Annotated in this window: 54 protein-coding genes and 2 pseudogenes (2 of these 56 cut by a window edge); 31 read left to right on the top strand and 25 right to left on the bottom strand. The window is 66.9% G+C overall.

Features of this window, described 5'->3' with window-relative positions; all coding sequences use genetic code 11:
- The 3 genes from OB2597_RS16180 to OB2597_RS16170 all read left to right on the top strand — a co-directional run.
- Positions 1–1,465, top strand: the 3' portion of a protein-coding gene (locus tag OB2597_RS16180) for an ABC transporter ATP-binding protein (protein WP_009806683.1). It extends 377 nt beyond the left edge of the window; the window shows 1,465 of its 1,842 coding nt (coding positions 378–1,842); its start codon lies off the left edge, out of view; its stop codon occupies positions 1,463–1,465.
- An 11-nt stretch (positions 1,466–1,476) separates the two neighbouring features.
- Positions 1,477–2,694, top strand: a complete 1,218-nt coding sequence (locus OB2597_RS16175; RefSeq protein ID WP_009806682.1) for a class I SAM-dependent RNA methyltransferase — start codon at positions 1,477–1,479, stop codon at positions 2,692–2,694.
- A gap of 76 nt (positions 2,695–2,770) precedes the next feature.
- Entirely contained in the window at positions 2,771–3,268 is a 498-nt protein-coding gene (locus OB2597_RS16170; protein WP_009806681.1) for a L,D-transpeptidase family protein, read from the top strand.
- Between the two features lie 41 nt (positions 3,269–3,309).
- Here OB2597_RS16170 and dalA read toward each other — a convergent pair whose 3' ends face one another.
- Positions 3,310–3,852, bottom strand: a complete 543-nt coding sequence (gene dalA / locus OB2597_RS16165; RefSeq protein ID WP_148234749.1) for a divisome-associated lipoprotein DalA — start codon at positions 3,850–3,852, stop codon at positions 3,310–3,312.
- Between the two features lie 165 nt (positions 3,853–4,017).
- On the opposite strand from dalA, the gene OB2597_RS16160 reads away from it, so the two are divergent.
- Both OB2597_RS16160 and OB2597_RS16155 read left to right on the top strand, forming a co-directional pair.
- Positions 4,018–4,638 carry a L,D-transpeptidase gene (locus OB2597_RS16160; protein WP_009806679.1) on the top strand — a complete coding sequence of 207 codons (621 nt, stop codon included), beginning with the start codon at positions 4,018–4,020 and terminating at the stop codon, positions 4,636–4,638.
- 140 nt (positions 4,639–4,778) lie between these two features.
- Entirely contained in the window at positions 4,779–4,958 is a 180-nt protein-coding gene (locus OB2597_RS16155) for a hypothetical protein (RefSeq protein ID WP_040609405.1), read from the top strand.
- Between the two features lie 61 nt (positions 4,959–5,019).
- On the opposite strand, the gene hemH is transcribed toward OB2597_RS16155, so the two are convergent.
- Both hemH and OB2597_RS16145 read right to left on the bottom strand, forming a co-directional pair.
- Positions 5,020–6,066 carry a ferrochelatase gene (gene hemH / locus OB2597_RS16150; RefSeq protein ID WP_009806677.1) on the bottom strand — a complete coding sequence of 349 codons (1,047 nt, stop codon included), beginning with the start codon at positions 6,064–6,066 and terminating at the stop codon, positions 5,020–5,022.
- A 51-nt stretch (positions 6,067–6,117) separates the two neighbouring features.
- A complete protein-coding gene (locus OB2597_RS16145) occupies positions 6,118–6,942 on the bottom strand; it encodes a methyltransferase domain-containing protein (protein ID WP_009806676.1) in 825 nt (274 codons plus the stop codon).
- An 11-nt stretch (positions 6,943–6,953) separates the two neighbouring features.
- Between OB2597_RS16145 and OB2597_RS16140 the strand changes: the two genes are divergently transcribed.
- From OB2597_RS16140 to OB2597_RS16125, 4 genes are read left to right on the top strand one after another with little or no spacing between them, the layout of a single operon-like run.
- Positions 6,954–7,688, top strand: a complete 735-nt coding sequence (locus OB2597_RS16140; protein ID WP_009806675.1) for a ComF family protein — start codon at positions 6,954–6,956, stop codon at positions 7,686–7,688.
- Between the two features lie 30 nt (positions 7,689–7,718).
- Entirely contained in the window at positions 7,719–7,973 is a 255-nt protein-coding gene (gene grxC, locus OB2597_RS16135; protein WP_009806674.1) for a glutaredoxin 3, read from the top strand.
- The gene (locus OB2597_RS16130) at positions 7,973–8,806 is read left to right on the top strand and encodes a carbon-nitrogen hydrolase family protein (protein ID WP_009806673.1); all 834 of its coding nucleotides are present in this window, start codon (positions 7,973–7,975) and stop codon (positions 8,804–8,806) included. The genes grxC and OB2597_RS16130 overlap by 1 nt, the downstream gene beginning before the upstream one ends.
- Positions 8,803–9,237, top strand: coding sequence for a MarR family winged helix-turn-helix transcriptional regulator (locus OB2597_RS16125; protein ID WP_009806672.1), 435 nt, complete (start codon positions 8,803–8,805; stop codon positions 9,235–9,237). The genes OB2597_RS16130 and OB2597_RS16125 overlap by 4 nt, the downstream gene beginning before the upstream one ends.
- A 13-nt stretch (positions 9,238–9,250) precedes the next feature.
- Here OB2597_RS16125 and OB2597_RS16120 read toward each other — a convergent pair whose 3' ends face one another.
- The gene (locus OB2597_RS16120; protein ID WP_009806671.1) at positions 9,251–10,285 is read right to left on the bottom strand and encodes a sodium:calcium antiporter; all 1,035 of its coding nucleotides are present in this window, start codon (positions 10,283–10,285) and stop codon (positions 9,251–9,253) included.
- A gap of 33 nt (positions 10,286–10,318) precedes the next feature.
- A complete protein-coding gene (gene ubiG / locus OB2597_RS16115; RefSeq protein WP_009806670.1) occupies positions 10,319–11,062 on the bottom strand; it encodes a bifunctional 2-polyprenyl-6-hydroxyphenol methylase/3-demethylubiquinol 3-O-methyltransferase UbiG in 744 nt (247 codons plus the stop codon).
- A 49-nt stretch (positions 11,063–11,111) separates the two neighbouring features.
- On the opposite strand from ubiG, the gene pip reads away from it, so the two are divergent.
- Together pip and OB2597_RS16105 are read left to right on the top strand one after the other, a co-directional pair.
- A complete protein-coding gene (gene pip, locus OB2597_RS16110) occupies positions 11,112–12,095 on the top strand; it encodes a prolyl aminopeptidase (RefSeq protein WP_009806669.1) in 984 nt (327 codons plus the stop codon).
- Positions 12,096–12,130: 35 nt separating this feature from the next.
- On the top strand, positions 12,131–12,997 hold the full coding sequence (locus OB2597_RS16105; protein ID WP_202944582.1) for a glycine reductase: 867 nt from the start codon (positions 12,131–12,133) through the stop codon (positions 12,995–12,997).
- Positions 12,998–13,014: 17 nt separating this feature from the next.
- On the opposite strand, the gene OB2597_RS16100 is transcribed toward OB2597_RS16105, so the two are convergent.
- Positions 13,015–13,446, bottom strand: a complete 432-nt coding sequence (locus tag OB2597_RS16100; RefSeq protein ID WP_009806667.1) for a PaaI family thioesterase — start codon at positions 13,444–13,446, stop codon at positions 13,015–13,017.
- Between the two features lie 201 nt (positions 13,447–13,647).
- On the opposite strand from OB2597_RS16100, the gene rimP reads away from it, so the two are divergent.
- The 4 genes from rimP to infB are packed head-to-tail and all read left to right on the top strand — an operon-like array spanning position 13,648 to position 18,982.
- Complete coding sequence (rimP, locus tag OB2597_RS16095) at positions 13,648–14,217, top strand: ribosome maturation factor RimP (RefSeq protein ID WP_009806666.1); 570 nt, start codon at positions 13,648–13,650, stop codon at positions 14,215–14,217.
- A 4-nt stretch (positions 14,218–14,221) separates the two neighbouring features.
- On the top strand, positions 14,222–15,832 hold the full coding sequence (gene nusA / locus OB2597_RS16090) for a transcription termination factor NusA (RefSeq protein ID WP_009806664.1): 1,611 nt from the start codon (positions 14,222–14,224) through the stop codon (positions 15,830–15,832).
- A gap of 16 nt (positions 15,833–15,848) precedes the next feature.
- Positions 15,849–16,439: an RNA-binding protein gene (locus OB2597_RS16085; protein ID WP_009806663.1), complete on the top strand. Its 591-nt coding sequence runs from the start codon at positions 15,849–15,851 to the stop codon at positions 16,437–16,439.
- Between the two features lie 41 nt (positions 16,440–16,480).
- Positions 16,481–18,982 (top strand): translation initiation factor IF-2, encoded by a 2,502-nt coding sequence (infB, locus tag OB2597_RS16080; RefSeq protein WP_040609864.1) that lies wholly within the window; start codon positions 16,481–16,483, stop codon positions 18,980–18,982.
- Positions 18,983–19,155: 173 nt separating this feature from the next.
- Here infB and OB2597_RS22310 read toward each other — a convergent pair whose 3' ends face one another.
- The 4 genes from OB2597_RS22310 to OB2597_RS16065 all read right to left on the bottom strand — a co-directional run bounded on the left by OB2597_RS22310 (position 19,156) and on the right by OB2597_RS16065 (position 21,966).
- Positions 19,156–19,296 carry a hypothetical protein gene (locus OB2597_RS22310; protein ID WP_086000837.1) on the bottom strand — a complete coding sequence of 47 codons (141 nt, stop codon included), beginning with the start codon at positions 19,294–19,296 and terminating at the stop codon, positions 19,156–19,158.
- 190 nt (positions 19,297–19,486) lie between these two features.
- Positions 19,487–19,888, bottom strand: coding sequence for a (deoxy)nucleoside triphosphate pyrophosphohydrolase (locus OB2597_RS16075; protein WP_009806661.1), 402 nt, complete (start codon positions 19,886–19,888; stop codon positions 19,487–19,489).
- Complete coding sequence (gene argJ / locus OB2597_RS16070; RefSeq protein ID WP_009806660.1) at positions 19,885–21,114, bottom strand: bifunctional glutamate N-acetyltransferase/amino-acid acetyltransferase ArgJ; 1,230 nt, start codon at positions 21,112–21,114, stop codon at positions 19,885–19,887. Before argJ ends, OB2597_RS16075 begins: the two co-directional genes overlap by 4 nt.
- Before the next feature lie 3 nt (positions 21,115–21,117).
- A complete protein-coding gene (locus OB2597_RS16065) occupies positions 21,118–21,966 on the bottom strand; it encodes a peptidylprolyl isomerase (RefSeq protein WP_009806659.1) in 849 nt (282 codons plus the stop codon).
- A gap of 174 nt (positions 21,967–22,140) precedes the next feature.
- Between OB2597_RS16065 and secA the strand changes: the two are divergent.
- The 8 genes and pseudogenes from secA to OB2597_RS16030 form a co-directional block, all read left to right on the top strand.
- Positions 22,141–24,640: pseudogene (gene secA / locus OB2597_RS16060) on the top strand (preprotein translocase subunit SecA); the annotation flags it as partial.
- Between the two features lie 173 nt (positions 24,641–24,813).
- A pseudogene (locus OB2597_RS22760) lies at positions 24,814–24,927 on the top strand (SEC-C metal-binding domain-containing protein); the annotation flags it as partial.
- A 147-nt stretch (positions 24,928–25,074) separates the two neighbouring features.
- Positions 25,075–26,097, top strand: coding sequence for a hypothetical protein (locus tag OB2597_RS16055; RefSeq protein ID WP_009806657.1), 1,023 nt, complete (start codon positions 25,075–25,077; stop codon positions 26,095–26,097).
- Positions 26,098–26,119: 22 nt separating this feature from the next.
- Positions 26,120–27,679 carry a substrate-binding domain-containing protein gene (locus OB2597_RS16050; RefSeq protein ID WP_009806656.1) on the top strand — a complete coding sequence of 520 codons (1,560 nt, stop codon included), beginning with the start codon at positions 26,120–26,122 and terminating at the stop codon, positions 27,677–27,679.
- A 107-nt stretch (positions 27,680–27,786) separates the two neighbouring features.
- On the top strand, positions 27,787–29,940 hold the full coding sequence (locus OB2597_RS16045) for a malate synthase G (RefSeq protein ID WP_009806655.1): 2,154 nt from the start codon (positions 27,787–27,789) through the stop codon (positions 29,938–29,940).
- Positions 29,937–30,359, top strand: a complete 423-nt coding sequence (locus OB2597_RS16040) for a GlcG/HbpS family heme-binding protein (protein ID WP_009806654.1) — start codon at positions 29,937–29,939, stop codon at positions 30,357–30,359. Before OB2597_RS16045 ends, OB2597_RS16040 begins: the two co-directional genes overlap by 4 nt.
- Positions 30,360–30,974: a VOC family protein gene (locus OB2597_RS16035; protein WP_009806653.1), complete on the top strand. Its 615-nt coding sequence runs from the start codon at positions 30,360–30,362 to the stop codon at positions 30,972–30,974. It abuts the gene before it with no gap.
- 48 nt (positions 30,975–31,022) lie between these two features.
- The gene (locus tag OB2597_RS16030) at positions 31,023–31,409 is read left to right on the top strand and encodes a PaaI family thioesterase (RefSeq protein WP_148234748.1); all 387 of its coding nucleotides are present in this window, start codon (positions 31,023–31,025) and stop codon (positions 31,407–31,409) included.
- A gap of 94 nt (positions 31,410–31,503) precedes the next feature.
- On the opposite strand, the gene OB2597_RS16025 is transcribed toward OB2597_RS16030, so the two are convergent.
- From OB2597_RS16025 to OB2597_RS16000, 6 genes are all read right to left on the bottom strand, one after another.
- Positions 31,504–31,974 (bottom strand): Hsp20 family protein, encoded by a 471-nt coding sequence (locus OB2597_RS16025; RefSeq protein ID WP_009806651.1) that lies wholly within the window; start codon positions 31,972–31,974, stop codon positions 31,504–31,506.
- A gap of 134 nt (positions 31,975–32,108) precedes the next feature.
- Positions 32,109–32,963 (bottom strand): trypsin-like serine peptidase, encoded by an 855-nt coding sequence (locus tag OB2597_RS16020; RefSeq protein WP_009806650.1) that lies wholly within the window; start codon positions 32,961–32,963, stop codon positions 32,109–32,111.
- 136 nt (positions 32,964–33,099) lie between these two features.
- Positions 33,100–34,392 (bottom strand): glycolate oxidase subunit GlcF, encoded by a 1,293-nt coding sequence (gene glcF / locus OB2597_RS16015; protein ID WP_009806649.1) that lies wholly within the window; start codon positions 34,390–34,392, stop codon positions 33,100–33,102.
- Entirely contained in the window at positions 34,392–34,748 is a 357-nt protein-coding gene (locus OB2597_RS16010; RefSeq protein WP_009806648.1) for a hypothetical protein, read from the bottom strand. Before OB2597_RS16010 ends, glcF begins: the two co-directional genes overlap by 1 nt.
- Complete coding sequence (locus OB2597_RS16005) at positions 34,748–35,896, bottom strand: FAD-binding protein (RefSeq protein ID WP_009806647.1); 1,149 nt, start codon at positions 35,894–35,896, stop codon at positions 34,748–34,750. Before OB2597_RS16005 ends, OB2597_RS16010 begins: the two co-directional genes overlap by 1 nt.
- Positions 35,897–35,899: 3 nt before the next feature.
- Positions 35,900–37,330 carry an FAD-linked oxidase C-terminal domain-containing protein gene (locus OB2597_RS16000; protein ID WP_009806646.1) on the bottom strand — a complete coding sequence of 477 codons (1,431 nt, stop codon included), beginning with the start codon at positions 37,328–37,330 and terminating at the stop codon, positions 35,900–35,902.
- Between the two features lie 165 nt (positions 37,331–37,495).
- Between OB2597_RS16000 and OB2597_RS15995 the strand changes: the two genes are divergently transcribed.
- Positions 37,496–37,849: a hypothetical protein gene (locus tag OB2597_RS15995; protein WP_009806645.1), complete on the top strand. Its 354-nt coding sequence runs from the start codon at positions 37,496–37,498 to the stop codon at positions 37,847–37,849.
- Positions 37,850–37,874: 25 nt separating this feature from the next.
- Here the strand turns inward: OB2597_RS15995 and dapA are convergent, their stop codons facing one another.
- Entirely contained in the window at positions 37,875–38,750 is an 876-nt protein-coding gene (gene dapA, locus OB2597_RS15990; RefSeq protein ID WP_009806644.1) for a 4-hydroxy-tetrahydrodipicolinate synthase, read from the bottom strand.
- Positions 38,751–38,885: 135 nt separating this feature from the next.
- On the opposite strand from dapA, the gene OB2597_RS15985 reads away from it, so the two are divergent.
- Positions 38,886–40,892: a lytic transglycosylase domain-containing protein gene (locus tag OB2597_RS15985; RefSeq protein ID WP_040609404.1), complete on the top strand. Its 2,007-nt coding sequence runs from the start codon at positions 38,886–38,888 to the stop codon at positions 40,890–40,892.
- Here OB2597_RS15985 and OB2597_RS15980 read toward each other — a convergent pair.
- Together OB2597_RS15980 and mnmD are read right to left on the bottom strand one after the other, a co-directional pair.
- Entirely contained in the window at positions 40,857–41,723 is an 867-nt protein-coding gene (locus OB2597_RS15980; RefSeq protein WP_009806642.1) for a DMT family transporter, read from the bottom strand. The two genes, OB2597_RS15985 and OB2597_RS15980, sit on opposite strands and share 36 nt — an antisense overlap.
- Positions 41,720–42,400, bottom strand: a complete 681-nt coding sequence (gene mnmD / locus OB2597_RS15975; RefSeq protein WP_009806641.1) for a tRNA (5-methylaminomethyl-2-thiouridine)(34)-methyltransferase MnmD — start codon at positions 42,398–42,400, stop codon at positions 41,720–41,722. The genes OB2597_RS15980 and mnmD overlap by 4 nt, the downstream gene beginning before the upstream one ends.
- Before the next feature lie 63 nt (positions 42,401–42,463).
- On the opposite strand from mnmD, the gene OB2597_RS15970 reads away from it, so the two are divergent.
- Entirely contained in the window at positions 42,464–43,513 is a 1,050-nt protein-coding gene (locus OB2597_RS15970) for an NAD(P)/FAD-dependent oxidoreductase (RefSeq protein WP_009806640.1), read from the top strand.
- A gap of 4 nt (positions 43,514–43,517) precedes the next feature.
- On the opposite strand, the gene OB2597_RS15965 is transcribed toward OB2597_RS15970, so the two are convergent.
- Together OB2597_RS15965 and OB2597_RS15960 are read right to left on the bottom strand one after the other, a co-directional pair.
- Positions 43,518–44,210: a DUF4336 domain-containing protein gene (locus OB2597_RS15965; protein ID WP_009806639.1), complete on the bottom strand. Its 693-nt coding sequence runs from the start codon at positions 44,208–44,210 to the stop codon at positions 43,518–43,520.
- A 93-nt stretch (positions 44,211–44,303) separates the two neighbouring features.
- Positions 44,304–44,957, bottom strand: a complete 654-nt coding sequence (locus tag OB2597_RS15960; protein WP_009806638.1) for a peroxiredoxin — start codon at positions 44,955–44,957, stop codon at positions 44,304–44,306.
- Positions 44,958–45,124: 167 nt separating this feature from the next.
- On the opposite strand from OB2597_RS15960, the gene OB2597_RS15955 reads away from it, so the two are divergent.
- The 4 genes from OB2597_RS15955 to OB2597_RS15940 all read left to right on the top strand — a co-directional run bounded on the left by OB2597_RS15955 (position 45,125) and on the right by OB2597_RS15940 (position 49,007).
- Entirely contained in the window at positions 45,125–46,570 is a 1,446-nt protein-coding gene (locus tag OB2597_RS15955) for an aldehyde dehydrogenase family protein (protein ID WP_009806637.1), read from the top strand.
- Between the two features lie 135 nt (positions 46,571–46,705).
- Positions 46,706–47,332 carry a hypothetical protein gene (locus tag OB2597_RS15950; protein WP_040609403.1) on the top strand — a complete coding sequence of 209 codons (627 nt, stop codon included), beginning with the start codon at positions 46,706–46,708 and terminating at the stop codon, positions 47,330–47,332.
- Between the two features lie 68 nt (positions 47,333–47,400).
- Positions 47,401–48,426: a phosphotransferase gene (locus tag OB2597_RS15945; protein WP_009806635.1), complete on the top strand. Its 1,026-nt coding sequence runs from the start codon at positions 47,401–47,403 to the stop codon at positions 48,424–48,426.
- A gap of 95 nt (positions 48,427–48,521) precedes the next feature.
- Positions 48,522–49,007 (top strand): lytic transglycosylase domain-containing protein, encoded by a 486-nt coding sequence (locus OB2597_RS15940; RefSeq protein WP_040609861.1) that lies wholly within the window; start codon positions 48,522–48,524, stop codon positions 49,005–49,007.
- Here OB2597_RS15940 and OB2597_RS15935 read toward each other — a convergent pair.
- The 4 genes from OB2597_RS15935 to OB2597_RS15920 form a co-directional block, all read right to left on the bottom strand.
- Entirely contained in the window at positions 49,004–49,651 is a 648-nt protein-coding gene (locus OB2597_RS15935) for a pseudouridine synthase (protein WP_009806633.1), read from the bottom strand. The genes OB2597_RS15940 and OB2597_RS15935 overlap by 4 nt on opposite strands.
- 119 nt (positions 49,652–49,770) lie before the next feature.
- Positions 49,771–50,220 carry a GAF domain-containing protein gene (locus OB2597_RS15930; protein ID WP_009806632.1) on the bottom strand — a complete coding sequence of 150 codons (450 nt, stop codon included), beginning with the start codon at positions 50,218–50,220 and terminating at the stop codon, positions 49,771–49,773.
- Positions 50,217–51,281, bottom strand: a complete 1,065-nt coding sequence (locus OB2597_RS15925) for an alpha/beta hydrolase (RefSeq protein ID WP_009806631.1) — start codon at positions 51,279–51,281, stop codon at positions 50,217–50,219. Before OB2597_RS15925 ends, OB2597_RS15930 begins: the two co-directional genes overlap by 4 nt.
- 7 nt (positions 51,282–51,288) lie before the next feature.
- Positions 51,289–52,461 carry a thiolase family protein gene (locus OB2597_RS15920; RefSeq protein WP_009806630.1) on the bottom strand — a complete coding sequence of 391 codons (1,173 nt, stop codon included), beginning with the start codon at positions 52,459–52,461 and terminating at the stop codon, positions 51,289–51,291.
- Positions 52,462–52,978: 517 nt separating this feature from the next.
- On the opposite strand from OB2597_RS15920, the gene ggt reads away from it, so the two are divergent.
- Positions 52,979–54,392, top strand: the 5' portion of a protein-coding gene (gene ggt, locus OB2597_RS15915; RefSeq protein ID WP_009806629.1) for a gamma-glutamyltransferase. The gene runs 167 nt beyond the window's last position; 1,414 of the gene's 1,581 nt are visible here — the first part of the coding sequence; its start codon is at positions 52,979–52,981; the stop codon falls past the right edge of the window.

Raw genomic sequence — 54,392 nt, 5'->3', positions numbered from 1 at the left:
GGGGCAGAGCGTCACCTATTTCGACAACGACTTTGCCGGCCGCATCTCGCAGAAACAGATGCAGAGCGCCTCGGCCATGACGGAAGTGTCGATGGAGACGATCAACTCGGTCGTCTTCGCGCTGGCCTCGATCATCGGCGCGGGGATGCTGCTGGTCACGATCGATCCCCGGCTACTGATCGGGTTCGGCACATGGATGGTCGCCTACGCGGCCCTGATCCGCTATTTCCTGCCACGTATCCGTGCGCGATCCAAGGCGCGCGCCTCGGCGCGGGCGATGGTGTCGGGGCAGGTGGTCGATACGATCACCAACATCAAGACGGTCAAGCTGTTCGCCCATGCCGACCACGAGGACCGGGTCGCGCTGCGGGCCATCGACGAATTCCGCGGCCGGGCGCTGGACTTCGCCAAGGTGTCGGTGACCTTCCGCATCCTTCTAATGACCCTGGCCGGAGCGCTTCCCGTGCTCCTCGTCGGCGGATCGCTCTGGCTCTGGTCGGCCGGGACCACGACGATCGGCTCGGTGGTGGCGGCGGGCACCGTGGCGATCCGGCTGGCGCAGATGACCGGCTGGGTCTCGTTCACGCTGATGGGGATCTCGGCCAATATCGGCGAACTCGAGGACGGCATGCGCACGCTGGCGCGGCCCCTGCGCCTCGAGGACACGCCCGGCGCGACGGAGCTGTCGGTGCCCGAAGGGCGCGTGACCTTCGACCGGCTGACCTTTGCCTACGGGCGGGATATCGGCGGGGTCCGCGACATCGACCTCGAGATCCGGCCCGGCGAGAAACTGGGTATCGTCGGCGCATCCGGGGCGGGGAAATCCACGCTCGTCGCGCTGTTGCTCAGGCTCTACGATGCGGAATCGGGCCGAATCCTGATCGACGGGCAGGACATCCGCGACGTCACCCAGAACAGCCTGCGCCGCAAGATCGGGCTGGTCACGCAGGAGACCGCGATGTTCAACCGCTCGGCGATGGAGAACATCCGCTACGGTCGGCCCGAAGCGACCGAAGAGGAGGTCTTTGCCGCCGCCTCGAAAGCGGAGGCGGACGAATTCATCCGCACGCTGGGCGACCACCTGGGCAACGAGGGGTACGAGGCGCGGCTCGGCGAGAGGGGGGTCAAGCTGTCGGGCGGTCAGCGCCAGCGGATCGCACTCGCGCGGGCGATCCTAAAGGACGCGCCGGTGCTGGTCCTGGACGAGGCCACATCGGCGCTCGATTCCGAGGTCGAGGCCTCGATCCAGTCCGCGCTCGAACGGGTGATGGAGGGCAAGACGGTGCTGGCCGTCGCGCATCGTCTCTCGACGATTTCGCACATGGACCGCATCGCCGTGCTGGACGAAGGCCGCATCGCCGAGATCGGGTCGCATGACGAACTGCTGGCCAAGGGCGGGCTCTACGCCCGATACTGGAGCCGGCAATCCGGCGGCTTTCTCGGATCGCAGGACGCGGCCGAATAGGAACGGCGAACGTGACGGAATACAGGATCCAGCGTCTGGGACATCAGGGCGACGGGGTGGCCCCCGGCCCCGTCTTCGCGCCGACGACATTGCCGGGCGAAACCGTGACCGGCACCCTCTCGGGCCAGCGGCTCGGGGATGTGCGGATCGTCACCCCATCGCGGGACCGCGTCGCCGCGCCGTGCCGGCACTACAAGACCTGTGGTGGCTGCCAGCTGCAGCATGCGGCTGACGATTTTGTCCGGGACTGGAAGGCCGGGGTGGTCGCCCGGGCGCTGACCGCGCAGGGGCTGGACTGCGAGATTGCGGAGGTGGTGACCTCTCCTCCGCAATCGCGCCGCCGCGCCACCCTGTCGGCCCGGCGCACCAAGTCGGGGGCCATCGCCGGGTTTCATGGTCGCGCTTCGAGGACCATCGTCGCGATTCCCGACTGCCTACTGCTCGAGCCTCTGCTGATGCAGGGTCTGCCGGTGGCCGAGGCCCTGGCGCGGATCGGTAGCTCGCGCAAGGGCGAGATCTCGGTGGCGGCCATGGCCTCCGAGTCGGGCCTAGATATTGCAGTGACCGGAGGCAAACCGTTCGACGCGGCCCTCGGGGTGCCGCTGGCCGAGGAGGCCGAGCGCAGCGACCTTGCGCGGCTGTCCTGGGACGGCGAGATCGTGGTGACCCGACGCCCGCCGATCCTGTCCTTCGGCGCCGCGCGTGTGGTTCCGCCGCCGGGCGCGTTCCTTCAGGCCACTCGGGCGGGCGAGGCCGCGCTGCAGGGCGCCGTCGCCGGGATCACCTCCGGCGCACGGCGGGTGGCCGATCTCTTTGCCGGGATCGGCACCTTTGCCCTCCCACTGGCCGAGACCTCCGAGGTGGTGGCGGTCGAGGGAGACCGGGCGATGATGGAGGCGCTGGATCGGGGGTGGCGCGGGACGCAGGGTCTGAAAAAGATCGAGACGGTGACGCGCGACCTGTTCCGCAATCCTCTGCTTGCGGACGAATTGCGCCATTTCGACGCCGTGGTGATCGACCCGCCCCGCGCGGGGGCCGAGGCGCAGGTCGCCGAGCTTGCGGATGCGGGCGTGCCGGTGATCGCCCATGTCTCGTGCAACCCGGTCACGTTCGCCCGCGACGCGGCACGGCTGGTGGCCTCGGGCTACCGGATGGGGCCGGTGACGGTGGTGGACCAGTTCCGCTGGTCCGCCCATGTCGAGCTTGTCGCCGGCTTCCACCTCACATGAGCGTGAGCCGCGCGCGCGGCCTATCGGGGCGCGCGGTTTCGGGGTATAAGGGCAAAAAAGATCCGAGGCGGCAGTAATGCGTTTTCTCTCCCTGATCCTGATGATCGCGATTGGGCTCGGCCTGTCGGGCTGTGCCTCCAAGTTCAAGACGTACTACGGACCTGAGGTGACCCAGGTGCTCGTGTACAAGGCGGACCGCCGGATGTACCTCATGCATCACGACGAGGTGCTGAAGAGCTACCGGATCGGACTGGGTTTCGCGCCGGTCGGACACAAGCAGTTCGAAGGGGACGGGCGTACGCCGGAAGGCACCTATCGGATCGACCGTCGCAATCCGGACAGCGAATTCCATCTCTCGGTCGGATTGTCCTATCCGAATACGCGCGACGTCGCCTTCGCCACGAGCCAGGGCAAGAGTCCCGGCGGCGACATCTTCATCCACGGGCTGCCGAACCGGTTCAAGAAGTCCGGGTCCCGTGACTGGACGGCGGGTTGCATTGCGGTGCGCAACCATGAGATCGAGGACATCTACGCGATGGTGAAGGACGGGACGCTGATCACGATCCATCCCTGAACGCGGGCCCGGCGCGCCACGAGGGACGTGCGTGGGCGATATCAGGTCCCCGGCTGGGGCTCCGCGGCGCCGCCCATGATCATCGTCCACCAGATCTTGCCGTTCGATTCCTGGTGCCAGGCAAAGCCCATGTCGGTGGCCCGGCGATCCAGGATCACGCGGCGCGTGTTGTCGGTGTCCATCCAGGCGGACAGGGTCTCGAGTTCGGTCTCGTAGGTCTCGGAGATGTTCTCGCCCAGCATCGCACCGGAATAGCCGACGCGCCGCACCCGGTCGATCGGAGAGGATCCGTCCGAACCGAAATGCCAGGGTCTGTTCTGGCGCGCCATGTCCTGCGAATGCGTGGCCGCCGCCGCCGTAAGGCGGCTGTCCAGTTCGACAGGTCCCGCACCCGCGGCGGCGCGCAGGCTGTTGACGGCGTCCTGGACGTCGTAGGGGATGCTGGACCGGGCGCCGACCGGGATGCGATACACCTTCGGCAGTGGCCTGCCGTCGGCGCCCAGCCGTGTCGGGTTTTCGGTCGGGACCGGGGTGCAGGCCTGCAGGGCGACGAGGGCCGCAGCGATGATCATGTGTAGCCGCATCTGTCTCTATCCTGGCTGACGAGCGTTCCGTCAAGGAGTAGCGAAAGCCGGCGCGGGATTCAAACCCACTTGCACGTTATCGTGCCCGAAGCGGGTTTGATTTGTCTCTTCGGTCGCGGCGCACTACTATTAGGCGTCCCTTGAATCGATCCAGTCAGGTCCGTCATGAGCAGCACATTCCACACCCGCCGCGCATTCCTTGCCGGCACCGCTGCGACGCTGGCAACGCCCGCGCTTTCGCAGCAGTCCACCGATGAGAACTATGCATCTCCGTTCGAGAACTCGACCGAGGTCGAGCGCAACCTCGACGAGCCGGCGGTGCGCCGCAATATCTCGAGCTTCCGGTCCTTGGACTGGCGGCCGTATTTCTCGAACACCAGGAACGGGGCGATCCTCGTCGATATCGACAGCCGCGCGTTGCACTACTGGTCCGAGGACCAGTCGATCTACCGCCTCTACCCCTCGTCCGTGCCGGTCAGCGAAGAGCTGACGCGCCGCGGGCGAACCTCGGTGGTGCAGAAGGTGGTCAAGCCGACCTGGCGCCCGACGCCGAACATGCGCAAGCGCAACCCCGAGTGGCCCGCCGTGGTCGAGGGCGGTGCGCCGGACAATCCTCTCGGGCCGCTGGCATTGTATCTGGGCTGGACATACTACCGCATCCACGGGACGCATGACACGCGCAAGATCGGCCGCCGGTCCTCGAACGGATGCATCGGGCTCTACAACGAGCATATCACACAGCTTTTCGAGCTTTCGAAGGTCGGGACGCAGGTGTTGCTTATTTGACGACATCGCGGCGTCGCAGCATGCTCCTGCTTTAACAAGCATTTGCAATGGCGGGAATTTACTGCTTAGAACGGGTTACGAGGTAAGTCTTGGGTGCCGGACAGGTGCGTTTTCTGTCCGGCGAATATCTGGAGGATACTATGAAGAAACTCGTTCTCGCCGCCGCACTGGCAGCTGCAGCTTCGACCGCAACCGCTGGCTCCCTGGCCGATCCGGTCGTTGAAGCACCGGTCATCGTCGAAGAAACCACGGCTTCGTCCGCCGGTTTCCTGATCCCGCTGCTGCTTCTGGCTGTTGTCGCAGTCGCTGCTTCCCAGTAAGATCAGCTGACTTTGTTCAGGGAAAAGGCGGTGCCGAGGCACCGCCTTTTTTCTTTGCCGGTCAGTCCAGCCAGCCGGCCAGGTTCGCCTCGATCCGCCCGGTGAGCGCGGCTATATGGGCCTCGTCGTCGTTCAGGCACGGCACGTAGGTAAAGCTTTCGCCGCCGGCGTGCTCAAAGCTCTCGCGGATCTCCTCGTTGATCTCTTCCAGCGTCTCGATGCAGTCGGCGGAAAAGGCCGGGGCGATGACCGCGATCCTCTTCCTGCCGTTCTCGGCAAGGCGCGCGACCTCTTCGACCGTGTATGGCTTAAGCCATTCCTCGGGCCCGAATTTCGACTGGAAGGTCGTGGTGATGCGGTCGTCGGACCAGCCCAGCCGTTCCTTCAGCAGTCGCGTCGTCTTCTGGCACTGACAATGGTACGGGTCGCCTTCGGTCAGATAGCGGAAGGGGAGCCCGTGGTAGGAACAGACGAGGATATCGGGTTCCCGGTCCGCGGCCGCATAGGCCCGCTCGACCGAGGCGGCGAGGGCCTCGATATAGGCCGGATCGTCGAAATAGGGCGGAAGCGTCCGGCTCGCCGGTTGCCGCTTTTCCTGCATCAGGGCGCGGAAGAACTGGTCGTTGGCGGTGGCCGTGGTGGCGCCGGCATATTGCGGGTAGAGCGGGCAGAAGAGGATGCGGGTGCAGCCGGCCGCGACCATGCGCCTGACGACAGACGGGGTCGAGGGATTGCCGTAGCGCATGCAGTAATCGACCATCACGGCATCGCCATAGCGCTCGTGCATCCGCGCTCCGAGCTTTGAGACCTGCTGCTTGGTGATGGTCATGAGCGGCGATTCGTTCGCCTCTTCGTTCCAGATCGTCCGGTAGGCCGCGCCGGACTTGAACGGCCGGGTCGACAGGACGATGCCCTGCAGGATCGGCTGCCACTTCCACGCCGGGTAGTCGATGACACGCTTGTCCGAAAGGAATTCGTTCAGATAGCGGCGCATCGGCCAGTATGACGTGTCGTCGGGCGTGCCGAGATTGGCGATCAGCACGCCGACCTTCTCGCGGGGTATCCGGGGATGGTCGGCCGGTGCATGGGCGGGTCGTTCAGCGGTCATTGTCTGTCCCTTGCAATCGATGAAAGGGACCTAGCGACTTCGCCCGCGCGGTCAATCCTTGAGAGGTACTTCGCGCGCATTCAACGCATCGGCGAGCCGCTGGCTGGCCGAGCCCGGCCGCAGGGGTTTCTGCTGGCTCTCGTCCGGCGCCCAGCCGGTCAGGGTGATCAGGTCCACCGTGGCGGGGATGCGGTCGTCCCGGCCGAAGCTCCGGGCATAGATCTCGGCGGCGCGCAACAGGACGGCGGGGCGGGTCGGTCGCCGCAGCCGGTTCTGCAGGGCGTTGGCCTCGCCCATGGCGCGCAGTTCCCGCATCAGGTGCATCGGCGTGGCATAGGTGACCGTGAAGGGATGTCCGTCGGCGACCGGCAGGGCCAGGCCCGCCCTTTGCAGCAGGGCGCCCAGGTCGCGGATCTCGGCCATCGGCGCGACGCGTGGCGAAAGGCCGCCCGTCACCTCGCTTTCGGCCTGTCCTAGGGCGGCGCGCAATTCGGTCAGGGTCTGGCCGCCGGGCAGGATCGCGAGGAAGAGACCGTCGGGTTTCAGCGCCCGGCGGCACTGGATGATCTGGCCGAGCGGGTCGTCGGCCCAGTGCAGCGACATGGCGTGGATGACGAGGTCATGGGCCCCGGTCCCGAGGTCGAGCACATCCGTATCCGGAACGATCCTGGCCTCGGGCCCGGGAAAGTCCCTCCACTTGCCGGGATGCCCCGTCACGACGGCCGGCGCCGTAAAGGCCCTGTTAACCATCGACAGGCGATCCTGAATGTCCTCCCGGGCCATGTCATGGAGAAAGAGCGAACCCTCCTGCGCCCGGGCGCGGTTGCGGTGGAGGGCTGTGCGGTCCGTCAGGCGGGGAGGGGTCGATCCGGTCATGGGGGTTAGATATGCGCCTTGCGTCGGTACTTCAAACGGCCTTGCGGCTGGTCTATCCGCCGACCTGCCTGACCTGCGACGCGCTGGTCGAGGCCGATCACGGCCTTTGCGGGACCTGCTGGGGAGCCACCCCTTTCATCGGCGCCTCGGTATGCGGACTCTGCGGCGCGCCGCTGCCCGGAGACCACGTGGCCGCGGGCGACCTGTGCGACGATTGCCTGACGACCGAACGGCCCTGGGATGCGGGTCGCGCGGCGCTGGTCTACCGCGACAATGCGCGGCGGCTGGTGCTCGGGCTGAAGCACGGCGACCGGATGGATATCGCGCGGCCGGCCTCGCTGTGGATGGCCGGCGCGGCGGGCGACATGTTGCACCCCGGGATGCTGGTGGCGCCGATTCCGTTGCACTGGCGGCGGCGTATCCGGCGGCGCTATAACCAGTCGGTCCTGCTCGGGCGGGGGGTCGCCGGGCGGACGGGCCTGCCCTTCTGTCCCGACTTGTTGCAGCGAAACCGGCCGACGCCGGTGCTCGACGGCAAGTCGCCGGACGAGCGATTCAGGGCGCTGCACGATGCGGTGACGGTCAATCCGCGCCGTGCGGGGCGGGTCGCCGGCGGGTCGGTCCTGCTGATAGACGATGTCATGACCTCGGGCGCGACGCTGACCGCTGCGACAGGGGCGCTGAAGAGGGCCGGTGCCGCATCCGTTTCGGTCCTGACACTGGCGCGTGCGGTCAAAGGTGCTTAGGTTTCGGGGGAACGAGACCGGAGGTCCAGAATGAAACCTGTTGAAATCTACACCACCCCCATCTGCGGCTTCTGCAGCGCCGCCAAGCGCCTGCTCGACGGCAAGGGCGTCGACTATAGGGAAATCGACGTCATGCGCGACCGCGAGAAAAAGCAGGAGATGATGCAGCGGGCCGGCCGTCATACGGTGCCGCAGATCTTCATCGACGGCCAGCATGTCGGCGGATGCGACGAGCTTTACGAACTGGAGCGGGCGGGCAAGCTCGACCCGATGCTGACCGCGTGATGAAGGCGGCTCTGCTTCAGATCACCTCCTCCGACCAGCCGGAGGAGAACCTGGCCATGGTACGCGGGATGGTGCGCGACGCGGCGTCGCAGGGCGCCGGGTTCGTGCTGACGCCCGAGGTCTCCAATTGCGTCTCGACCAGCCGGACGCATCAGAAAGAGGTGCTGGAGCCGGAAGAGGACAACACCTTCCTTGCCGGGATGATCGAAGAGGCGAGGGCGAAGGGAATCTGGCTGCTGCTCGGGTCCATCGGCGTCAAGACAACCGATCCCGACGGCCGGTTCGCGAACCGGTCGTTCCTGATTTCGCCTCGGGGCGAGATCGCGGGCTGGTACGACAAGATCCACATGTTCGACGTCGAGGTCTCGCCCGAAGAGACCTATCGCGAAAGCGCGGGCTACCGGCCGGGGGACCGCGCCGTGGTGGCGGATGCCGGTTTCGCGAAGATCGGGATGACCGTCTGCTATGACCTGCGGTTCCCCAAGCTCTACCGCGTGCTGGCCCACGCGGGTGCGACGATCCTGACGATACCGGCCGCCTTCTCGCCGGTGACCGGGGCCGCCCACTGGGAACCGATCCTGCGCAGCCGGGCCATCGAGACGGGATGCTTCGTGCTGGCACCGGCGCAATGCGGCGACCATTCGGTGGTGCGGGGCAAGGCCCGCCGGACCCACGGCCATTCGATGGCGGTGGCGCCCTGGGGCGAGGTCCTGCTGGATGCGGGCACCGATCCGGGCGTCCACCTCGTCGATCTCGATCTGGACCGGGTCGAGGAGGCGCGCCGGCGCGTCCCCTCTCTGTCGCACGACCGGGAGTTCACGCTCGCCCCATGACCGACCCGTCGAATTCTCTGGCCATCGCATTGTTCAGCGAAATCCTGACGGCGGACCAGCTCGTGAGGAACAGGCTGTCGAAGGTGATGCCCAAGGGGATGGAGATCTCGCATTTCTCGGTCCTGAACCACCTCGCGCATATCGGTCAGGAGAGGAGCCCGGCGCAGCTTGCCCTGACGTTCCACGTCACGCGGGGCGCGATGACCAACACGCTGAGTAAGCTGGAATGGGCGGGTTACGTGCATATCCGCCCCGACTGGGACGATGCGCGCCGCAAGATGGTGGGCATATCCAAGGCCGGGACCCTGGCGCGGGACGCGGCGCTCGAGGCGGTCTCGCCCATGGTCGAGGAACTGATCGGAGAACTGGGGGCGGAACGGGTCCGTGCGGTGCTCCCGATCCTGCGCGAGCTGCGCGGCAAGCTCGAGTAACGCTCTGCCACGGTCAGAGCACGAGCTGGACCGCGATGGCGATGGCGTAGATGCCCAGCAGCCCGATCGAGTCGATCCCCATCCGCACCGGCCCGTGCCGTTCGCGGGTAATCAGCCCGGCCAGAAGGGCGGCGGTCATCAGGACCGCGACTGCGACCCAGAAGAAATCCTGATCGGTCGCCGCATGATAGAGCGATCCGTCGCGATAGGCCGTGTCCGCCAGCGTCAGGAAGAGCGTGTCGAACATGTTCCCGCCGATGATTCCGCCCACGGCCAGTTGCAGCGCGCCGCGCCTCACCGCGGCGATCGTTGTTACCAGTTCGGGCAGCGAGGTGGCCACGGCCGTCATCAAGGCGCCCACGAGCGAGGCCGAAACGCCGATCCGGTCGATGATTGTCGAGGCGCTCTGCGCGATGGCGTATCCGGCCAGACCCATCGCCGCCATGAGTAGGAGAAATTCGGAGGTCAGGCGCAGGGTGGATTTGCGCGCGGTCTCTCCGTCCTCTTCATCCGGCGTGTCGTGCCGTGTCTCCGGGGTGCGGACGGGTTTCCACATCGGATCTTCACGGACACGGCGGCTCACGGCGAGGCCGAAGACATAGATCAGGGGGATCGCGAAAGAGACCGGGTGGACCGCCCAGATCGTCACCTCGGGCGCGGCCATCGCGGCGACCGGCAGGGCGAGGAGAAATATCAGCAACACGCCCTGGATCAGGTTCGTCGCCTCTGCGGCCGCATGTTCGAGGTTCGCCCGGCGAAAGGTCATGTCGGCGATGGCGAGAAAGGCGGTCTGCGCCGCGATGCCGCCGACCGAGTTGGAAAAGGCCAGCGAGGCGCGCCCGTCCAAGGCCGCGGAGACCGAGACGACCGTACCGGAGAGCGAGGTCGCCGCACCCAGCACGACGGCGCCGACCATCGCCTCGCCCAGGCCGGTGCGGTCGGCGAGCGTATCGGCCCGGCCGGTCATGATGACCCCGCAGATGGCGATGATGAGGGCGCTGGCGGCGAAGACGGCGACGATAGCCGTAAGGGGGAGGCTTGCGAACATGAGCAGACAACGCCATGCCCCCGGGGGGGTTCCTCAGGCCGGACGCAGGGCGGCGGTCACGTAGTTGACCGACAGGTCGCGGTCCGAGATGCGCCACTGCCAGGACACGGGGTTGAACACGTACCCCTTGCGATCCACGGGATCGAGCCCCGCCCGGCGCAGCAGGTCGAACAGCTCGTCCGGGGTGATGAACCGGTGCCATTCATGCGTGCCCCGGGGCAGCCAGCGCATGACGTATTCCGCACCCACGATGGCCATGGCAAAGCTCTTGGGGTTGCGGTTGATCGTCGAACAGAGGTGCAGTCCACCGGGCCTGAGAAGGTCGTGACAGGCGCTGAGGTAGGACAGCGGGTCCGCGACGTGCTCGACCACCTCCATGTTGAGCACGACGTCGAACCGTTCACCGGCCTCGGCCAACGCCTCGGCCGTTGTGTGGCGATAGTCGATCCTCAGCCCCGACTGTTCGGCATGGATCCGGGCGACGGGGATGTTGCGCTCGGCCGCGTCGGCGCCCACCACCTCGGCGCCGAGCCGCGCCATGGGCTCGCACAGGAGCCCGCCGCCGCATCCGATATCGAGAACGCGAAGCCCTGCGAACGGGCGGTCGCCGGAAAGGTCGCGATCGAATTCGGCGGCCACCTGCCGGGTGACATAGTCCAGCCGGACGGGGTTCATCATGTGCAGCGGCTTGAACTTGCCGTCAGGGTCCCACCAATCCGCCGCCATGGCTTCGAACTTGGCAACTTCCGCCGGGTCGATCGTGCCTGTCGATTGCATTTCCTGATCCTTGGGGCCATGGTTGATGACGACCTATATAGGGCAGATCATGGACAAGTCCTCGGGCCAAAAGAGCGCAGCTTCATACCTCTATCCCCCGATCGACCCGTTCGATCAGCGCATGCTGGACGTGGGCGACGGCCACACGATCTACATGGAGCAGGCGGGCAATCCCGAAGGCGCCCCCGTCGTGGTGCTGCACGGCGGTCCCGGCGGCGGGTGCAGCCCGGCGATGCGGCGCTATTTCGACCCCAATCACTACCGGATCGTCCTGTTCGACCAGCGCGGCTGCGGACGCTCGCGCCCCCATGCCAGCGTCGAGCACAACACGACCTGGCATCTGGTGCGGGACATCGAACTGATCCGCGAGACGCTGGACATCGACACCTGGTCGGTCTTCGGCGGCAGCTGGGGCGCGACGCTGGCGCTGATCTATGCGCAGACCCATCCCGGGCGGGTGCGCAACCTGGTGCTGCGCGGCGTGTTCCTGATGACGCGGCGCGAGTTGAACTGGTTCTACCAGGGCGGGGCCGGCGCGTTCTGGCCCGAGGCCTGGGCCCGTTTCCAGGAGCCGATCCCGGAAGACGAGCGAGACGACATGATCGCCGCCTATCATCGACGGCTCTTCTCGGGCGATCTGAAAGAACAGACCCGGTATGCGCGGGTGTGGTCGGCATGGGAAAATTCGCTCGCCTCGATGCGCACCGCCGGACAGGGGGGCGAATCGCCCGGTGACTATGCCCGGGCCTTCGCGCGGCTGGAGAATCACTATTTCACCCATCTGGGATGGCTCGAGCGGGATGGTCAGCTCCTGGCCAATGCCGATCGGATCGCCGATATTCCCGGGGTCATCGTCCAGGGGCGTTACGACATGATCTGCCCGCCGCTCATGGCCTATGAACTGGCGTCGCGCTGGCCGGAAGGAGAGCTGCAGATCGTCGGAGACGCCGGCCACGCCCTGTCCGAGCCGGGCATTTCGGCCGCCCTGGTGCGGGCGATGAACCGTATCGCGTCGCGGTCGACCGCCGGCTGATGCAGGCCGATCCGCACGACACTCCCGTTCCCTACATGCGGCGCACGCGTGACTGGTATCTCGCGCTGGGGTTCGACAATCCCTATGTCTGGGCGCATCACCCGGATGTGCCCTTCGCTCCGCTGGGCAGGCCCCTGACCGAGATGAAGCTCGCCCTGATCACGACCGCGGCGCCCTACCGGCCGGACCGGGGCGATCAGGGGCCGGGGTCCGCGTACAATGCCGAGGCCAAGTTCTACCAGGTCTATTCCGGCAGCGTGCGCGAGGATCACGACCTGCGGATCTCTCACGTGGCGATCGACCGGGACCACACGACGATGGAGGATTCTGGCACCTGGTTCCCCCTTCCCGCGCTGCGAGAGGCCGAGGGTCGCCTGTTCGGGTCCCTCGCGCCCCGGTTCCACGGCCTGCCCACCAACCGTTCGGTGCGCCATACCCTTGGCGTGGACGCGCCGGAGATCCTGGCACGATGCCGCGAAGACGGGGCGGAGGCGGCCGTGTTCGTGCCGAACTGCCCGGTCTGCCACCAGTCCGTGACGCTCGTGGCGCGGCACCTGGAGGACCAGGGAATACCGACCGTCATCATGGGATGCGCCAAGGACATCGTGGAGCATGTCGGCGCGCCACGGTTCCTGTTCTCGGACTTTCCCCTGGGCAATTCCGCCGGGCGACCGAAGGATCCGGCCAGCCAGGCCGGGACCCTGGCGCTGGCGCTGCGGGTGCTGGAAACGGCGCCGGCAGCCAGGACGACGGTGCAGAACCCGCAGCGGTGGTCAGAGGACGCGCGGTGGAAGCTCGACTATTCGAACGTCGCGACCCGGTCGGACGAAGACATGGCCCGCCACCGGGCCAAGGCCCATGCCGATCGCGAGGTCGCGCGGCGCATCCGCGAGGCGACCTGACCCGCTCGGCCTCGGCCTCAGGTTTCGGGTTTGCGCTTCAGCTTTTTCCAGATGCCGTGGGCCCGGCCGATCAGTTCCCCGTCGGCCAGGATCTCGCCCACCATCCAGATCAGGCTTCCGGTCTCGCGCACGATGCGGGGCCGGACCTCGACGAAGCGCCCGATTCGCGCGGCGCCGAGGAAATCGTAGCTGAAATTGACCGTCGCCACGGGATTGCCGCCATGACATCGGCGGGCGATACGGCCAAGTCCGCGATCCGCAAGTGTCATCAGCATGCCCCCCTGCACGACGCCGTTCAGGTTGCGGTGATGGTCGGCCGCGCGGAACCCGATCCGCTGCGGGTGGCCTTCTGTCTCGCGATACCAGATCGGTCCGACATGGTGGATGAACCCGCCGTCCTCGACGGGGTGCCAGCTGTCATCGGGCGGTGTCGGCGCTGTGTCTTTCATGGGTCATCCGGGTCCTTTGCCTGTCCGGCTGTTAGCATGATGACAATCCGAGGGGGAGAGACGAGAAGCCTCTTGCGATTCGCGGCCGCCGGGCCTATATGCCGCTCAACAGCGGCGTGTTGAGGCTCTGGCCGAAACGCTCCACCGGATGCATCAACGGGCCGCGCGCCCGTTTTTTTGTACCCGGAGATCACGTCCCCCATGGACCTTATCGCCAAGACCGCCATCGACCGTCGCCTGGCCGAGATCGTGACCCCCGTCATCGAGGACATGGGGTTCGAACTGGTGCGCCTGCGCCTGATGGGCGGACAGACCAAGACGCTTCAGATCATGGCCGAACGTCCCGGCGGCGGGATCGAGGTGGACGAATGCGCCGAAATCTCGAACGCCGTGAGCGCGACGCTCGATGTGGAGGATCCCGTAAGCGACGCCTACACGCTCGAGGTGTCGTCGCCCGGGATCGACCGGCCGCTGACCCGGCTCAAGGATTTCGACACGTTCCAGGGCTACGAGGCCAAGATCGAGACGACCGAACTGATCGACGGTCGCAAGCGCTTCAAGGGGGTTCTTGCCGGGGTCGAAGGCGGCGAGATCCTGATCAACATAGAAGAAGGCACCGTCGGGCTGCACTTCGACTGGCTGGCGGATGCCAAGCTGGTCCTGACCGACGAGCTCATCAAGGAGATGCTCAAGGCGCGCAAGGACGCGGGGCAGCTCGACGAAAGCCAATTCGACGACATTGAGACTGAGGAAGGTTCCGAGGAGGACTGAAACGATGGCGATTACCTCTGCCAACCAGCTTGAACTTCTGCAGACCGCCGAAGCGGTCGCGCGCGAGAAGATGATCGACCCCGGCCTGGTTGTCGAAGCGATGGAGGAATCCCTCGCCCGCGCCGCGAAGAGCCGCTACGGCGCCGAGATGGACATCCGCGTGTCGATCGACCGCAAGACGGGCCGCGCGACCTTTACCCGCGTCCGCACCGTGGTCGAGGACGAGGAGCTGGAGAATTACCAGGCCGAGATGACGGTTGAGCAGGCCCGGCAGTACATGGCCGATCCGCAGGTCGGCGACACCTTCACCGAAGAGGTTCCGCCGGTCGACATGGGCCGGATCGCAGCCCAGTCCGCCAAGCAGGTGATTCTCCAGAAGGTGCGCGAGGCCGAGCGCGACCGCCAGTACGAGGAATTCAAGGACCGCGCCGGCACGATCATCAACGGTGTCGTCAAGCGCGAGGAATACGGCAATATCATCGTCGATGTGGGCCGGGGCGAAGCCATCCTGCGCCGGAACGAGAAGATCGGCCGCGAGAGCTATCGCCCGAACGACCGGATCCGCTGCTACATCAAGGATGTGCGCCGCGAACAGCGCGGGCCGCAGATCTTCCTGAGCCGCACCGATCCGCAGTTCATGGCCGAGCTCTTCAAGATGGAAGTGCCCGAGATCTACGAGGGAATCATCGAGATCAAGGCCGTCGCCCGCGATCCGGGGTCGCGCGCCAAGATCGCCGTGATCTCCTACGACGGGTCGATCGACCCGGTCGGCGCCTGTGTCGGGATGCGCGGCAGCCGCGTTCAGGCCGTGGTGAACGAACTTCAGGGCGAAAAGATCGACATCATCCCCTGGAACGAGGATCAGCCGACCTTCCTCGTCAACGCGCTGCAGCCCGCCGAGGTCACCAAGGTGGTTCTCGACGAAGAGGCCGAGCGGATCGAGGTGGTGGTGCCGGAAGAGCAGCTTTCGCTCGCCATCGGCCGGCGCGGTCAGAACGTGCGTCTGGCATCGCAGCTTACCGCGCTCGACATCGACATCATGACGGAAGAAGAGGAATCGGCCCGTCGTCAGAAAGAGTTCGAGGAACGCACCAAGCTGTTCGTCGATACGCTCGATCTGGACGAATTCTTCGCCCAGCTTCTCGTTTCCGAAGGCTTCACGAACCTCGAAGAGGTCGCATATGTCGAGATCGACGAGCTGCTGGTGATCGACGGCGTCGACGAAGAGACGGCGAACGAACTGCAGGCGCGCGCCCGTGACGTTCTCGAGGCCCAGGCCAAGGCGGCGATGGAACGCGCCCGCGAACTGGGTGCCGAAGACAGCCTTATTGAATTCGAGGGGCTGACACCCCAGATGATTCAGGCCCTGGCCGAGGACGGTGTGAAGACGCTCGAGGATTTCGCCACCTGCGCCGACTGGGAACTGGCCGGCGGCTGGACGACGGTAGAGGGCGAGCGTGTCAAGGATGACGGTCTGCTGGAACCCTTCGACGTCTCGCTCGAGGAAGCGCAGCACATGGTCATGAACGCACGCGTCATGCTGGGCTGGGTCGATCCGGCGGAACTCGAGGCCGAGGAAGCTTCGGAAGAGGTGGAGGCTCAGGCCGACGCCTGACCCCGGAGGAACCGCGATGACCCGAGGCGGTCGAACCAGGGACCGGGAAGCCGGTCCGGAACGGAAGTGTATCGTCACCGGAGAGGTCCGGCCCAAGGAGGGGCTGGTCCGCTTCGTGGTCGGACCGGATTCCGCTATCGTGCCGGATGTGCTGGAAAAGCTTCCGGGACGCGGTATATGGGTCACTGCCGAGCGGGCGACGCTCGAGTCGGCAGTGGCGAAGAAGCTGTTCGCCCGTTCGGCGAAACAGGCCGTGACGATCCCCGAGGGGCTGATCGATCAGGTCGAGGCCGGACTGGTGACACATGTGACCAGCCTGCTGGCGATGGCGCGCAAATCCGGCGATGCGGTCGCCGGGTACGAGAAGGTCAAGGATTGGCTGGCCAAGGATTATGCAGATGTGCTGATCCAGGCCAGCGACGGGTCGGGCCGGGGGAAAAGCAAGCTCTCGACCCCTTATGGTGGCAGATTCATCGGCTGGCTCACGGCAGACGAGCTGGGGTTGGCCTTCGGGCGTGAAACTGTCATACACGCCGCCTTAGGAACTGGCGGACTGAGCAAAAGAGTTGTAGAGGAGGCCGCAAGGTTGAAAGGCCTGCGCGCCTGACGCTGGCGGGAGGGTCCCGCCCGAAAGGAAATATGAACCACATGAGTGACAACGACGGCAAGAAGACATTGGGCGTTCGTGGCGGTCCCCGTTCGGGGAGCGTGAAGCAGAGCTTCAGCCATGGCCGGACCAAGAACGTCGTGGTGGAAACCAAGCGCAAGCGGGTCGTGGTCCCCAAGCCAGGTCCTGCGGGCAAGTCCACCGGCGGCGGCGCCGCTTCGGGTGGCTCGGGCAAACGTCCGGCCGGCATCACCGATGCCGAGATGGAACGTCGTCTCAAGGCCGTCCAGGCCGCCAAGGCGCGCGAGGCCGAAGAGGTCGCGCAGCGCGAGGCCGAGGAGAAGGCGCGCGAGAAGGAACGCGAGCGTCGCCGCGAGGAGGCCGAGGCCAAGGCCCGCGAGGAGCGCGAGCGCGAAGAGGCGCTCAAGGCCAAGGCGGAAGAGGAAGAACGCCAGAAGCGCGAGGCCGAAGAGGCCGCGAAGCGCGCGGCCGCCCAGGCCGCGGCGCCTGCGCCGCAGGATGATGGCGGGCGCTCGGCCAAGGCGGCACCCAGCCGCGGTGGCCCCGCCGATCGTGCGCCCCGCAACGAACCGCGCAACGACCGCGACGACCGCGGCGGCCGCGGCAAGGGCCGCGCCGACGGGCGCCGGTCGGGCAAGCTGACCCTGAACAAGGCGCTGTCGGGCGACGAGGGCGGACGCCAGAAATCGCTGGCCGCGATGAAGCGCAAGCAGGAGCGTGCGCGTCAGAAGGCCATGGGCGGCCCGGTCCAGCGCGAAAAGGTGGTACGGGACGTCCAGGTGCCCGAGGCGATCATGGTCGGCGAGCTTGCCAACCGGATGGCCGAACGTGTGGCCGACGTGGTCAAGGCGCTGATGCAGAACGGCATGATGGTGACCCAGAACCAGACGATCGACGCGGATACCGCGGAACTGATCGTCGAGGAGTTCGGGCACAACATCGTCCGCGTCTCGGATGCCGACGTGGAAGACGTCATCAAGGAAGTCGAGGACAAGGAAGAGGACCTGAAGCCGCGCGCGCCGGTCGTGACCATCATGGGCCACGTGGACCACGGCAAGACCTCGCTTCTCGATGCGATCCGGAATGCCAAGGTGGTCTCCGGCGAGGCCGGCGGGATCACCCAGCATATCGGTGCCTATCAGGTCCAGTCCGACAGCGGGCAGACCCTGACCTTCCTCGATACGCCGGGCCACGCCGCCTTTACCTCGATGCGGGCCCGCGGTGCGCAGGTGACGGATATCGTCGTGCTGGTCGTGGCCGCGGACGACTCGGTCATGCCGCAGACGGTCGAGGCGATCAATCATGCCAAGGCCGCCGGGGTTCCGATGATCGTGGCGATCAACAAGATCGACAAGCCCGAGGCGGATGCCAACACCGTGCGGAGCGAGCTGCTCCAGCACGAGGTGATCGTCGAGCAGATGTCCGGTGACGTGCAGGATGTCGAGGTGTCGGCCCATAGCGGGCAGGGCCTGGACGAACTGCTCGAAGCGATCGCGCTGCAGGCCGAGATCCTCGAACTCAAGGCCAACCCCGATCGGGCGGCCGTCGGCGCGGTGATCGAAGCGCAGCTCGACGTCGGGCGCGGTCCCGTGGCGACGGTGCTTGTCCAGTCGGGCACGCTCCGCCAGGGCGACGTCTTCGTCGTGGGCGAGCAGTACGGCAAGGTCCGGGCGCTCGTGAACGACAAGGGCGAGCGCGTCAAGGAGGCGGGGCCGTCGGTTCCGGTCGAGGTGCTGGGTCTCAACGGCACGCCCGAAGCGGGCGACGTGCTGAACGTGACCGAGACCGAGGCGCAGGCCCGCGAGATCGCCGAATACCGCGAGAAATCCGCCAAGGAGAAGCGCGCCGCCGCAGGCGCCGCGACGACCCTCGAACAGCTGATGCAGAAGGCCAAGGAAGACGAGAACGTCACCGAGATGCCGATCCTGGTCAAGGCGGACGTTCAGGGCTCGGCCGAGGCCATCGTTCAGGCGATGGAAAAGATCGGCAACGAAGAGGTCCGTGTGCGGGTGCTTCATGCCGGCGTCGGCGCAATCACCGAGAGCGATATCGGCCTGGCCGAGGCGTCCGGGGCTCCGGTCTTCGGGTTCAACGTCCGGGCGAACGCTCCGGCGCGGAATGCGGCGAACCAGAAGGGCGTGGAGATCCGGTACTACTCGGTGATCTACGACCTCGTGGATGACGTGAAGGCCGCGGCATCGGGTCTGTTGTCCGCCGAGATCCGCGAGAACTTCATCGGCTACGCCCAGATCAAGGAGGTCTTCAAGGTCTCGGGCGTCGGCAAGGTCGCCGGTTGCCTGGTCACCGAAGGCGTTGCACGCCGTTCGGCCGGGGTCCGGCTGCTGCGCGACGATGTGGTGATCCACGAGGGGACGCTGAAGACACTCAAGCGCTTCAAGGACGAAGTGGCCGAGGTGATCTCGGGTCAGGAATGCGGGATGGCGTTCGAGAATTACGAAGACGTTCGTCCGGGCGACGTGATCGAGATCTTCGAACGGGAAGAAGTCGAACGGACGCTTTGATCCGGTCGAACGGAAAAAGGAAAAGCGCGCCTTCAGGGGCGCGCTTTTTCGTTTCGGACAGGGTTCCGTTATCCTGATCGATGTCTCGCGCAGTGTCGGTCACGCACGAGAAAACGACAGGATGCGAGCATCCTGTCCCAAGTCGTCAAGTTGTCGGTATTGTCGTGGCTATGTCAGGCCGCTACAGCGCCGCCCACGGGCGTGCCGCGGAAAACCTGATTGCCGACGCGCACTTCGACGCGTCCATCGGCGGTGGTGCCGACATAAGTACCCTGCACAGAAACACAGGACCCGACTGTGATGGTTTTAAGCATAGTAACCTTCTCCCCGCAAAGATTGTTTCACAACCTACAGTAAAAAATTGGCTTCGCCTACTACCCGATGTTCAAAATTCAGTCATAAAGCGAATTTTTTCTGAACTAATTTCGGGCTTCATGCGTTGTGCCGATTCATTTGTTGCGGCGCAGCGCTCTGATTGCAGCGCCCATCCGGCTGACGGCGGGGTCACAACCAGTCGCGGAGGATGGGGATCAAGGGGAGGTCCGCTGGCGGCATCGGATAGTCGCGTAGCCGCTCGGGGCGGGCCCAGGCAAGTCTCTGACCTTCCTGCGGCTGCGGCTGGCCGTCCCACTTCCGACAGGCGAACAGGGGCATCAGCAGGTGAAACTCGTCATAGGCGTGCGAGGCGAAGGTGAGCGGGGCGAGGCAGGAGTTCCAGGTCTCGATCCCGAGTTCCTCGTGCAGCTCCCGGATCAGCGCGGCTTCGGGGCTCTCGCCCGGCTCGACCTTGCCGCCCGGAAACTCCCAGAGGCCCGCCATGGACTTGCCTTCCGGCCGCTGGGCCAGCAGAACCCGCCCATCGCGGTCGATCAGCGCCACCGCCGAGACCAGAACGACCCTGCTCACGACCGGTAGTCGGCGTTGATCGAGATGTAGCCGTGCGTGAGGTCGCAGGTCCACACCGTGGCGGTGCCGCCGCCCAGTCCGAGATCTACCCGGATGTCGATGTCCGTGCCCGTCATGTGTGCGGCGCCGTCCTCTTCGCGGTAGCCTTCGGCGCGCCAGCCCCTGTCGGCGACCAGCACGTCGCCGAACCAGATCGATAGCAGATCCCTGTCGGCGGCGGCGCCCGACTTGCCGATGGCCATGACAATGCGCCCCCAGTTCGGGTCTTCCCCGGCGATGGCCGTCTTGACCAGCGGCGAGTTCGCGATGGAGAGGGCGTGGGTCCGGGCGTCGGCATCGGACTGCGCGCCGGTCACGTGGATCTGGACGAATTTCGTGGCGCCCTCGCCGTCACGGACCACCTGGTGCGCCAGGTCCAGCATCACGCCCCGCAGGGCGTCGATGAAATTGGTGTTGGCCTCGGTCACCCGGATGCCGGAGGCGCCGGTCGCGGCGCAGAGCAGCGTGTCCGAGGTCGAGGTGTCGCTATCGACGGTGATGCAGTTGAAGGTCAGGTCCGCGTTGGCCGAGACCATGGACTGCAGGACGTCCCGCTCGATCGCGGCATCGGTGAAGATGTAGACCAGCATGGTCGCCATATCCGGCGCGATCATGCCCGAGCCCTTGGCGATGCCCGCGATCTTCACCCTCTGGCCGTCGATCGTGACCTCGGCCCCGGCGCCCTTGGGATAGGTGTCGGTGGTCATGATCGCACCGGCGGCCTCCTCGATACCTCCGGCCTGCAGGTTGCCGGCGAGTTCGGAGAGTTTCGCGGTGATGCGATCATGCGGGAGCGGTTCGCCGATCACCCCGGTGGAGGAGGAAAACACCCGGGATTCGTCGATCCCGAGGGCTTCGGCCGTGGCCGCGGTGATCCGGCTCACCGACTCGCGGCCGTTGCGGCCGGTGAAGGCGTTGGAATTGCCCGAGTTCACGATGATGGCGGCGGCGTTCCGGCTGTCACGCCCGATCTTGTCCTGGCAGTCCAGTACGGGGGCCGAGCGTGTGGCCGAACGCGTGAATACCCCTGCGACGGATGTGCCCGGCGCCAGCCGGGCCAGCATCACGTCTTTCCTGTTGCTGTATTTCACGCCGGCTTCGGCGGTGGCGAACTCAACGCCCGCGATCACCGGAAGGTCGGGGAAGGACGCGGGCGCCAGGGGGGAACGCGGGGGTGTGCCGCCCATAGATCACTCCAGAAGGTCGATATTGCTCAGCTGCGCGGGATCGACGGCGTCGGCCCCGGTGGTGTCCACATTCGCGTTTTCGACCAGCGCGTCAATATGCGCCTTCACGAGTTGCTGTTCGACCTGACCCCGCAGTTCGTCCCGGACGTCCTCGAGCGCGGGGGCGTCCTTGGTGCGGGTCTCCTGAAGCTGGATCACATGCCAGCCGAACTGGGTCTGAACCGGCTCGGAGACGGCGCCGGGTTCCATGCCCACGACAGCCTCTTCGAACGGGGCGACCATCATGCCCTTGCCGAACCAGCCCAGTTCGCCGCCGTTCGGAGCGGAGGGACCGGTGGATTTTTCCTGGGCGAGTTCGGCGAAGTCGCCGCCCCCGTTCAGCTCCTCGACGATGGCGCGGGCCTCTTCCTCGGTCTCGACGAGGATATGCGCGGCCTTGTACTCCGTCTCGGGTTCCGCGTTGCCGTAGGTATCGTCATAAGCCTGCTGGATGGCTTCGTCGGTGACCCCATCGGAGAGCACGTCCCGCACGGCCTTGGCGGCGATCAGGCCGCGCTCTTCGTTCTCCAGTGCCAGGCGGATGCTGCGCGGGGTGTCGCCTTCGTAGCTTTTGCTCAGCGCGGTCTGCTGCACCAGCTGATCGAGGATGCCCTGGAACAGGACCTCGTCGGGAAGCTGGCCGTATTGCTGCGGCAGAGACTGGCGCAGCAGGATCATGTGCCCCAGGGTGATCTCGGTTCCGTCGACGGTCGCGACGACCGTGTCGGCCGTTGTTTCGTCCTGGGCCTGCACGGGCGCGGCCATCGCCAGAGTGAAGGATACCGCGGCGGCCTGGATCAGTCGTTGCGTCATGTTGAAGCCTTTGATGGGCCGCGTCCGGGCGCGGCGTTGACAGGGTAAGGGTGTCCCCTTACATCGCACTATGGCTTTGCGGGGCCCCGATTGGCCCCCGTTCTATGGGCAGTGGCGGGGCTGTACAACCGGACCGCCAACACATCGACGTCAACAACCGGAACGGATCAGATCATGCTGGGAATGGGTACTCTTGCCAAAAAGGTGTTCGGGACGCCGAACGACCGGAAAGTCAAGGCCACCCGCAAGACCATCCAGGCGATCAACGATCTCGAGCCGGAATTCGAAAAGATGAGCGACGATCAGCTCAAGGAGAAGACCGAGGCCCTGGCCGCGCGGGCGATGCAGGGCGAAAGCCTCGACGACATCCTGCCCGAGGCCTTCGCCAACTGCCGCGAGGCGGCCAAGCGCGCCCTGGGGCTGCGCGCCTTCGACGTGCAGCTGATGGGCGGGATGTTCCTGCATCAGGGCAACATCTCCGAGATGAAGACAGGCGAGGGCAAGACGCTCGTCGCGACCTTTCCGGCCTATCTGAACGCGCTGACCCGCAAGGGCGTGCATATCGTCACGGTCAACGATTATCTCGCCAAGCGGGATGCGGAGTGGATGGGCAAGGTGTTTGCGGCCCTCGGCCTGACGACCGGCGTCGTCTATCCGCAGCAGCCCTCGGCCGAGAAGCAGGCGGCCTATCGCTGCGATGTGACCTATGCCACGAACAACGAACTGGGCTTCGACTATCTGCGCGACAACATGAAGTCGGAACTGAACGAGATGTTCCAGCGCGGGCACAACTTCGCGATCGTCGACGAGGTGGACTCGATCCTGATCGACGAGGCGCGGACGCCGCTGATCATCTCGGGTCCGGCGCAGGACCGGTCGGATCTCTATACCGCCATCGACAAGGTGATCCCGGACCTAACCGAGGATCACTACACGATCGACGAAAAGCAGCGGCAGGTCACCTTTACCGATGCCGGCAACGAATACCTCGAGGCGCAGTTGCACGCACGCGGCCTGCTGCCCGAGGAACAGACGCTCTACGATCCGGAATCCACCACCGTCGTCCACCACGTGAACCAGGCGCTGCGGGCGCACAAGCTGTTCAAGCGCGACAAGGACTACATCGTCCGCTCGGGCGTGGTGGTGCTGATCGACGAGTTCACCGGCCGGATGATGGCCGGGCGCCGTCTCTCCGAGGGGCTTCATCAGGCGATCGAGGCGAAGGAAGGCGTGGATATCCAGCCCGAGAACGTCACGCTGGCGCAGGTGACGTTCCAGAATTACTTCCGTCTCTACGACAAGCTGTCGGGCATGACCGGCACGGCCGTGACCGAGGCCGAGGAATTTCAGGAAATCTACGGGCTTGGCGTGGTGGCGGTGCCCACCAACAAGCCGATCGCGCGCGAGGACAACGACGACGCCGTCTATCGCACCGCGCAGGAGAAATTCGACGCCATCGTCCAGACCATCAAGGAGGCCCACGAGAAGGGGCAGCCGATTCTCGTCGGGACCACCTCGATCGAGAAGTCCGAAATCCTGTCGGATCTGCTGACCAAGGCGGGTCTCAAGCACAACGTCCTGAACGCCCGCCATCACGAGCAGGAGGCGCAGATCGTCGCCGATGCGGGCAAGTACGGCGCGATCACCATCGCGACGAACATGGCGGGCCGCGGGACGGACATCAAGCTTGGCGGAAACGTTGATTTCAAGGTCATGGAGGCCCTCGCGGCCGATCCCGAGGCCGACCCCGAGGAGATCCGCGCAAAGATCGAAAAGGGCCACGCCGCGGAAGAGCAGAAGGTCAAGGAGGCGGGCGGGCTGTTCGTGCTCGCGACGGAACGGCACGAAAGCCGCCGGATCGACAACCAGTTGCGTGGCCGCTCGGGCCGCCAGGGCGACCCCGGTCGGTCCGCCTTCTTCCTGTCGCTGGAAGACGACCTGATGCGGATCTTCGGGTCCGAACGGCTGGACAAGGTGCTTTCGTCCCTCGGCATGAAAGAGGGCGAGGCGATCATCCACCCCTGGGTGAACAAGTCGCTCGAACGGGCCCAGGCCAAGGTCGAGGGGCGCAACTTCGACATGCGGAAGAACGTGCTCAAGTTCGACGACGTGATGAACGACCAGCGCAAGATCGTCTTCAAGCAGCGCATGGAGATCATGGAGGCGCAGGATCTTTCCGAGATCGTCGCCGACATGCGCAATCAGGTGATCGACGATCTCGTCACCCAGTACATCCCGCCCAAGACCTATGCCGAACAGTGGGACGGCCAGGGTCTCTATGCTGCCGTTCTGGAATATCTCAACATCGACGTTCCGGTGATCGAATGGGTGGCCGAAGAGGGTGTCGACGACGAAACCATCATCGAGCGGCTCGAGGACGAGGCGGACAAGATGATGGCGGCCAAGGCGGTGAGTTTCGGCCCCGAGAACATGCGCTCGATCGAGAAACAGGTGCTCTTGCAGACGATCGACTCGAAATGGCGCGAGCACCTGCTGACGCTGGAGCATCTGCGGTCGGTCGTGGGTTTCCGTGGCTATGCGCAGCGGGATCCGCTGAACGAGTACAAGTCCGAGGCTTTCCAGCTGTTCCAGTCCATGCTCGACAGCCTGCGCGAGGACGTGACCAAGACCCTGTCCCGCGTCCGCCAGCTGACCGAGGAAGAGCAGCGCCAGCAGATGGCGGCGATTCAGCAGCAGCTGGCCAAGGAGGGCATGGTGCCGTCGGCAGGCGGGGAAGGAAGCGACGCGGCGCAGGCGCCGATCGTGCCCGAGCCGGGAACCGCCCCCGCATCGGCAGGCGCCGCTCCTGCGGCATCGGGCGCGGCTCCGGCTGCGTCGGGCACGCCTGCGCCGGGTTTCGACGAGAACGATCCGTCGACCTGGGGCAACCCCGGCCGGAACGCCCCCTGTCCCTGCGGGTCGGGCAAGAAGTTCAAACATTGTCACGGGGCGATGGCCTGAGCTCGCGCTACCGGTCCTGACGCGCGGGTCTTCGTGTCCGCCGTGCGATGATGCTCGCCCGGCGGAGCAGATGTTCGGCACGACTTCGTCATAAGTTCGCCCTTATTGGCATCCATTTTCCGGTCCGGAACGTGATCGGAGAGAACGATGTTCAAGATCAGCAGGATCGCCATAATGGGCGGTACCGTCGCGCTGGCGGGGGCCGCCGGCCTCTACATGCAGTCGGGCGCCGGGCCGGAGCCCGCGGCGGATCAGATCGCCATGGTCCGGGTGCCGGACACGACCCTCCCTCAGGAGGCCGAGAGCCCCGCCGCGCTGGACGCCAGGCCTGTGCGCCTGGTCTCGATCTCGCTGACCTCCGCTGATCTGTCCGGGGCCCTGCCGGACGACGCCGATCTGCCCGAGACGCCGGTGCTTGCCGCCGCTTCGTCCGACGATCTCATGGACATGCCGGGGGCCGCGTTGAGCGAGCCCGGGATGACCGACGAATGCGCCCTCGATCTCTCCGGCGACTCGCGTGCGGCGGCGATGGTGGCGCTTCGGCTCACCGCGCCCTGTCAGCCGAACGCGCGCGTGACGCTGGTGCATGGCCGCATGTCCTTTACGGCTTCCACCGATGCCGAGGGGATCCTGGAGGTCGAGGTTCCCGCGCTAGAGGAAGAGGCGCTGTTCGTCGCCAGGACGGGGGACGGCAACGCCGCCGCGCTCGAGATGCGGGTCGACAGCCTCGCCTTCTACGACCGGGCCGTGGTGCAGTGGCATGGCGGCCGCACCGGCGTCGCCGTTCATGCACGCGAATTCGGCGCGGAGTACGACACGGCCGGCCATGTCTGGGCCGGTGCCCCGCGCGAGGCCGCGGTCGCGGCCCGGGGCGAGGGCGGGTTCCTCGTCCGGCTGGGCGATGCGGAAGCGGCCGAGGCCAGCATGGCCGACGTCTACACCTTTCCGACCGGGACGACGACGGCCTCGGGCGAGGTCGCGCTGACCGTCGAGGTCGAGGTGACGGAAACGAACTGCGACCGGGACCTGATGGCCGAAGTGATCCAGGTGTCGGGCGGCAGGGAACCGCAGGTCTCGACACTGGACGTGGTGCTTCCCGCCTGCGACGCGGTCGGGGATTATCTTCTGTTGAAAAACCTTGTCGATGACCTGAAGATCGCCGCCAGATAACAGGCGGCTCTCCGAGGACCATATGACCATCCTGCGTGCGGTGCTTTGCGCCGCACTTCTTCTGTACAAGACCGCCGTCCCGGCCATCTCCCAGGACGTGACCCTGACCTCGCGGGACGGCAGCGTGACGATCCGCGGCATGCTGCTGGGCTTCGACGGAGAGTTCTACCGGGTCGAGACCGATTTCGGCGAGCTGACCGTGGACGGTTCGGGCGTGGTCTGCGACGGGCCCGGATGCCCGAATCTCGAGGCCTTCGTCGCCGAGCTGGCGATATCGGGGGCGGCGACCACGGGCACGGTGCTGTTGCCGGCGCTGGTCGAATCCTTCGCCTTCCGGGCGGGCTATGCCGTCGAACGGCAGGACGAGGGGGCGGGCGTCGTCACCTATGTTCTGGCGGACAAGGACGACGGCGAGGTCGCCGCGCGCTTTTCGATCCGGTCCAGCAACACGGACGAGGGGTTCGCGGATCTCCTGGCGAACGAGGCGGATATCGTCATGGCCCTGCGCGAGATTCGCCCGCCCGAACTGCGCCGCGCCATCGAGGCCGGCATGGGCAACCTGCGGGCGACGGGCCGGAACCGGGTGCTGGCGCTGGACGCGCTGGTGCCGATCGTGTCCCCGGACAACCCTGTCCGGGCCCTGACCCTGCCGCAGCTGGCGGCGATATACGCGGGCGAGGTGGACAACTGGAGCGCTTTCGGTGGCCCCGACGCGCCGATTGCCCCCCATCTGCGCGACGCCGAGTCCGGCATGGGCCAGGCGGTCGAGGATCGCCTGCTCGGGCCGGCCGGCGCCGAGCTATCGGACAGGGTAGAGCGGCACGGGTCCGATGCGCAGATCGTCGCCGCGGTGGTGGCGGACCCCTTCGCCATCGGGCTGACCACGGCCTCCGAGACGGGGAACGCGGCACAGATCGGGCTGAGCGGGGCCTGCGGGTTCACCGTTCGCGCCACCCGGCGCACCGCCAAGACCGAGGATTACCCGCTGACCATGCCGGTCTTCCTCTACATGCCGGCCCGCAGGCTGCCCAAGCTGGCCCGCGATTTCCTGGCCTACCTGCGCCAGCCCGCCGCGCAGCTGGTGATCCGCCGCGCCGGGTTCGTGGACCAGCTGCCCGAAGAAATTCCGATCGCGGATCAGGGCACGCGCTTCGCCAATGCCATTGCCCAGGCCGGCGGCGGTATCGCGCTGGAGGAGTTGCAGCGCATGGTCTCGACCCTCACCCCCTACGAAAGGCTGACCGTCTCCTTCCGGTTCGAGGCCGGCTCGGCCCTGCTGGACGCGCAGTCCCGGTCGAATATCGAGCAATTCGCCGCTGCCCTCGAGAACGGGCTCTATGACGGCCGCGAGGTCATGTTCGTCGGGTTCTCGGACGGGTCGGGCGATGCGGCGACGAACCTGCGGATCTCGCGCGAGCGTGCCCGGGCGGTGCGCCGGGCCGTGGTCCTGGCTGCGGGGGATGCCGAGCTTGACCGTATCCGCATGACCACCGACGCCTTCGGCGAGGCGATGCCGATGGCCTGTGACGACAGCCACTGGGGGCGGCAGGTCAACCGGCGGGTCGAGGTCTGGATCCGCTAGTGCCGGAGCGGGATTTCCGCATTCACACCCGCGCAGCAGGTGGTAGATGTGACAGAAACACCGGGTTTCGAAACTGCGTCTCGTGACCTCAACAAGGGAGATGGTTCATGACGGACTATGTGGAACGCGCCGGATTGCAGGTTGCCGATGTCATCGCCGAGTTGGTGGAGGACAGGATCCTTCCCGGTCTCGACATCAGGGCCGAGGAGTTCTGGAACGGCTATGCCCGGATGCTGGCCGACCTCGTGCCCGAGAACCTGCGCCTTCTCGACGTGAGGGATCACCTGCAAGCGCAGATCGATGCATGGGCCGCGGACCGCAAGGGGCAGGACATCGACCCGGCCGAATACCGCGCCTTTCTCGAAGAGATCGGATACATCGTTCCCGAAGGCCCGGACTTCGAGATCCGGACGGAGAACGTCGATCCGGAGGTCGCGCGGGTCGCGGGGCCGCAGCTTGTCGTTCCGGTGATGAACGCACGTTTCGCGCTGAACGCCGCGAATGCGCGCTGGGGATCGCTCTACGATGCGCTCTACGGCACCGATGCCCTGCCGGGGGCGCCGAAAGGGCCGGGCTACGATCCCGAACGCGGCGCGCAGGCCGTGGCCTGGGCCGCGCGTTTCCTGGACGAGGCCGTGCCGCTGGAAGGGGCCTCGCATGCCGATGTCACGGCCTACCGGCGCGATGGCGCCGCGCTGGTGGCGATGGTGGGGGAAAAGGCCCATGGGTTCTCCGACCCCGGCGCCTTCGTCGGGTATTCCGAGGAGGGCGACACCGCCTCCTACATGCTGCGCCACAACGGCCTGCACATTGAACTGGTGATCGACCCCTCGCATCCGGTCGGCGCGGCCTCGCCCTCGGGCCTGCGCGACGTGGTGATCGAATCCGCGCTCACGGCCATTCAGGACTGCGAGGATTCGGTCGCGGCGGTGGACGCGGCGGACAAGGCAGAGGTCTACGGCAACTGGCTGGGCCTCATGAAGGGGGACCTGACCGAGACGTTCGAAAAGGGCGGGCAGACCATGACTCGGCGCCTGAATCCCGACAAGGAGCTGACGGCGCCCGACGGCTCGGACCTCGTGCTGCCGGGGCGCGCATTGCTGCTGGTGCGGAACGTCGGCCATCTCATGACGACCGATGCCGTGCTGTTCGAGGGCGAGGAGACCCCCGAGGGCATGCTGGACGCGCTGGTGACGGTGGCCTGCGCCATGCACGATCTGAAAAAGACCGACGGGCCGCGCAATTCGCGCTGCGGGTCGGTCTATGTCGTCAAGCCCAAGATGCACGGACCGGACGAGGTGGCCTTTGCCGATGCGCTCTATGCCGAGGTCGAGGCGGTTCTGGGCCTGCCGAAATACACCGTCAAGCTGGGCGTGATGGACGAAGAGAGGCGGACCTCGGCGAATCTGCGGGAATGCATGCGTGCGGTGAAGAACCGGTTGGTCTTCATCAACACCGGCTTCCTGGACCGGACCGGGGACGAGATCCATACCTCGATGCATCTGGGCCCGTTCATTCCGAAAGGCGAGATGGCGGGTTCTCTATGGCTCGGCGCCTATGAGGACGGGAATGTGGATGCGGGCCTGTCGCTGGGTCTGCGGGGGCGCGGGCAGATCGGCAAGGGGATGTGGGCCAAGCCCGACAGGATGGCCGAGATGCTCGAGGCCAAGACCAACCACCCGATGGCCGGCGCCAACACGGCCTGGGTGCCGTCGCCGACCGCGGCCACCCTGCACGCGACGCATTACCACCAGATCGACGTCTCGCAGCGGCAGGACGAGCTGACCAGTCGTGAGCGCCCTAGGCTCGTCGACCTGCTGACGCCACCGGTCCTGGGCGGGCGGAACCTGACCGAGGACGAGGTCAGGCGCGATCTGGACAACAACTGTCAGGGCATCCTCGGCTATGTGGTGCGCTGGATCGATCAGGGGGTCGGTTGTTCCAAGGTGCCGGACATCAACGATGTCGGTCTGATGGAGGATCGCGCCACGCTGCGGATCTCGTCCCAGTACCTGGCGAACTGGCTGCTGCACGGGCTGATCACCGAGGACGAGGTCGAGGCCGCCCTCAGGCGGATGGCGGCCAAGGTGGATGCGCAGAACGCCGGCGATCCGGCATACCGTCCGCTGGCCGACAACCCGGAGGGCCCGGCATTTCAGGCGGCGCGGGACCTGATCTTCAAGGGCGTCTCCCAGCCGTCGGGCTACACCGAACCGCTGCTGCACGCATGGCGGCGCCGGGCAAAGGAGGAACAGGCATGATCACTGTACAAAGACTGGATCTCGCCGATGCGCGGGTGATGCTGGACGCGGCGAAGGCCCGGGCCGACAAGATCGGCGTGCCCATGTGCATCGCCATCACCGACGACGCCGGCAATCTCGTCGCGTTCGAACGGATGGACGGCGGCAAGGTGACCTCGACCACCATCGCCATCGACAAGAGCTATACGGCCTCCGGCGCGAAGAGGGCGACGCATGAGTATGGCGAGGCCAGCCAGCCCGGAAAGCCGGCCTACGGCATCGCCTCGGCCATCGGCGGGCGGCTGATGGTGGTGGGCGGCGGCCTGCCGGTCATGGTCGACGGGACCTGTGTCGGCGGGATCGGCGTCAGTTCGGGGACGCCGGCGCAGGACATCGAGGTCGCGCAGGCCGGTCTCGACGCCTTCATGGCGGCACTCTGAATGCTCGAGCTTGACCATATCGTCGTCGCCGCGCCCTCGCTCGAGAGCGGGCTTGGCCATGTCAGGGACCGGACCGGGCTGGACCTGCCGCCCGGGGGCGAACATCCCCTGATGGGGACGCACAACCACCTGCTCCGGCTCGGGGCCGACGAATTCCTCGAGGTGATCGCGGTCGATCCTGCGGCTCCGGCCCCGGACAGGCCGCGCTGGTTCGGGCTGGACCGCCCGCTTGCCGGTCCGCGCCTTGCGCACTGGGTGGTGCGCTGTGCCGACATGGCCGTGGCGCGGCCGCGGCTGCCCGAGGATCTCGGCCCCGCGATTCCGGTGACGCGCGGCGATCTGACCTGGCTGCTGACCGTTCCGGAGGACGGAGCGCTCCCCATGGAGGGCGCCCTGCCGAGCCTGATCCAGTGGACGACAGACCCCCTGCCGCCGACCCGGATGCCCGGAGCGGGGGCAGAGCTTTTGTCGCTGACCGTCTCGCATCCCGGGGCCGATCAGATCTCCGACTGGCTGTCGCCGCTGCTGGGCGACCCCCGGATCCGCTATCGGACCGGGCCGTGCAGCCTGTCGGCCGAGCTGAAGGTCGGCGATCGCGTGGTCACGCTGCAGTAGACAGTGACGCCATCCGGCTCCATCCTGACGACCGGGATGGAGGACGAGATGAACGACACAAGAGAATATTCGGGACACCTGCGGTTCGAGACCCTCGTCGTGTCGAACGACGAGGCCCGGGGAACCATGCCGGTGCAGGAGGGCGTCCTGAACCCCTTCGGCACCGTGCATGCCGGCGCGCTCGTCTGGTTCGCGGATGTGGTGGCGACGCGGCTGGCGCTGCAGGGGGCCAGCGTTTCGGCCGGCGGCCAGGGTTTCCCACTGGCGATCAACATCACCGCGCAGATTCTGTCGAACGTCACCTCGGGCATTCTGACGGCGCGGGCTCGTTTCGTGAAAAAGGGACGGACGTTGCAGGTTGTCCGGACCGAGGTGACATCGGACCAGGGCAAGCAGCTGCTGGACCTGACGACAAGCCACATCACCTCGAAATAGCGCGGGCACGGGCCGCGAACGAAAATGGGCGCGGCAACGGCCGCGCCCAGTGAAATCGAGGGTCGTCTTGGGTTCTCGTTCACCCCGCCATGGGTCAGGCGGTTTCCTTGGCCTCGAGCGCCTTGCCTTCGACCGTTTCACCGGTTGACTTGGTGATTTCGATCCGGCGCGGCTTCAGCGCCTCGGGAACCTCGCGCACCAGGTCGATGTGCAGCATGCCATCGGCATGGGTCGCGCCGGTCACCTTCACGTGGTCCGCCAGATGGAAACGGCGTTCGAAGGCGCGGGTGGCGATGCCGCGGTGCAGGTAGGTGCGCTTGTCTTCCTCGGCCTTCTTGGCCGAGACGACCAGGGCATGTTCCTTGACCTCGATCGACAGTTCGTCTTCGGCGAAGCCGGCCACTGCGATCGTGATGCGATAGCTGTCCTGATCGAGTTTTTCGATGTTGTAGGGCGGATAGGTCGGCTGTGCGACCTCGGTGCTCAGCACGCGGTCCATCATGTCGGCAAGCTGGTCGAAGCCGACGGTGGCACGGTAGAGCGGGGCAAGATCAAAGTTACGCATGGTCATCCTCTTTGAGCGATAACGTTGGTGATGTGCCTTCCCATCGGGGACAGGCGATTTCGCGCGGAACCCTTGTTGGCGTCCCGACACAGCACATGTGGGAGGTCGTTTCCGACGATTCAAGAGGGGTCGGTTCAGCCGCCGGGACGGACGAATTTCGCGCCGATTCCAGCGCGTCCCGTCAGCGGAGAGCCGCCGGTCTTGCCGATCGTGATCCGTTTCGCGCGCGGCGCCGGGGGCAGCCCGTGACCCTTGCCCGCCTTCAGATCCTCGCGGAGGAAACCGATCTGTTCGAGATCGGTGCCGAGAGAGACGTTGTTGCCCTCGACCATCGCCTTTGCCGAGACCACCGAGACGATCCGCGCCACACCCCCGGCAAGGCTGAAGACCGGCGCGCCGGAACTGCCGAAGTCGACGTCGCAGGACATGATCAGCACGCCCTGCTGGCGAGTGATCACATTGCACATCTCCTGGATGCTGGGGGCTTGCGCCCGGTCGTGGGCATAGGAGACCACGGCGATCGGGTCGCCGCCGCGGGGCCGCTCCGAGGTGCGGAAGGGGGTGACCTGCGTGTTGCGGATGGGCTGGTAGAGTTCCAGCAGGGCGATGTCGTTGCGCACGCGCTCGGGCGAGGCCGCGGCCCGGTACTCGTAGGTCTCGGGCACCACCGCCCGGCGCACCTGCCGGTAAGCCGAGGCGCGCCCGTTGCGCCATCCGGCCAGAAACTCGATCCGGGTGTGGTCGATCCGCCGGCCGGTCTGCCTGTCGAACAGGCAATGCGCGGCGGTCAGCACCAGATCGTCGCCGATCAGCGCGCCGGTGCAGAACCCCCGTCCGTCGAGGTCGAGCCGCCCGACTGCCTCCCATCCCTTGCTGTCATCGCCGGTATTCAGGGTGCGCAGATCGGATTCCTGCGCCGACACGGGTTGAGCGAGAGACAGAATCAAGGTGAGAGCCAGGGCGGACCCCGGGATCAGGCGGTGCAACATCGTCTACCCTTCGATGCGGTTTGATCCCAGGGTAGGCGGGGCTTGGGGCGAAAATAGGGCGACCTGTGTCCTGAGGCCTCTTGTCGCGAACAACTCTGCGCGGCGGTCGAGTGGCAAGGCGAACAGTGGGCAAACCCTATGCAGGGCCATTCAGCGCCGGCGGTTTAGGCCCGCCCGTGGCCCAGTCCAGCAACTCCACCGTATGGACCACCGGCACTCCGATGCCCGATCCGATCTGCATCATGCAGCCGATATTCCCGGCGGCGATGACGTCGGGATTGACCGCCTCCAGCGTCCGGACCTTCCGGTCCTTCAGCTTACCGGAAATCTCGGGCTGCATCAGGTTGTACGTCCCGGCGGAGCCGCAGCAGAGATGCGCATCGGCGGGTGTGGCGACCTCGAACCCGGCCTTCCGGAGAAGCTGTTTCGGCAGGTCCTTGACCTTCTGTCCGTGCTGGAGCGAGCAGGCGGAGTGATAACCGACGCGCAGCGCCTCGGGCGCCTCGGCGGGAAGGTCGAGATCGCCCAGGACCTCTGTGATATCCTTGGCGATCGACGAAACGCGGGCGGCCTCTTCGGCCAGCGGATCGTTGCGGAACATGTGGCCGTAATCCTTGACGGTCGTGCCGCAGCCGGAGGTGTTGATCACGACGGCATCTAGCCCGTCGCCGTTCATCTCGCGCGTCCAGGCGCGGATATTGCGGGCGGCTGAGGCATGGGCGATGTCCTCTTTCCCCATGTGGTGAGTGAGGGACCCGCAACAGCCTTCGCCCTCGGGAACGACGACCTCGACCCCGTGCCGGGTGAGCAGGCGGATGGTGGCATCGTTGATATCGGTGTTCAGCGCCTTCTGGGCGCAGCCGGTCATCAGGGCGACGCGCCGGATCTTCCGCCCCTGCGCCGGGAAGGTCTGCGGATCGTCGTTGCGCGAGGGCGCCGGCAGGCGGCGCGGGGCCATGCCGATCATCGCGCGCAAGCGGGCGTCGGGGATCAGGCGGCGGAACGGGCGGGCCAGGCCGGCAGCGAAAAGCGCCAGGCGGAACCGCGTCGGGTAGGGGATGATCCGGGCGAGGACCCAGCGCAGGGCGCGGTCGTCCCATCTGCGCCGGTAGGTCTTCTCGATATAGTCGCGCGCATGGTCGACGAGGTGCATGTAATGCACGCCGCTCGGGCAGGTCGTCATGCAGGCGAGGCAGGACAGGCAGCGGTCGATATGCTTGACGGTCTTGGCGTCTGGCACACGCTCGTTTTCCAGCATGTCCTTGATCAGATAGATGCGGCCGCGCGGGCTGTCGAGTTCGTCGCCCAGCACCTGGTAGGTGGGGCAGGTCGCGGTGCAGAAACCGCAGTGGACACAGGCGCGCAGGATCTCGTTGGCGCGGGCGGTGCCGGGATCCGACAGCTGTTCCGGCGTGAATTCCGTGCGCATCAGGCCACCACCCTGGCCGCGATGAAGCCCAGGACGGGGGCCAGGGTCGCCACGCCGCCCGCGATGATCGGAAGCGGGTGCGTCCCGGGCATGTTGCGGTTCAGCATCTGGGCGACGAAGGCGGAAAAGCCGATCCAGCCGACCCAGAGCAGCCCGAGGGCGAGGGTGACGCGCATCGGGTGTTCGGCCGCATTGATCGGAAGCAGGCGCAGCATGCCGATCCCCGCAAGCGCGAGCAAGAGCACCCCGGGGCCGAGCATGGGAAAGAAGCCGCGGTTCGGCGCGCGGCGGACGAGGATCGCGAAGAGGCCAATGCCGGCGAGTGTCACGACGATCAGGATGAGTGTCAGCGTCATCAACTAGTTTCCATGAGGCCGGGGTTGAGAATGCTCCGGGGGTCGAACCGGGTGCGCAGCCCGGCGGCAAGTTTGTCAAGCGCCGGATGCTGCGGATGAAACACGGGGACCCGGGCGCGGGTGGCCGCGCCGGCGCGGATCAGGGTCGCGTGACCGCCATGGGCCTCCACCTGAGCCCGGATCGCCGCGGCCCCGGCGTCGCCTTTGTCAGGGGTCATCAGCCAGAGCAACCCGCCGCTCCAATCGGCGATCGTGCGCATCTCGAGACCGGTCCGGGCAAGCGTCTCGCAGATCCCGGCGGCGACGGTCGGCCGGGTCGAGATCCGCCAGACCGCGCCGTCCTGTCCGGCGAAGGGCGTGACGTCGCGGACCTCGCGCCAGAGGGCGGCGCTGTCCGGTCCGCGGTGGATGTCGTCGGCCCCCAAGAGGTCGGTCAGCTTCTTCACCCTGTAGTCGACGCTGCCGGACATGCCCTCGATGCGGATGCGCCGTTCCGCCGGGCCGCCGGTCGCCTCGGGTGACAGCCAGGCCGCCCCCGAAACGTCGCAGGGGGTGCCCATGGCGCGTGTCAGGTCGGCGAGGGCGTCGTGCATGGGCTGGCCGCGCAGGACCAGCGTCGCCTCGGCTTCGGGTATGGCCTGCACCTTCAGGCTGATCTCGGTCAGGACGCCGAGCGTGCCGTGGCTGCCGGCGATCAGCTTGACGAGGTCGTAGCCGGTCACGTTCTTCATCACCCGGCCGCCGTTCCGGACGATATCGCCCGCCCCGTTGACGAAGCGGATGCCGAGCATGTGATCGCGCGCGGCCCCGGTCTGGATGCGGCGCGGGCCCGAGATGTTGGCGGCGGCGATCCCGCCGATGGTCGGCGTTCCGGCCGTGCTCATCAGGGCGCGGTGATCCATCGGTTCGAACGCAAGCCTCTGACCCTTTTCGCCCAGGATGGTGTCGATATCCGCGATCGGCGTTCCCGCCCCGGCGACCAGGGTCAGCGCGCCGGGTTCATAGAGCCGGATGCCGTGGAGGCCATCGGTCTGCAGCGGCTCGCCCTCGGTCGCCATGCCGCGCGTGTTGCCGCCCCGGATCGACAGTGGGCCGGTGGCGCCCCGGATCAGGTCGGCAAGCTCGGCTTCGGTTGCGGGTCGTGCCATGCGTCAGACCCGCCGCGCGTCGCTGGCGGCCAGGGGAAAGACCTTGGCGGGGTTCAGCAGCCATCGGGGGTCGAAGACGTCCTTGACGGCCATCTGCGCCTCGAGATCGGCCGGGTCGTACTGGTGGCTCATCAGATCCCGTTTTTCGACGCCGACGCCGTGTTCGCCCGTCAGGCAGCCGCCGACCTCGACACAGAGCCTGAGGATCTCGGCCCCCATGGCCTCGCAGGTCTCGAGATCGCCGTCCTTGTTCGCGTCGAACAGGATCAGCGGGTGAAGGTTGCCGTCGCCGGCGTGAAAGACGTTCGCGACCTCAAGCCCGTATTCCTGTGACAGGTCATTCATGCGCCCCAGGACGGTCGGCAGTTCGCTGACCGGGATGGTGCCGTCGAGACAGATGTAGTCATTGATCTGCCCCATCGCGCCGAAGGCCGACTTGCGGCCCAGCCAGATGCGGGCGGAGTCTTCGGGGCCGGTGCTTTCCCGGATCTCGACCGGGTCATGGCGGTCCGCGATGGCGGTGATCACCGAAAGCTGTTCGTCGATTTCCGCGGGCGAGCCCTCGACCTCGACGATCAGCAGCGCCTCGCAGTCGGGATAGCCCGCCCCGGCGAAGGCTTCGGTCGCCTTGATGCAGGGCCGGTCCATGAACTCGATGGCGACGGGCAGCACGCCCGCTTCGATGATGTCGCGCACGCAGGCGCCGGCGACCTCGTTGCCGTCGAACCCGATCAGCACCGGCCGCGCCCCTTCGGGCTTGGGCAGGATGCGCAGGGTCGCCTCTGTCACGACGCCAAGCTGCCCTTCCGAGCCGCAGACCACGCCCAGGAGGTCCAGCCCGCCGCTGTCGAGATAGGGGCCGCCGATCTCGATCACCTCGCCGTCCATCATGACCATCGTGACGCCCAGCAGGTTGTTCGTCGTCACCCCGTACTTGAGGCAATGCGCCCCACCGGAGTTCATCGCGATGTTCCCGGCAATCGCGCAGGCCAGCTGGGAGGACGGGTCTGGCGCGTAGAAAAAGCCGTCGCCTTCCACGTGGCCCGTGACAGAGAGGTTCGTCATGCCGGTCTGCACGCGGATGAAGCGGTCCTCGTAACAGGTTTCGAGCACGGCGGTCATGCGGGCCACGCCGAGGATCACGCAATCCTCGGTCGGCAGCGCGCCACCGGCGAGCGAGGTGCCCGCCCCCCGCGGCACGACCGGCACCCCGAACCGGTGGCAGAGGCGGAGGACATCGGAAACCTCCTGCGTCGTGGCGGGCAGCACGGCGATCATCGGCGGACAGCGATAGGCCGTGAGCGCGTCGCATTCATAGGCGCGGGTCTCGGCCGGGTCGGTGATGATGGCATCCGCGGGCAGGACCTCGCGCAGGGCGGCGGTCAGCGGGTCCTTCTGCGACAGGATCCGGGGATCGGGAACAGGCATCTGCATGACGGACCTCGCATGGTGCGGGAGTGGCGGGGTTCTATCGCCGAAACCGCCCGATTGGCAAGTCGGACCGGTGGCGCGCCCGGGCCGCGGCCGGCCGGTCCGGTGCACGCCAGTGTGAAATCCCGTGCCCTTTCCAAGCGTGGATCGGCGGGTATAAGCAAAGGCATGTACCGCGCCGCTCTCCTCTCGCTCCTGCTGTTCCTTCCCGCATTCGCACTGGCCGATCCGCCCGAAATTGTCGGTGCGACGGCGAAGAAGTCCGGCATGGGCTGGCGGATCAGCGTCACGCTCAAGCATCCGGACACCGGTTGGGACCACTATGCCGACGGATGGGAGCTTCAGGACATGGCGGGGAACGTTCTGGGCTTTCGCAAGCTCGCGCATCCGCACGGCCACAACGAACCGTTCACGCGGTCATTGTCGTCGGTCATGATTCCCGACGGGACGCGCAAGGTGAAGATCCGGGCGCGCTGCAACACCGGCGACTGGAGCGAATTCCACAAGCTCAAGCTGCGCTGAGCGCGCTCGGTCGCGCCGGTCGGTCTCAGTTCAGCAGGCCGGCGTGCCGCATTGCGGCGCGGATCTTCTCCTGCGTCGGTTCGGTGACCGGGGTCATCGGCAGCCGCACTTCGTTTGCGCAGAGACCAAGCTCGGACATGGCGAATTTCACGCCGCAGAGGCCGGGTTCGGTAAAGATCGCCTCGTGCAGGGGCATCAGCCGGTCCTGGTAGGTCAGGGCCTTGGCATAGTCGCCCGCCGCGCAGGCCGCCTGCATTTCGCTGCTCAGTCTCGGCGCCACGTTCGCCGTGACCGAGATGCAGCCGGTGCCGCCCATGGCGTTGAAGCCGACCGCCGTGCCGTCCTCGCCCGAGAGCTGGACGAAGTCGGGGCCGCAGGCCATACGCTGCAGCGCGACCCGGTCGAGCTTGGCCGTGGCGTCCTTGACCCCGACGATGCGGGGCAGGCGGGACAGTTCGCCCATGGTTTCGGGCAGCATGTCGATGACCGAGCGGGGCGGGATGTTGTAGATGATGATCGGGATCTCGGCCGCGTCGTGCATGGCGGTGAAATGCGCGATCAGACCGGCCTGCGTGGGCTTGTTGTAATAGGGGGTGACCACCAGCGCGCCGTCGGCCCCCACCTCCGATGCCTTCCTGATCAGGCGCACGCCCTCGGCGGTGTTGTTGGCGCCGGCGCCCGCGATCACGGGGATGCGGCCAGCCGCGTGCCTGACCACCTCTTCGATGACGATCTCGTGCTCGCGCAGCGACAGGGTCGGGGATTCGCCGGTCGTGCCCACGGGAACGATGCCGTTCGAGCCCTGCTCGACATGCCAATCGACAAGTTTCTTCAGCGTATCCAGATCCAACTCGCCGTTCTTGAACGGCGTGACGAGGGCGGGAAGTGACCCGTGAAACATGACACGCTCCTTTCGTTTGGCGGGTGGCGGAGTGCCGTCCCGGTTGCCGATCACCACCATGTCAACGCCCAATACTTGAGCAATGCAGGGGGCGGGTTACATTCGTCGCGTGTCTATCCGGGTTCGGCAGGAGAAATGCAAGTGAAACCGCGTCGCGCCGGCCAGGCCCTGCTGCTGCTCCTCGCCTTCATCGTCGCGGTTCCTGTCGCGCTTCCGGCAGCCGCGCAGCGCACGGGGGAAAGCGTCGTGCCCCGGCCGCTGAGTTCGGCTTTCGCCGCGGCCCGGGACGGGAACTGGGAGACCGCCCTTCCGCTGGCCGAACGCGACGGGCCGGTCGCGCGCGACATCCTGGAATGGACGCGGCTGCGGGCCGGAGAGGGCACCCCCGCCGAGGTTCTCGCCTTCCTGCGCGACAATGCGCACTGGCCGGGCCTGGCCTATCTCCGGCAACGCAGCGAACCGGCATTCCTGGACGCGACCGACGCGCAGGTGCTGGCCTTTTTCGACGGGCATCTGCCGGAGACGGGGCGCGGGGCGCTGCGTCTCGCTGCGGCGCAGGAGATGGCCGGGCAGGCGGGCGAGGCGCAGGCCAATGTCGTTCTGGCCTGGCGCACGCTCGCTCTGGATGCGGCGACGCACGACATGTTTCTCGCGCGGTATGGCGATCTGCTCGGGCCGCATCATGCCGCCCGGCTGTCGCTGTCGCTCTGGAACGATCGCTCTGGCGACACCGAACGGATGCTCGACCTGGTGGGAGAGGATCAGGCCCGGCTGGCCCGCGCGCGCCTGGCGCTGTCGAACGACGGCAACAATGTCGATGCCCTGATCGAGGCCGTGCCGGAGAGCCTCCGGAAGGATCCGGGGCTTGCCTACGACCGGTATATCTGGCGCATCCGCAAGGGACTGCACGGCGGAGCCAAGGATCTTCTGCTGGAACAGAGCCGCATTCCGGGCGGGCTGGGCTATCCCGACAGATGGGCCAATCACCGCCGATCCTATGCGCGCGGTGAAATGCGCAGCGGCGATCCCGCGCGGGCCTATCTTCTGGCCTCGGGGCATCAGCTGACCGAGGGAGGCAACTTTGCCGATCTGGAATGGCTGTCGGGCTACATTGCCCTGACCTATCTCGATGATCCCGAGGCGGCGCTGGCCCATTTCGACAGGCTCGAAGCGGGCGTCCAGACACCGATTTCCCTCGGACGGGCCGGGTACTGGCGTGGCCGCGCGCTCGAGGCCATGGGCGATGAAGAGGCGGCGCAGGAGGCCTATCTGCGCGGCGGGCGGCACCAGACGACCTTCTACGGGTTGCTGGCGGCGGAAAAGGCCGGGTTAGGCTTCGATCCGGCGATGGCCGGACGGGCCGAGGCGGCGCACTGGTCCGAGACACCCCTGGCCGACAGCGATCTGCGCGAGGCCGTGATGCTGTTCCGTGCAGCGGGTCTGGATCACGAGGCCGAGAGGTTCCTGACGCACATGGCCGAGACGGCGACACCGGAAGAGCTGGCCAGCCTGGGCCGCATGGTCGAAGAGGCCGGCGATCCGCATCTCGAGGTCATGCTGGGCAAGGCGGCGGCGCAGCGGGCGATCGTGCTGCCGCGGCACTACTACGCGTTGCACCCCATGACCGAGCTGGACCTGCCGGTCTCGACGGAAATGGCGCTGGCCATCGCCCGACGCGAGAGCGAATTCGACCCCGCCGTGACCAGCCACGTGGGGGCGCGCGGGTTGATGCAACTGATGCCGCGCACCGGCTTGGCCATGGCCGAGAAGGTCCGCGACACCGGGGATGTGGCCGGTCGTCTGGGGTACTGGGCCTTCAACGCCAGGCTCGGGTCGGCCTATCTGGCGCAGCTGGCCGAGGAGTTCTCGGGCAATGTGCTGCTCGTCTCGGCGGGGTACAATGCCGGTCCCTCGCGGTCGGTTCGCTGGTCCGACCAGTTCGGCGACCCGCGCTCCGGCGAGGTCGATCCGGTCGACTGGGTCGAGCACATCCCCTTCCGCGAGACCCGGAATTACGTGCAGCGCGTGGCCGAGAGCCTGCCGATCTACCGTGCCCGCCTCGGTCGTGAGCCGCTGCCTATCCCCTTCGGTACCGAGCTGACGGGCTCAACGATTGCGGCGTTCCCGCCACAGGGTGAATAGACCTGCCGCGATCACGATCGCCGCGCCGATGGCCACGTTCAGACGAATGACCTCGCCGAAGGCGGCGAGGCCGATGACGGCGGCGAAGACCAGCTGGAAATAGGCGAAGGGCTGGACCGCGCTGGCCTCGGCCACCTCGTAGGTGCGGATCAGCAGGTAGTGCCCGCCGGCCCCGGTGAGGCAGAGCAGGCCCATCCAGACCCAGTCCGAGGGCGCCATCGGCGTCCAGGCCCAGATGCCGACGGCGGTCATGACGACGGCCCCCGTCACCCCCGTCCAGAAGAACGAGGTCGCCGAGGTGTCGCGCCGGGCGGCGTAGCGGGTCAGCAGCCCGTAGACCGCGAACATCAGCGCCGCCAGAAGCGGCACCAGCGCCTCGACGGCGAAGACGCCGAAGCCCGGTTGCAGCACGATCAGCACCCCGACAAAGCCCACTCCGATGGCGGACCAGCGCCGCCAGCCCACGGATTCGCCCAGGATGGGGCCTGACAAAGCGGCGACGAGCAGCGGGTAGCAGACAAAGACCGCGTGGCTTTCCACCAGCCCCAGAAGGTCGAAGGCGGTGATCATCACGCAGATCTCGGCGGCCAGCAGGAGACCGCGGAAGATCTGGATCAGCGGCTGTTCGGTTCGGGCGGCGTTGGCGATGCCGCCGGCCTGCCGCGCGGCGACGCTGATGACGAAGAGCCCGAAGAACCAGTAGCGGATCATGACGATCATCAGCACCGGGTAATCCGCGGCCAGGTGGCGCGAGATACCGTCCTGCGCCGCGAAGACGAGCGTCGTGGCAATCATCAGCAGGATGCCGAGGCGGGTGTTCTGTTCGGTCATGGTTTCCGGGCCCGCGTCATGTGGCGCTTGCGGCCATGGCCGGGATGGCGCGTCACCTCGAACCCGGCATCGGCCAGCGCGCGCCGGACATGACCAGCGGCGGTGTAGGTGGCCGCCGTGCCGTCCCCGGCGGTATGGTCATGCACGGCGCGCATCAGGTCCGGCCCCCAGAGTTCGGGGTTGCGGGCCGGTGCGAAGCCGTCGAGGAACCAGGCATCGGCGCGGCCCTCCCATTGCGCAAGCGTCTCGCGCGCGTCGCCGAGGATGATCCGCAGTTCCAGGTCCGGCCGGCTGATCGCTTCGGCCCCCCAAAGGGGCGCGAGGTCCTCCGCCACGTCGCCGAGTTCGGGAAAGGCGGACTGCGCGCGGATCATGTCCTCGGGGGTCATGGGATAGGCTTCGAACGTGGTGTAGTGCAGGGGACCTTCGGTTCCGCTCGTGCGCCATGCGTGAAGCGCGGCGAGAAGATTGAGGCCGGTGCCGAACCCCAGTTCGGCGATGTGAAAGCCCGGCCGAAACCGGTCGGGCAGATCATTGCCTGCCAGAAAGACATGACGGGTCTCGTTCAGCCCGTCTTCGAGACTGAAATAGGGATCGTCGAACCGGGCCGACACCGGGGTGCGCCCCTCGCGCCAGCTGAGCTCGGGTCTGTGTGGGCCGTCGGTCTGGCCGGACATGCTGGGATCCTTTAGAAACCGCGCGGGGCGGTGCGTCGGGCACCATGCAGCGAGGACCCGGGGATGACAAGGATCGACGTGACCGTGCGCGGCGCGGGAATATTCGGGCTGTCCTGCGCCTGGGCCTGCCTGCGGCGGGGGGCTCGGGTGCGGGTGATCGACCCGAACGGTGTGGCTGCCGGATCCTCGGGCGGGCTGGTCGGGGCGCTTGCGCCGCATGTGCCCGGGGCATGGAACGCGAAGAAGCAGTTCCAGCTCGAAAGCCTGCTGATGGCCGCCGACTGGTGGGCGGAAATCGAGACTGAATCGGGGCTTTCGGCCGGTTACGGCCGGACGGGCCGCCTTCAGCCGCTGGCCGACGGGCGTGCGGTGGAACTGGCCCGATCCCGCGAGGGCGAGGCCAGGACCCACTGGGGCGGTCATGCCGATTGGACGGTGGTGCAGCGCTCGGGCCCCTTCGTTCCCGTCAGCCCGAGCGGGATGCACGTCCTCGATACACTCTCTGCACGAATACATCCGCGCAAAGCCTGTCTTGCACTCGCCGGGGCCATTGGCGCGACGGGGGGCGAGGTCGTCCCGGACGGGCCGGAGCAGGGCAGCGTGATCCATGCGACCGGCGTCGCCGGGCTGGAGGAGATGAGCGCGCTCTGGGGCCGGACGGCCGGCAACGGCGTCAAGGGACAGGCGGCGCTGCTGGCGTTCGACGCGGGGGCGGTGCCGCAGGTGTTTGCCGAGGGCGTTCACATCGTGCCGCATGCGGATGGGACGGTGGCCGTCGGGTCGACCAGCGAACGGGACTATACCGACCCGACCACGACGGATGACGCGCTGGACGCGGTGATTGCCCGGGCGATGGCGGCGGTCCCGGCACTCCGGGGCACCGAGGTGCTGGAGAGATGGGCGGGCGTCCGGCCCCGCGCCCGGTCCCGTGCGCCGATCCTGGGGCGCTGGCCCGAGCGGCCGGGCCATTTCATCGCCAATGGCGGGTTCAAGATCGGCTTCGGAATGGCCCCCGGGGTGGGAGAGGTCATGGCGGATCTCGTGCTTGAGGGCCGCGATCGCATCCCGGAGGAGTTCCGCGTGTCTTCGGTCTGGGGCAGCACCTCGACGTGAGGGTCTAGTTCGACACTATCACGGGGTGTAGAGCCTTTTTCAGGAACTCCGCCGCGTTACTGCTGACGGGTGTGCCATGCGCCATGAGGACCCGTTCTGCCGGCCAATCGAGCACCTGCCGGAGCGTCTCTTTCGAGGTCGCGCTACGCAGCGCCAGCCGGAACTTGCGCGGCACCTGCGGTTCGCTCCCGATCATGCGGTCGAGGCGGGCGACCCATCCGCGCCACCCGGTGAACCAACCCCGCGAGAAGTTCTGCAGCAGATCGGTGAAGATGACGGTGCCGCTGGTCCGGTGGAAGAACACCACCTCGTCGGCGATCTTGTTGGGGACCAGGACCTGGCGGATGTCACCGGCCCAGGCGAGATGCGGATCCCCGCCGAGGTCCGAGGCGAACCGGATGGCCGGCTGCTTGGCGTTCACGCCCGGAGCACCGTGGATCAGGGCCTGCGGAAAGGCCGTGTGCCAGTCCGGCAGGGACATGTGATGCAGCGCGTTGGGTGCGACGATGTGCCGGACCGGGCCGAGCGCCTCGGTCTCGCGGCGCAGCTCGGGAGAGAGGGCGGTGGGCGACCAGATGAACAGCCCGCCGTCGGTCAGCCGGATGACGGCCATGCGCGTCGGGTATCGGAACCCGGCCATGCCGTCCACGACAGGGCCCTCGACAGTCCACAACTCCGGTCCGAACGGCTGAAGCATCCGATGTCTCCCGACGGATTTCCGGCAGGATAGCGGAAACGAAAATGCGCGCCACCCCGGCGCGCATTTCCGATCTTCGGCAGGAGTCCCGGGTCAGGCGGGGTTCTTGGCGTAGCGCAGGTAGGGCAGTTTCTTGTCGAGCTTGCCGTATTTCTCCTCGGCCGCGGCGTCGTCCAGCGCGAGGGCGACGATCACGTCCTGACCCGTTTCCCAGTTGGCGGGCGTCGCCAGCGGCTGTTCATAGGTGCGCTGGAGCCCGTCGAGCGCGCGCAGCACCTCGGCAAAGTTGCGGCCCACGGTCATGGGATAGGTCATCATGAGCTGCACCTTCTTGTTCGGCCCGATGATGAAGACCGACCGGACGGTGGCGCTGTCGGCGGGCGTCCGGCCGTCCGGCAGATAGGCGTCGGCGGGCAGCATGTCGAGCGCCTTGGCCACCTCGAGCCCGTCATCCGCGATGATCGGAAAACCGGCCGTGGCGCCCGAAACGGTTTCGATGTCGCCCTTCCACTTCTTGTGATCCTCGACGCCATCGACGGAGATGCCCATCACCTTTGCGCCGCGCTTTTCCCATTCGTCCGCCAGCTGGGCGACGGCTCCGAATTCGGTGGTGCAGACCGGGGTGAAGTCCTTGGGGTGCGAAAAGAGGATCGCCCAGCTGTCGCCGATCCATTCGTGCAGGGAAAAGGTGCCCTGATCGGTGTTTACGGTCAGATCGGGGATGGTGTCGTTGATGCGCAGTGCCATGGTGTCCTCCGTTTGAGTCTCACTGGTTCGCCTCCTATCTAGATACCGCCCGCGCCATTTGCACCCCCTTCGCTTGCAAGCCCGGGGGCGTGGTGACAGAGTGGCGCGGATTTCGCGGGACGCCCATCTGCATTGCGGAACGCCCCGCCCTGACACGGGAGAGAGCCATGATCGAGAAACGCCAGTTCTACATCAACGGGGAATGGGTCGATCCCGTCACCCCGAACGACCACAAGGTCATCGACCCCTCGACCGAAGAGCCCTGCGCGGTGATCTCTCTCGGTTCGTCCGCTGACGTCGACAAGGCCGTCGCGGCGGCCAAGGCGGCCTTTCCCAAGTGGATGAAGACCGACCCGGCCGAACGGATCGCGGTGGTCGAGAAGTTCCTCGAGATCTACGGGACCAAGCAGGAGGAGATGGGCAAGGCGATCTCGATGGAGATGGGCGCGCCGATCGACATGGCCAAGGCGCAGCAGTGGGGCGCTGGGTTCGCGCACACGAAGAACTTCATCCGTGCGGCCAAGAACTTCCAGTTCGTCCGCCCGCTGGGCGATCACGCGCCGAACGACCGGATCGTCTATGAAGGCTATGGCGTCTGCGCGATGATCACACCCTGGAACTGGCCGATGAACCAGGTGACCCTCAAGGTCATCGCGGGGCTGATCGCCGGTTGCACCATGGTGTTGAAACCCTCCGAGGAATCGCCGCTGAACGCGCTGCTCTTTGCCGAGATGATGGACGAGGCCGGCGTGCCGGCGGGGGTCTTCAACCTCGTCAACGGCGACGGGGCGGGTGTCGGTACCGCGCTGACCGGTCATCCGGATGTCGACATGGTGTCCTTCACCGGTTCGACCCGCGCCGGCGTTGCGATTTCGCAGAACGCGGCGGCGACGCTGAAGAAGGTGCATCTCGAGCTGGGTGGCAAGGGCGCGAACGTCATCTTCGCGGATGCCGACGACAAGGCCGTCAAGCGCGGCGTGATGCACATGATGAACAACTCGGGCCAGAGCTGCAACGCGCCCTCGCGGATGCTGGTGCAGCGCGAACGCTACGACGCGGCGGTCGAGCAGGCGGCCGAGGCGGCCGGCAAGGTGCAGGTCGGGTCCGCGCATGACGAGGGCCGACATATCGGACCGGTCGTGAACGAGACCCAGTTCAACAAGATCCAGGCGCTGATCCAGAAGGGGATCGACGAAGGCGCGCGGCTGGTCGCGGGCGGCACGGGGCGTCCGGACGGCGTGAACCGCGGCTACTTCGTCAAGCCGACGATCTTCGCCGATGCCAACAACCAGATGACCATCGCGCGGGAAGAAATCTTCGGCCCGGTCCTGACGATGATCCCCTTCGATACCGAGGAAGAGGCGATCGAGATCGCAAATGACACGCCCTATGGCCTGACCAACTATGTCCAGACCACCGATGGCGAGCGGGCGAACCGCGTGGCGCTGAGCCTGCGGTCCGGCATGGTCGAGATGAACGGCCAGCCGCGCGGCGCGGGTGCGCCCTTCGGCGGGATGAAGCAATCGGGCAACGGCCGCGAGGGCGGCGTCTGGGGGCTCGAGGACTTCATGGAGGTCAAGGCGGTCTCGGGATGGAACGCCAAGACGGCCTGATCCCCGGACAATACGATTAATGGTTATGGCGCGGACCCGTTCCGCGCCATTTTCATTTTGCAAAGGACGGATTCGGAACTAATCTTCCTTGGTCCTGCCCATCCCGGGGTGGACCTGGGGATTCGGAAAAACACCATGCCTCACCATAGTCATGCCGACGGGTTCGCCGCGGGGCTCATCGTACTGGTGGTCGCTGTCTCTCTGGCCTCTCTCATGGTGGGATGGGGCGCGGGGGTCGAATGGCTCGTCCGGGTGTCGGAAAGGCGCAGCGCGATGGTGCCCGGGCCGGCGCTCTGTCTCGCGCTGATCGCCGGAAGCTCACTGTTGTTCGACAGGGGCCCGTACCGCGCGGCCCGCAAGGTCGCACTGGCCGGCGCGCTTGTCATACTCGGGTTCATGATCCTGGCGCCGCACCTGGCGGATGGCCCGCTGGACACTTGGCTGTTGTCCGGAAGCGGGACGGCGGACGGTGTCTCGCGCGCCGCCATGATCGGGCTGGCCCTTGCCGCCGTCGCGCCTGCGGTGCGGCTTGGCCTTTTCCCGGTGTCGGGGGAGTGGCAGTTCCACATTCCGCTTTTCGGTCTGATGGTCGCCGTGGTGATCAGCGGGCTGGTCGCGTTCGATCCGCTCACCTTCGAGACTCTGGGCCTGTTCCGGCATCTTTCGTTGATCGAGGCGGTGTTGATGAGTCTTCTGTTCGGCGCCCAGGTGCTGCAGCATCACCCCGACGAGGTGGCGGACCTTCCCGGGCGGTCGATCTGATACCGGCGTTGCACGCGCCGTGTCCCGCCTGCTAGAGGGCCGGGGCAGATAGCCACAGGCCAGACGATTTGACCCAGTCCGACTTCGTTCCCGTGACCGTGCTCAAGCGCGACGCGTTCTCCGAGACGATCTCGGGGCATCTGGCCGACCGGCCGGATCGCCGGGTGGCCTTTCGCAAGCTCGAGGGGCTGCCCTGGTGGTCGCGGCCGATCGCGCGCTTTCTCGCCCGGCGCGAGGCGCGGGCATTGAAGGCGGTGCAGGGCATCGCGGGCTGCCCGGTCCTGATCTCGGCCGACCGGCGCGGGATCATGCGCGATTGGTCCGAGGGGACGCCTTTGCAACTGGCGCAACCTGCGGAGGCGGCGTTCTACCGGGACGCCAGACGCCTGCTGCGCGAAATGCGGCGGAGGGGCGTCACCCACAACGACGTCGCCAAGCCGCAGAACTGGCTGATGACCCCGGAAGGGCGCGCCGCCGTGATCGACTTTCAGTTGGCGTCCGTGCACCGGAGGCGCGGCGTGCTGTTCCGGACCATGGCGCGGGAAGACCTGCGGCATCTGCTCAAGCAGAAGCGGGCCTATGCGCCCGGCCTGCTGACGGCGTCGCAACACAGGATGCTGACCCGAAAGTCGCTGCCGACGCGGATCTGGATGGCCACGGCCAAGCCGATCTACAACTTCGTGACCCGGCGGCTCTTCGACTGGTCGGACGGAGAGGGGACCGAGGACCGGCTGGAACGGGAGGGGCCCCGCATTGCCGCGGCGCTGGACGCCCGGGCCGACGTGACGGGGCACTATACTTGCGCCTTTCCGCTTCCCGGACGCGGCAGCGGGCTCTACACCTTCGCGGAAACCGGCACCGGCCCCGAGGCCCTGCGCCCCGATCTTCCCGCCGGCGTGCCGGAACACCTGCAATGCGTGCCCCGTCTGCCCCGTGACGCGGGCGGAACCATCGACGCGGCGCTGCTGTCGCTGATCGCGGCGAACCGGCTGGACGAGGTCGAGGCCCGTCTGCAGGCCGAGCCCGAGCTGCGTCCCGTCGCGGACGTCGTGCTGGCCGGACGTCTGAATCTGACGGACCGCATCCTGCGCTAGGGCGGAGGGACCGGCCAAGATCCGCCGAGCGTCACCCGTACATCTTGCCGGACCGCCCGTTCATGGGGCCTATCGGAGGCGGTGATTATTCGGAGATGATGATGACGGTTCGGACGCTCGGTATCCTGTTGATTTCTGTCGTTCTGGCGGGCTGCGCCGCCCGGCCCGAGCTCGAGCCTGCGGCCATGGCGCTGCATCCCGGCGAGACGCCGGAACTGCGGCGCCTCGTGAACCGGTATTCCGCCCATTACGACGTGCCAGCGACCCTCGTGCACCGCGTGATCCAGCGCGAGAGCGACTATCGCCCTCATGCCCGGAACGGACCCTATTACGGGCTGATGCAGATCCTGCCGGCCACCGCACGCGGCATGGGGTTCCAGGGAAAGCCCCGCGATCTTCTCGATGCAGAAACCAATCTGAAATGGGCGGTGAAGTACCTGCGCGGGGCCTGGCTGCTCTCGGACGGGGACGAGGCGACGGCGGTCGGCTGGTACGCGCGGGGCTATTACTACGAAGCCCGCGACCGCTGCATGCTGGTCGAGACCGGGCTGCTGGACCGGGAAATCCGCAGGAACTGCTAGAACGGCGCCTTGGCGCGGAAGGACATGCCCTTGCCGCCGTCGGGGTGAAGCAGCCGCAGCTCTTCGGAATGGAGCATGAGGCGCGGATGATCCCGGGCCGCGCCCTCGGCATAGAAGGGATCGCCGAGGATCGGATGCCCCAGTGCCAGCATGTGGACCCGGAGCTGATGCGACCGGCCGGTGCGGGGCATCAGCCGCACGCGGGTTTCGCCGTCGCCATGGCGCTGCACCTTCCAGTCGGTCCGGGCGGCGCGGCCGTTTTCGTGATCGACCATCTGGCGTGGGCGGTTCGGCCAGTCGACGTTCAGCGGCAGATCGACAGTTCCGCTGCGCGGCTCGAGATGGCCGTGGACGCGCGCGACGTAGGTCTTCCTGGTGCGCCTGTGCTCGAATTGCAGCCCCAAATGGCGCTGCGCGTGATGCGTCAGGGCGAAGACCATGACCCCCGAGGTGTCCCGGTCCAGCCGATGCACGAGGAGCGCGGTCGGAAACGCCGCCTGCACCCGGGTCAGCAGGCAATCGGCCAGATGTTCGCCCTTGCCGGGGACCGAAAGCAGGCCGGCGGGCTTATCGACCAGCAGGAGCTCCTGGTCTTCGTGGATCACGGACAAGGGCGTATCGGGCGGATCGTAGGCATCGGACATGGGCCGGTCATACCGCCCACGGGGCCGGGGGGCCATCAGGGTTTCTGCGACAGGCCCCCGCGATCGTTCTTCATCGACTTGGGAGCAAGAGCGGCCGCAGACTGCCGGTGTTCGGCAGGTCAGGCGAAGGTGGTGTCGAGAATTGCCGTCAGCGCCCTTGCATCGGTCTCGGTGAAGGCATCGGTCCGGTCGCTGTCGATATCGAGAACGGCGATGATCTCTCCTGCGCCGTTCCGCACGGGAATCACCAGCTCGGACCGGGTCGACGAGGCACAGGCGATGTGACCGGGGAAGGCATCGACATCAGGGACCAGCTGAACCTCGCCCGTCCGGGCCGCCGCCCCGCAGACGCCGCGGTCGAACGGGATGACGAGACAGCCGTGGCCACCCTGATACGGGCCGATCTTGAGCAGTCCCGGTTCGGTCACGCGGTAGAAGCCGGTCCAGTCGAACCGGTCGTCGGCGTGGTGGATCTCGCAGGCGAGGGTCGCCATCAGCGCGACGGTGTCGGTCTCGCCCTCGGTCAGGGCGGCGACGGTCCTGGTCAGGTGGTCGTAATCGACGCTCATGCGGAATCCGCCTTTTTCAGGGTCTGTTTCGGGGTTGCCATGACCTGCCGCAGCCAGGTGGCGCAGCGGGCGATGGCCTCGGCGCCATCCGGAAGAACCCGGGTCAGGTTGAGAAATCCGTGCACCTGGCCGGGATAGCGCAGCACCTCGACCGGCGTGCCGTCGTTCCGCAGCTTTTCGGCATAGCTCAGCCCCTCGTCCCAGAGAGGATCGTGCCCCGCCACGAGGATCAGGGCCTCGGGCTGTCCGCGCAGATGTTCGGCGTAGAGCGGAGAGAAGCGCGGCGCGCAGCGGTCCTGATCCGGGGGCAGGTACTGATCCAGATACCAGTCCATCCGGCGGCGCGACAGCAGCGGACTGTCGCCCAGGGCCAGCATGGAGGCCGAGTTCATCGCGCCGTCCAACGCCGGATAGATGAGCAGCTGCGCACGGGGGACCGGACGGCCCCGGGTCGCGAGATCATACAGCAGCACGGCCGCGAGGTTCCCGCCGGCACTGTCCCCGCCGACGACGAGCCGGCCGGGGTCGCAGGTCAGCTCTCCGCTGCCCGAGATCAGCGCCAGGTAGGCGGCAAGGATGTCGTCGGAAGCGGCCGGGTAGGGATCCTCCGGCGCCAGGCGATAATCGTAGGAGATCACGCGAATCCCCGCCTGGTCGGCCAGCTTGGCGCAGAGCCCGTCGTGGGTCTCGATACTGCCCTGGATCCAGCCGCCGCCATGCAGGAAAAGCAGGGTCGATTCGGGGGTCGAACCTTCGGGAAGGTAGACGCGGGCGGGCCGGGGACCCTCGGCGCCGGGCAACGTCGTGTCATGGCGCCGGACGGTCGGTGGGGGAGGGCGGTCGAACCGCTCGACGAATCCCGCCAGTTGCGTCCGACTCTCGGCCACCTCGAGCCGGGCGTCCGGCCCGCGCACCCGTGCGACGAGGTCGAGCAGCGCCTGCGCCTTCGGGTCGATCTCGCGGCCTTCCACCACGGGCATCCGGCCGCCGTGCAGCAGCCGGATCACGCCTGCGGGCAGGAACAGCCGGATCAGGCCGAGCATCAGGCCGAGGGTCCGCATGCCCGGCTCAGTCCCGTTCGATGGCGATGGCCGTGCCTTCGCCGCCGCCGATGCAGATGGCCGCGATGCCCCGCTTGAGGCCGTGCCTTTCCAGGGCGTTCAGCAGGGTCACCATGATGCGCGCGCCCGAGGCGCCGATCGGATGACCGAGCGCGCAGGCGCCGCCGTTCACGTTCACGATGTCGCGCGGCAGGCCCATCTCTTGCATGAAGGCCATCGGCACCACGGCGAAGGCTTCGTTTACCTCCCACAGGTCGACGTCGTTCTTTGTCCAGCCGATTGCGGAAAGCAGTTTCTGGGCGGCCGGCACCGGGGCGGTCGGAAAGAGCGACGGGGCCTGGGCGTGGCTGGCATGGCCGAGGACGCGGGCCCGGACCGGCATGTCGCGCGCCGCGGCGGCTTCGGCCGTGGCGAGAACGAGCGCGGCGGCCCCGTCGGAGATCGAGGACGAGTTGGCGGGCGTCACCGTGCCATCCTTGCGGAAGGCGGGTTTCAGCTGCGGGATCTTCTCGGGGCGCGCATTGCCGGGCTGTTCGTCCTCGCCGACCGTGATCTCGCCCTTGCGGGTGGTGATCGTCACCGGCGCGATCTCGGCGTCGAAGGCGCCGGATTTCTGGGCGTCGAGCGCGTTCTGCAAAGACCCGAGCGCGTATTCGTCCTGGGCCTCGCGGGTGAACTGAAACGCCTCGGCGCAGTCTTCGGCGAAGGTGCCCATCAGGCGGCCCTTGTCATAGGCATCCTCGAGCCCGTCCAGGAACATGTGGTCCTTGACCTCGTGGTGGCCGATGCGGGCGCCGCCGCGCATCTTGGGCAGCAGGTAGGGGGCGTTGGACATGCTCTCCATGCCGCCGGCCGCGATGACCTGCGCGTGGCCGAGGGCGAGGCGATCCCAGGCCATCATGGCGGCCTTCATCCCCGAACCGCACATCTTGTTCAGGGTCGTGGCTGGCACTTCCTCGCCCAGACCGGCGGCGAAACCGGCCTGGCGGGCCGGGGCCTGCCCCTGCCCGGCGGGCAGGACGCAGCCCATCAGGACCTCGTCGACCGTCCCGATATTGGCAGCCTTCAGGGCGGACCGGATGGCCGTCCCCCCGAGGGTCGCGGCCTCGACCCCGTCGAATGCCCCCTGAAATCCGCCCATGGCAGTCCGCGCGGCGCCCGCGATCACGACCTCTTGCATGACTATCTCCCTTTGCTCGGCGTCTGAATACCGGATGGCGCGGTTGGCCGTCCAGCATCCTTCTGCAGGCGGGCGGGATCGGAGCAGGACGCAGGTCCTCGGGCTTCGCTTCACGACCCGCGACAGGGCCTGCCGGTGCCGGGATGCGTCGTGGACAGGCGCCTGGTCGCCGGTCCCGCCGCTTGAGCCGCCATCCACGGAGACCGGCGGGAAAATGCCGAGACCGCGGATCATTCTCGCGGCGGGCGGTCTCCGGTGAACGGGCCCCCTGCGTCCGATGCCGCAGGACCGGCGGAAATTGTGTCGCGATTTGCCCCACCTTCTCCGAAAGGTCCCGAAATTGTCCCGATTGCTCCGCATGGCCGCCTGAAACCGGCGCAATAAGGAAAGGGTAGCTGCATGGCTTCCCTCGGCGTCGCGTCAATTCAGCCCCCACCCAGTGCGCGGCGCCGAGGTCTACTTCCCCCCCGAGACACAGATCGCTATTGATGGCTCCGAAGCCATGATCGGAGGACCCATGCGCGATTTCCACCTGCCGGGCCGTTCGGCCGTCTGGGCCGAGAACGGCATCTGCGCCACCTCGCACCCCCTGCCCGCCCAGATCGCGGTCCGCACCCTGCAAGAGGGCGGCAACGCCATGGATGCGGCGATTGCCGGTGCCGCAGCGATGGGCGTGTGCGAACCGCCGATGACCGGCCTTGGCGGCGATTGCTTCGCGCTCGTTTCGCCCGCCGGGACCGACGAAATCGTCGGTTACAACGGGTCGGGCCGGGCCCCCGCCGGCGCCGATCCGCAGGCGCTGCGCGACCGTGGTCTGACCGCCGTACCGCCCGAGGATCCGCTGGCCGTCACCGTGCCGGGCGCGGTCGAGGGGTTCTGGCGGATGCATTCGCTCTGGGGTCGGCGCGACTGGGACGCGGTGCTGGCGCCCGCCATCCACCATACCGAGCGGGGGGTGCCCGTTGCGGCGCGGGTGGCGTGGGATTACGCGTGCAAGAACCATGTGCTGAGGTCCGAAACCGCATTGCGGCACTATCAGCCTTGGGGTCGGGCGCCGCGCCCGGGCGAGGTCCTGAGCCTGCCCGGCCAGGCCGAGGTTCTGCGACGGGTCGCGCGGGACGGAATCAGTGCCTTCTACGAAGGCGAAGTGGCCGAAGACATCGTCGAGGCGCTGACCGCGCTCGGCGGTCCGCATACCACCGCCGATCTGGCCGCGCATGAAGGCACGCGGACCGATCCGGTGAGCGGGACCTACAAGGGCATGGAGCTTTGCGAACATCCGCCCAACGGGCAGGGCGCGACGGCGATCCTGCTGGCGCATATCCTGCAATGCTTCGACATCGCCTCGATGGATCCGTTCGGTGCCGAACGGGCGCATATCGAAGCCGAGGCGACCCGCCTGGCCTATGACACGCGCAACCGCTTCCTGTCGGACCCGGAGCACATGACGCGGCTCGACCACATGCTCGACCCGGCCACGGGCGAGAGGCTCGCCGCGCTGATCGATCCGCGCAAGGCGACCGCGACGCTGACGAAACTCGCGGAAGAGGTGCACCGGGACACGATCTACATCACCGTGGTGGACCGCGACCGCATGGCGGTGTCGCTTATCTATTCGATCTTCCGCGGGTTCGGTTCGGGCATCGTGACCGAGAAATACGGCACGCTGCTGCAGAATCGTGGCTCGGGCTTTTCGCTGACCCCGGGCCATGCCAACGAACTGGGGGCAGGCAAACGTCCGATGCACACGATCATCCCGGGCATGATCCGCCACGATGGCCGGGTTCTGATGCCCTTCGGCGTGATGGGCGGCGCCTACCAGGCGACCGGCCACGCGCGGTTCCTGTCGAACATCACAGATTTCGGCATGGACCCGCAGGCGGCGATCGACGCGCCGCGCAGCTTTGCCCAGGCCGATCATCTGGATGTCG

This window comes from Pseudooceanicola batsensis HTCC2597 (genome assembly GCF_000152725.1).
In the GTDB taxonomy this organism is placed as follows: domain Bacteria; phylum Pseudomonadota; class Alphaproteobacteria; order Rhodobacterales; family Rhodobacteraceae; genus Pseudooceanicola; species Pseudooceanicola batsensis.
Note: the sequence above shows the minus strand (reverse complement) of the source record. Positions and strands in the feature narration are given on the sequence as shown.

What these genes read in the sequence shown, in the direction of transcription:
- OB2597_RS15995 (WP_009806645.1), top strand. Translation starts at nt 37,496, where the DNA reads ATGTACCGCGCCGCTCTCCTCTCGCTCCTGCTGTTCCTTCCCGCATTC.
- OB2597_RS15950 (WP_040609403.1), top strand. Translation starts at nt 46,706, where the DNA reads ATGCCTCACCATAGTCATGCCGACGGGTTCGCCGCGGGGCTCATCGTA.
- OB2597_RS16065 (WP_009806659.1), bottom strand. Translation starts at nt 21,966, where the DNA reads ATGACGCAACGACTGATCCAGGCCGCCGCGGTATCCTTCACTCTGGCG.
- mnmD (WP_009806641.1), bottom strand. Translation starts at nt 42,400, where the DNA reads ATGTCCGGCCAGACCGACGGCCCACACAGACCCGAGCTCAGCTGGCGC.
- OB2597_RS15930 (WP_009806632.1), bottom strand. Translation starts at nt 50,220, where the DNA reads ATGAGCGTCGATTACGACCACCTGACCAGGACCGTCGCCGCCCTGACC.
- OB2597_RS16020 (WP_009806650.1), bottom strand. Translation starts at nt 32,963, where the DNA reads ATGTTGCACCGCCTGATCCCGGGGTCCGCCCTGGCTCTCACCTTGATT.
- OB2597_RS16085 (WP_009806663.1), top strand. Translation starts at nt 15,849, where the DNA reads ATGACCCGAGGCGGTCGAACCAGGGACCGGGAAGCCGGTCCGGAACGG.
- OB2597_RS16155 (WP_040609405.1), top strand. Translation starts at nt 4,779, where the DNA reads ATGAAGAAACTCGTTCTCGCCGCCGCACTGGCAGCTGCAGCTTCGACC.
- OB2597_RS15985 (WP_040609404.1), top strand. Translation starts at nt 38,886, where the DNA reads ATGCAAGTGAAACCGCGTCGCGCCGGCCAGGCCCTGCTGCTGCTCCTC.
- rimP (WP_009806666.1), top strand. Translation starts at nt 13,648, where the DNA reads ATGGACCTTATCGCCAAGACCGCCATCGACCGTCGCCTGGCCGAGATC.
- glcF (WP_009806649.1), bottom strand. Translation starts at nt 34,392, where the DNA reads ATGCGCACGGAATTCACGCCGGAACAGCTGTCGGATCCCGGCACCGCC.
- OB2597_RS16100 (WP_009806667.1), bottom strand. Translation starts at nt 13,446, where the DNA reads ATGAAAGACACAGCGCCGACACCGCCCGATGACAGCTGGCACCCCGTC.
- OB2597_RS16160 (WP_009806679.1), top strand. Translation starts at nt 4,018, where the DNA reads ATGAGCAGCACATTCCACACCCGCCGCGCATTCCTTGCCGGCACCGCT.
- OB2597_RS15920 (WP_009806630.1), bottom strand. Translation starts at nt 52,461, where the DNA reads ATGCAAGAGGTCGTGATCGCGGGCGCCGCGCGGACTGCCATGGGCGGA.
- OB2597_RS16120 (WP_009806671.1), bottom strand. Translation starts at nt 10,285, where the DNA reads ATGTTCGCAAGCCTCCCCCTTACGGCTATCGTCGCCGTCTTCGCCGCC.
- infB (WP_040609864.1), top strand. Translation starts at nt 16,481, where the DNA reads ATGAGTGACAACGACGGCAAGAAGACATTGGGCGTTCGTGGCGGTCCC.
- dalA (WP_148234749.1), bottom strand. Translation starts at nt 3,852, where the DNA reads ATGCGGCTACACATGATCATCGCTGCGGCCCTCGTCGCCCTGCAGGCC.
- OB2597_RS16125 (WP_009806672.1), top strand. Translation starts at nt 8,803, where the DNA reads ATGACCGACCCGTCGAATTCTCTGGCCATCGCATTGTTCAGCGAAATC.
- OB2597_RS16010 (WP_009806648.1), bottom strand. Translation starts at nt 34,748, where the DNA reads ATGACGCTGACACTCATCCTGATCGTCGTGACACTCGCCGGCATTGGC.
- OB2597_RS22310 (WP_086000837.1), bottom strand. Translation starts at nt 19,296, where the DNA reads ATGCTTAAAACCATCACAGTCGGGTCCTGTGTTTCTGTGCAGGGTACT.
- OB2597_RS16045 (WP_009806655.1), top strand. Translation starts at nt 27,787, where the DNA reads ATGACGGACTATGTGGAACGCGCCGGATTGCAGGTTGCCGATGTCATC.
- OB2597_RS16055 (WP_009806657.1), top strand. Translation starts at nt 25,075, where the DNA reads ATGTTCAAGATCAGCAGGATCGCCATAATGGGCGGTACCGTCGCGCTG.
- dapA (WP_009806644.1), bottom strand. Translation starts at nt 38,750, where the DNA reads ATGTTTCACGGGTCACTTCCCGCCCTCGTCACGCCGTTCAAGAACGGC.
- hemH (WP_009806677.1), bottom strand. Translation starts at nt 6,066, where the DNA reads ATGACCGCTGAACGACCCGCCCATGCACCGGCCGACCATCCCCGGATA.
- OB2597_RS15970 (WP_009806640.1), top strand. Translation starts at nt 42,464, where the DNA reads ATGACAAGGATCGACGTGACCGTGCGCGGCGCGGGAATATTCGGGCTG.
- nusA (WP_009806664.1), top strand. Translation starts at nt 14,222, where the DNA reads ATGGCGATTACCTCTGCCAACCAGCTTGAACTTCTGCAGACCGCCGAA.
- OB2597_RS15980 (WP_009806642.1), bottom strand. Translation starts at nt 41,723, where the DNA reads ATGACCGAACAGAACACCCGCCTCGGCATCCTGCTGATGATTGCCACG.
- OB2597_RS16170 (WP_009806681.1), top strand. Translation starts at nt 2,771, where the DNA reads ATGCGTTTTCTCTCCCTGATCCTGATGATCGCGATTGGGCTCGGCCTG.
- grxC (WP_009806674.1), top strand. Translation starts at nt 7,719, where the DNA reads ATGAAACCTGTTGAAATCTACACCACCCCCATCTGCGGCTTCTGCAGC.
- OB2597_RS16000 (WP_009806646.1), bottom strand. Translation starts at nt 37,330, where the DNA reads ATGCAGATGCCTGTTCCCGATCCCCGGATCCTGTCGCAGAAGGACCCG.
- OB2597_RS16030 (WP_148234748.1), top strand. Translation starts at nt 31,023, where the DNA reads ATGAACGACACAAGAGAATATTCGGGACACCTGCGGTTCGAGACCCTC.
- OB2597_RS15965 (WP_009806639.1), bottom strand. Translation starts at nt 44,210, where the DNA reads ATGCTTCAGCCGTTCGGACCGGAGTTGTGGACTGTCGAGGGCCCTGTC.
- ubiG (WP_009806670.1), bottom strand. Translation starts at nt 11,062, where the DNA reads ATGCAATCGACAGGCACGATCGACCCGGCGGAAGTTGCCAAGTTCGAA.
- OB2597_RS16050 (WP_009806656.1), top strand. Translation starts at nt 26,120, where the DNA reads ATGACCATCCTGCGTGCGGTGCTTTGCGCCGCACTTCTTCTGTACAAG.
- OB2597_RS16140 (WP_009806675.1), top strand. Translation starts at nt 6,954, where the DNA reads ATGCGCCTTGCGTCGGTACTTCAAACGGCCTTGCGGCTGGTCTATCCG.
- OB2597_RS16145 (WP_009806676.1), bottom strand. Translation starts at nt 6,942, where the DNA reads ATGACCGGATCGACCCCTCCCCGCCTGACGGACCGCACAGCCCTCCAC.
- OB2597_RS16035 (WP_009806653.1), top strand. Translation starts at nt 30,360, where the DNA reads ATGCTCGAGCTTGACCATATCGTCGTCGCCGCGCCCTCGCTCGAGAGC.
- OB2597_RS15925 (WP_009806631.1), bottom strand. Translation starts at nt 51,281, where the DNA reads ATGCGGACCCTCGGCCTGATGCTCGGCCTGATCCGGCTGTTCCTGCCC.
- argJ (WP_009806660.1), bottom strand. Translation starts at nt 21,114, where the DNA reads ATGGGCGGCACACCCCCGCGTTCCCCCCTGGCGCCCGCGTCCTTCCCC.
- OB2597_RS15935 (WP_009806633.1), bottom strand. Translation starts at nt 49,651, where the DNA reads ATGTCCGATGCCTACGATCCGCCCGATACGCCCTTGTCCGTGATCCAC.
- OB2597_RS15960 (WP_009806638.1), bottom strand. Translation starts at nt 44,957, where the DNA reads ATGGCACTGCGCATCAACGACACCATCCCCGATCTGACCGTAAACACC.
- OB2597_RS16040 (WP_009806654.1), top strand. Translation starts at nt 29,937, where the DNA reads ATGATCACTGTACAAAGACTGGATCTCGCCGATGCGCGGGTGATGCTG.
- OB2597_RS15940 (WP_040609861.1), top strand. Translation starts at nt 48,522, where the DNA reads ATGATGATGACGGTTCGGACGCTCGGTATCCTGTTGATTTCTGTCGTT.
- OB2597_RS16025 (WP_009806651.1), bottom strand. Translation starts at nt 31,974, where the DNA reads ATGCGTAACTTTGATCTTGCCCCGCTCTACCGTGCCACCGTCGGCTTC.
- OB2597_RS16005 (WP_009806647.1), bottom strand. Translation starts at nt 35,896, where the DNA reads ATGGCACGACCCGCAACCGAAGCCGAGCTTGCCGACCTGATCCGGGGC.
- OB2597_RS16105 (WP_202944582.1), top strand. Translation starts at nt 12,131, where the DNA reads ATGCGGCGCACGCGTGACTGGTATCTCGCGCTGGGGTTCGACAATCCC.
- pip (WP_009806669.1), top strand. Translation starts at nt 11,112, where the DNA reads ATGGACAAGTCCTCGGGCCAAAAGAGCGCAGCTTCATACCTCTATCCC.
- OB2597_RS15955 (WP_009806637.1), top strand. Translation starts at nt 45,125, where the DNA reads ATGATCGAGAAACGCCAGTTCTACATCAACGGGGAATGGGTCGATCCC.
- OB2597_RS16130 (WP_009806673.1), top strand. Translation starts at nt 7,973, where the DNA reads ATGAAGGCGGCTCTGCTTCAGATCACCTCCTCCGACCAGCCGGAGGAG.